Origin of the sequence: Schaalia sp. JY-X169 (assembly GCF_014069575.1) — a bacterium.
GTDB lineage: Bacteria > Actinomycetota > Actinomycetes > Actinomycetales > Actinomycetaceae > Scrofimicrobium.
In genome coordinates this window covers 461,373-518,263 of record NZ_CP059675.1, presented here as the reverse complement: position 1 = coordinate 518,263, position 56,891 = coordinate 461,373, and the positions used below count along the sequence as shown (strand labels likewise).

Annotated in this window: 57 protein-coding genes and 1 pseudogene (2 of these 58 cut by a window edge); 27 read left to right on the top strand and 31 right to left on the bottom strand. The window is 59.8% G+C overall.

Going from position 1 to position 56,891, the window contains the following annotated elements; genetic code table 11:
- The 6 genes from H2O65_RS02255 to H2O65_RS02230 all read right to left on the bottom strand — a co-directional run.
- Window positions 1-498: the 5' portion of an L-threonylcarbamoyladenylate synthase gene (locus H2O65_RS02255; RefSeq protein ID WP_182141992.1), read on the bottom strand. The gene continues 168 nt to the left of window position 1, outside the view; only the first 498 of its 666 coding nucleotides appear in the window; its start codon is at window positions 496-498; its stop codon lies off the left edge, out of view.
- Window positions 499-514: 16 nt separating this feature from the next.
- The gene (locus H2O65_RS02250) at window positions 515-1,411 is read right to left on the bottom strand and encodes a HemK/PrmC family methyltransferase (protein ID WP_182141991.1); all 897 of its coding nucleotides are present in this window, start codon (window positions 1,409-1,411) and stop codon (window positions 515-517) included.
- An 11-nt stretch (window positions 1,412-1,422) separates the two neighbouring features.
- A complete protein-coding gene (gene prfA, locus H2O65_RS02245; RefSeq protein ID WP_182141990.1) occupies window positions 1,423-2,514 on the bottom strand; it encodes a peptide chain release factor 1 in 1,092 nt (363 codons plus the stop codon).
- Between the two features lie 78 nt (window positions 2,515-2,592).
- The gene (rpmE, locus tag H2O65_RS02240) at window positions 2,593-2,811 is read right to left on the bottom strand and encodes a 50S ribosomal protein L31 (protein WP_182141989.1); all 219 of its coding nucleotides are present in this window, start codon (window positions 2,809-2,811) and stop codon (window positions 2,593-2,595) included.
- Between the two features lie 146 nt (window positions 2,812-2,957).
- Entirely contained in the window at window positions 2,958-4,757 is a 1,800-nt protein-coding gene (gene rho / locus H2O65_RS02235; protein WP_182141988.1) for a transcription termination factor Rho, read from the bottom strand.
- A gap of 214 nt (window positions 4,758-4,971) precedes the next feature.
- Complete coding sequence (locus H2O65_RS02230) at window positions 4,972-5,904, bottom strand: hypothetical protein (RefSeq protein ID WP_182141987.1); 933 nt, start codon at window positions 5,902-5,904, stop codon at window positions 4,972-4,974.
- A 58-nt stretch (window positions 5,905-5,962) separates the two neighbouring features.
- Here H2O65_RS02230 and H2O65_RS02225 point away from each other — a divergent pair, with 58 nt between their 5' ends.
- Window positions 5,963-6,589 (top strand): hypothetical protein, encoded by a 627-nt coding sequence (locus H2O65_RS02225; RefSeq protein WP_182141986.1) that lies wholly within the window; start codon window positions 5,963-5,965, stop codon window positions 6,587-6,589.
- A gap of 6 nt (window positions 6,590-6,595) precedes the next feature.
- Here H2O65_RS02225 and argS read toward each other — a convergent pair whose 3' ends face one another.
- Window positions 6,596-8,275: an arginine--tRNA ligase gene (argS, locus tag H2O65_RS02220; protein ID WP_182141985.1), complete on the bottom strand. Its 1,680-nt coding sequence runs from the start codon at window positions 8,273-8,275 to the stop codon at window positions 6,596-6,598.
- Between the two features lie 169 nt (window positions 8,276-8,444).
- Here argS and H2O65_RS02215 point away from each other — a divergent pair, with 169 nt between their 5' ends.
- Entirely contained in the window at window positions 8,445-8,789 is a 345-nt protein-coding gene (locus H2O65_RS02215; RefSeq protein WP_182141984.1) for a hypothetical protein, read from the top strand.
- Here the strand turns inward: H2O65_RS02215 and H2O65_RS02210 are convergent.
- The 3 genes from H2O65_RS02210 to H2O65_RS02200 form a co-directional block, all read right to left on the bottom strand.
- Entirely contained in the window at window positions 8,786-9,088 is a 303-nt protein-coding gene (locus tag H2O65_RS02210; RefSeq protein WP_220458771.1) for a helix-turn-helix domain-containing protein, read from the bottom strand. The genes H2O65_RS02215 and H2O65_RS02210 overlap by 4 nt on opposite strands.
- Before the next feature lie 169 nt (window positions 9,089-9,257).
- A complete protein-coding gene (locus H2O65_RS02205) occupies window positions 9,258-10,208 on the bottom strand; it encodes a Gfo/Idh/MocA family protein (RefSeq protein ID WP_182141983.1) in 951 nt (316 codons plus the stop codon).
- A gap of 12 nt (window positions 10,209-10,220) precedes the next feature.
- On the bottom strand, window positions 10,221-10,661 hold the full coding sequence (locus tag H2O65_RS02200; protein ID WP_220458770.1) for a CBS domain-containing protein: 441 nt from the start codon (window positions 10,659-10,661) through the stop codon (window positions 10,221-10,223).
- Between the two features lie 78 nt (window positions 10,662-10,739).
- Here H2O65_RS02200 and H2O65_RS10615 point away from each other — a divergent pair, with 78 nt between their 5' ends.
- A complete protein-coding gene (locus tag H2O65_RS10615) occupies window positions 10,740-11,207 on the top strand; it encodes a GNAT family N-acetyltransferase (protein ID WP_398397232.1) in 468 nt (155 codons plus the stop codon).
- Window positions 11,208-11,255: 48 nt separating this feature from the next.
- Here the strand turns inward: H2O65_RS10615 and H2O65_RS02195 are convergent.
- Window positions 11,256-12,452, bottom strand: a pseudogene (locus H2O65_RS02195) (glycoside hydrolase family 1 protein); the annotation flags it as partial.
- 103 nt (window positions 12,453-12,555) lie between these two features.
- Between H2O65_RS02195 and H2O65_RS02190 the strand changes: the two are divergent.
- Genes H2O65_RS02190 through H2O65_RS02180 form a run of 3 tightly spaced genes read left to right on the top strand, consistent with a single transcriptional unit; the run spans window position 12,556 to window position 14,797 of the window.
- Window positions 12,556-13,146: a TetR/AcrR family transcriptional regulator gene (locus H2O65_RS02190; protein WP_182141980.1), complete on the top strand. Its 591-nt coding sequence runs from the start codon at window positions 12,556-12,558 to the stop codon at window positions 13,144-13,146.
- A gap of 11 nt (window positions 13,147-13,157) precedes the next feature.
- Window positions 13,158-14,180, top strand: coding sequence for a glycoside hydrolase family 5 protein (locus tag H2O65_RS02185; protein WP_182141979.1), 1,023 nt, complete (start codon window positions 13,158-13,160; stop codon window positions 14,178-14,180).
- A 44-nt stretch (window positions 14,181-14,224) separates the two neighbouring features.
- Window positions 14,225-14,797 carry a hypothetical protein gene (locus tag H2O65_RS02180; protein ID WP_220458769.1) on the top strand — a complete coding sequence of 191 codons (573 nt, stop codon included), beginning with the start codon at window positions 14,225-14,227 and terminating at the stop codon, window positions 14,795-14,797.
- Between the two features lie 42 nt (window positions 14,798-14,839).
- Here the strand turns inward: H2O65_RS02180 and H2O65_RS02175 are convergent, their stop codons facing one another.
- On the bottom strand, window positions 14,840-16,354 hold the full coding sequence (locus tag H2O65_RS02175) for an MFS transporter (protein WP_182141978.1): 1,515 nt from the start codon (window positions 16,352-16,354) through the stop codon (window positions 14,840-14,842).
- A 211-nt stretch (window positions 16,355-16,565) separates the two neighbouring features.
- Here H2O65_RS02175 and H2O65_RS02170 point away from each other — a divergent pair, with 211 nt between their 5' ends.
- Together H2O65_RS02170 and H2O65_RS02165 are read left to right on the top strand one after the other, a co-directional pair.
- Window positions 16,566-17,699 (top strand): pyridoxal-phosphate dependent enzyme, encoded by a 1,134-nt coding sequence (locus H2O65_RS02170; protein WP_182141977.1) that lies wholly within the window; start codon window positions 16,566-16,568, stop codon window positions 17,697-17,699.
- 52 nt (window positions 17,700-17,751) lie between these two features.
- Window positions 17,752-18,744 carry a BCCT family transporter gene (locus H2O65_RS02165; protein WP_182141976.1) on the top strand — a complete coding sequence of 331 codons (993 nt, stop codon included), beginning with the start codon at window positions 17,752-17,754 and terminating at the stop codon, window positions 18,742-18,744.
- Between the two features lie 35 nt (window positions 18,745-18,779).
- Here H2O65_RS02165 and H2O65_RS02160 read toward each other — a convergent pair whose 3' ends face one another.
- The 6 genes from H2O65_RS02160 to H2O65_RS02135 form a co-directional block, all read right to left on the bottom strand.
- Window positions 18,780-20,177 (bottom strand): dicarboxylate/amino acid:cation symporter, encoded by a 1,398-nt coding sequence (locus H2O65_RS02160; RefSeq protein ID WP_182141975.1) that lies wholly within the window; start codon window positions 20,175-20,177, stop codon window positions 18,780-18,782.
- Window positions 20,178-20,517: 340 nt separating this feature from the next.
- Window positions 20,518-21,837 carry a GNAT family N-acetyltransferase gene (locus H2O65_RS02155; protein ID WP_182141974.1) on the bottom strand — a complete coding sequence of 440 codons (1,320 nt, stop codon included), beginning with the start codon at window positions 21,835-21,837 and terminating at the stop codon, window positions 20,518-20,520.
- Between the two features lie 4 nt (window positions 21,838-21,841).
- Entirely contained in the window at window positions 21,842-22,381 is a 540-nt protein-coding gene (locus H2O65_RS02150) for a FitA-like ribbon-helix-helix domain-containing protein (RefSeq protein ID WP_182142779.1), read from the bottom strand.
- 42 nt (window positions 22,382-22,423) lie between these two features.
- Complete coding sequence (locus tag H2O65_RS02145; protein WP_182141973.1) at window positions 22,424-23,695, bottom strand: ATP-binding protein; 1,272 nt, start codon at window positions 23,693-23,695, stop codon at window positions 22,424-22,426.
- A 151-nt stretch (window positions 23,696-23,846) separates the two neighbouring features.
- Window positions 23,847-24,881, bottom strand: coding sequence for an SMI1/KNR4 family protein (locus H2O65_RS02140; RefSeq protein ID WP_182141972.1), 1,035 nt, complete (start codon window positions 24,879-24,881; stop codon window positions 23,847-23,849).
- Window positions 24,882-25,075: 194 nt separating this feature from the next.
- Window positions 25,076-25,759, bottom strand: coding sequence for a hypothetical protein (locus H2O65_RS02135; protein WP_182141971.1), 684 nt, complete (start codon window positions 25,757-25,759; stop codon window positions 25,076-25,078).
- Window positions 25,760-25,987: 228 nt separating this feature from the next.
- On the opposite strand from H2O65_RS02135, the gene H2O65_RS02130 reads away from it, so the two are divergent.
- A complete protein-coding gene (locus tag H2O65_RS02130; RefSeq protein ID WP_182141970.1) occupies window positions 25,988-27,436 on the top strand; it encodes a hypothetical protein in 1,449 nt (482 codons plus the stop codon).
- Between the two features lie 67 nt (window positions 27,437-27,503).
- On the opposite strand, the gene H2O65_RS02125 is transcribed toward H2O65_RS02130, so the two are convergent.
- Both H2O65_RS02125 and H2O65_RS02120 read right to left on the bottom strand, forming a co-directional pair.
- A complete protein-coding gene (locus tag H2O65_RS02125; RefSeq protein ID WP_182141969.1) occupies window positions 27,504-27,917 on the bottom strand; it encodes a type II toxin-antitoxin system VapC family toxin in 414 nt (137 codons plus the stop codon).
- A complete protein-coding gene (locus tag H2O65_RS02120; protein ID WP_182141968.1) occupies window positions 27,914-28,195 on the bottom strand; it encodes a type II toxin-antitoxin system Phd/YefM family antitoxin in 282 nt (93 codons plus the stop codon). Before H2O65_RS02120 ends, H2O65_RS02125 begins: the two co-directional genes overlap by 4 nt.
- A gap of 378 nt (window positions 28,196-28,573) precedes the next feature.
- On the opposite strand from H2O65_RS02120, the gene H2O65_RS02115 reads away from it, so the two are divergent.
- From H2O65_RS02115 to H2O65_RS02085, 7 genes are read left to right on the top strand one after another with little or no spacing between them, the layout of a single operon-like run.
- Window positions 28,574-28,870: a helix-turn-helix domain-containing protein gene (locus tag H2O65_RS02115; protein ID WP_182141967.1), complete on the top strand. Its 297-nt coding sequence runs from the start codon at window positions 28,574-28,576 to the stop codon at window positions 28,868-28,870.
- Window positions 28,867-31,857 (top strand): hypothetical protein, encoded by a 2,991-nt coding sequence (locus H2O65_RS10340; RefSeq protein ID WP_220458768.1) that lies wholly within the window; start codon window positions 28,867-28,869, stop codon window positions 31,855-31,857. Before H2O65_RS02115 ends, H2O65_RS10340 begins: the two co-directional genes overlap by 4 nt.
- 30 nt (window positions 31,858-31,887) lie before the next feature.
- The gene (locus H2O65_RS02100) at window positions 31,888-32,199 is read left to right on the top strand and encodes a hypothetical protein (protein ID WP_182141966.1); all 312 of its coding nucleotides are present in this window, start codon (window positions 31,888-31,890) and stop codon (window positions 32,197-32,199) included.
- Window positions 32,187-32,762: a hypothetical protein gene (locus H2O65_RS10335; RefSeq protein ID WP_220458767.1), complete on the top strand. Its 576-nt coding sequence runs from the start codon at window positions 32,187-32,189 to the stop codon at window positions 32,760-32,762. The genes H2O65_RS02100 and H2O65_RS10335 overlap by 13 nt, the downstream gene beginning before the upstream one ends.
- Window positions 32,759-33,985 (top strand): relaxase/mobilization nuclease domain-containing protein, encoded by a 1,227-nt coding sequence (locus tag H2O65_RS10330; RefSeq protein ID WP_220458766.1) that lies wholly within the window; start codon window positions 32,759-32,761, stop codon window positions 33,983-33,985. The genes H2O65_RS10335 and H2O65_RS10330 overlap by 4 nt, the downstream gene beginning before the upstream one ends.
- Complete coding sequence (locus H2O65_RS10325; protein ID WP_220458765.1) at window positions 33,933-34,535, top strand: hypothetical protein; 603 nt, start codon at window positions 33,933-33,935, stop codon at window positions 34,533-34,535. The genes H2O65_RS10330 and H2O65_RS10325 overlap by 53 nt, the downstream gene beginning before the upstream one ends.
- Window positions 34,536-34,565: 30 nt before the next feature.
- Window positions 34,566-34,724 carry a hypothetical protein gene (locus tag H2O65_RS02085; RefSeq protein WP_182141964.1) on the top strand — a complete coding sequence of 53 codons (159 nt, stop codon included), beginning with the start codon at window positions 34,566-34,568 and terminating at the stop codon, window positions 34,722-34,724.
- Between the two features lie 55 nt (window positions 34,725-34,779).
- Here H2O65_RS02085 and H2O65_RS02080 read toward each other — a convergent pair whose 3' ends face one another.
- Window positions 34,780-35,334: an antirestriction protein ArdA gene (locus tag H2O65_RS02080; protein WP_182141963.1), complete on the bottom strand. Its 555-nt coding sequence runs from the start codon at window positions 35,332-35,334 to the stop codon at window positions 34,780-34,782.
- 157 nt (window positions 35,335-35,491) lie between these two features.
- Between H2O65_RS02080 and H2O65_RS02075 the strand changes: the two genes are divergently transcribed.
- A complete protein-coding gene (locus H2O65_RS02075; protein WP_182141962.1) occupies window positions 35,492-36,205 on the top strand; it encodes a toll/interleukin-1 receptor domain-containing protein in 714 nt (237 codons plus the stop codon).
- Here H2O65_RS02075 and H2O65_RS02070 read toward each other — a convergent pair.
- Window positions 36,202-37,734: a recombinase family protein gene (locus H2O65_RS02070; protein ID WP_182141961.1), complete on the bottom strand. Its 1,533-nt coding sequence runs from the start codon at window positions 37,732-37,734 to the stop codon at window positions 36,202-36,204. The genes H2O65_RS02075 and H2O65_RS02070 overlap by 4 nt on opposite strands.
- An 88-nt stretch (window positions 37,735-37,822) precedes the next feature.
- Between H2O65_RS02070 and H2O65_RS02065 the strand changes: the two genes are divergently transcribed.
- Window positions 37,823-38,707, top strand: a complete 885-nt coding sequence (locus tag H2O65_RS02065; protein ID WP_182141960.1) for a site-specific DNA-methyltransferase — start codon at window positions 37,823-37,825, stop codon at window positions 38,705-38,707.
- On the opposite strand, the gene H2O65_RS02060 is transcribed toward H2O65_RS02065, so the two are convergent.
- The 6 genes from H2O65_RS02060 to H2O65_RS02035 all read right to left on the bottom strand — a co-directional run bounded on the left by H2O65_RS02060 (window position 38,693) and on the right by H2O65_RS02035 (window position 46,336).
- The gene (locus H2O65_RS02060; protein ID WP_182141959.1) at window positions 38,693-39,886 is read right to left on the bottom strand and encodes a helix-turn-helix domain-containing protein; all 1,194 of its coding nucleotides are present in this window, start codon (window positions 39,884-39,886) and stop codon (window positions 38,693-38,695) included. The genes H2O65_RS02065 and H2O65_RS02060 overlap by 15 nt on opposite strands.
- A complete protein-coding gene (gene ychF / locus H2O65_RS02055; protein WP_182141958.1) occupies window positions 39,883-40,983 on the bottom strand; it encodes a redox-regulated ATPase YchF in 1,101 nt (366 codons plus the stop codon). Before ychF ends, H2O65_RS02060 begins: the two co-directional genes overlap by 4 nt.
- Before the next feature lie 75 nt (window positions 40,984-41,058).
- A complete protein-coding gene (locus H2O65_RS02050; protein ID WP_182141957.1) occupies window positions 41,059-42,078 on the bottom strand; it encodes a 4-hydroxy-3-methylbut-2-enyl diphosphate reductase in 1,020 nt (339 codons plus the stop codon).
- 106 nt (window positions 42,079-42,184) lie between these two features.
- Window positions 42,185-43,315: a sugar-binding protein gene (locus H2O65_RS02045; protein ID WP_182141956.1), complete on the bottom strand. Its 1,131-nt coding sequence runs from the start codon at window positions 43,313-43,315 to the stop codon at window positions 42,185-42,187.
- An 84-nt stretch (window positions 43,316-43,399) separates the two neighbouring features.
- On the bottom strand, window positions 43,400-44,716 hold the full coding sequence (locus H2O65_RS02040; protein ID WP_182141955.1) for an ABC transporter permease subunit: 1,317 nt from the start codon (window positions 44,714-44,716) through the stop codon (window positions 43,400-43,402).
- 18 nt (window positions 44,717-44,734) lie between these two features.
- On the bottom strand, window positions 44,735-46,336 hold the full coding sequence (locus H2O65_RS02035) for a sugar ABC transporter ATP-binding protein (protein WP_182141954.1): 1,602 nt from the start codon (window positions 46,334-46,336) through the stop codon (window positions 44,735-44,737).
- Between the two features lie 279 nt (window positions 46,337-46,615).
- Here H2O65_RS02035 and H2O65_RS02030 point away from each other — a divergent pair, with 279 nt between their 5' ends.
- From H2O65_RS02030 to H2O65_RS02005, 6 genes are read left to right on the top strand one after another with little or no spacing between them, the layout of a single operon-like run.
- A complete protein-coding gene (locus tag H2O65_RS02030; RefSeq protein ID WP_182141953.1) occupies window positions 46,616-47,818 on the top strand; it encodes an ROK family transcriptional regulator in 1,203 nt (400 codons plus the stop codon).
- Window positions 47,815-48,558, top strand: coding sequence for an ATP-binding cassette domain-containing protein (locus H2O65_RS02025; RefSeq protein ID WP_182141952.1), 744 nt, complete (start codon window positions 47,815-47,817; stop codon window positions 48,556-48,558). Before H2O65_RS02030 ends, H2O65_RS02025 begins: the two co-directional genes overlap by 4 nt.
- A 46-nt stretch (window positions 48,559-48,604) precedes the next feature.
- Window positions 48,605-49,849, top strand: a complete 1,245-nt coding sequence (locus tag H2O65_RS02020) for an AGE family epimerase/isomerase (protein WP_259349558.1) — start codon at window positions 48,605-48,607, stop codon at window positions 49,847-49,849.
- Between the two features lie 48 nt (window positions 49,850-49,897).
- On the top strand, window positions 49,898-51,214 hold the full coding sequence (gene xseA, locus H2O65_RS02015) for an exodeoxyribonuclease VII large subunit (RefSeq protein WP_182141951.1): 1,317 nt from the start codon (window positions 49,898-49,900) through the stop codon (window positions 51,212-51,214).
- Window positions 51,211-51,471: an exodeoxyribonuclease VII small subunit gene (locus tag H2O65_RS02010; RefSeq protein WP_259349557.1), complete on the top strand. Its 261-nt coding sequence runs from the start codon at window positions 51,211-51,213 to the stop codon at window positions 51,469-51,471. Before xseA ends, H2O65_RS02010 begins: the two co-directional genes overlap by 4 nt.
- Before the next feature lie 32 nt (window positions 51,472-51,503).
- Window positions 51,504-52,448, top strand: a complete 945-nt coding sequence (locus H2O65_RS02005; protein WP_182141950.1) for a carbohydrate kinase — start codon at window positions 51,504-51,506, stop codon at window positions 52,446-52,448.
- Between the two features lie 20 nt (window positions 52,449-52,468).
- Here the strand turns inward: H2O65_RS02005 and H2O65_RS02000 are convergent, their stop codons facing one another.
- A complete protein-coding gene (locus tag H2O65_RS02000; RefSeq protein WP_182141949.1) occupies window positions 52,469-53,230 on the bottom strand; it encodes an isoprenyl transferase in 762 nt (253 codons plus the stop codon).
- A gap of 152 nt (window positions 53,231-53,382) precedes the next feature.
- On the opposite strand from H2O65_RS02000, the gene H2O65_RS01995 reads away from it, so the two are divergent.
- Both H2O65_RS01995 and greA read left to right on the top strand, forming a co-directional pair.
- Window positions 53,383-54,063, top strand: coding sequence for a hemolysin III family protein (locus H2O65_RS01995; protein ID WP_182141948.1), 681 nt, complete (start codon window positions 53,383-53,385; stop codon window positions 54,061-54,063).
- A 76-nt stretch (window positions 54,064-54,139) separates the two neighbouring features.
- Complete coding sequence (gene greA / locus H2O65_RS01990; RefSeq protein WP_182141947.1) at window positions 54,140-54,619, top strand: transcription elongation factor GreA; 480 nt, start codon at window positions 54,140-54,142, stop codon at window positions 54,617-54,619.
- A 106-nt stretch (window positions 54,620-54,725) separates the two neighbouring features.
- Here greA and H2O65_RS01985 read toward each other — a convergent pair whose 3' ends face one another.
- On the bottom strand, window positions 54,726-56,024 hold the full coding sequence (locus H2O65_RS01985; RefSeq protein ID WP_182141946.1) for an AI-2E family transporter: 1,299 nt from the start codon (window positions 56,022-56,024) through the stop codon (window positions 54,726-54,728).
- Window positions 56,025-56,107: 83 nt separating this feature from the next.
- On the opposite strand from H2O65_RS01985, the gene msrA reads away from it, so the two are divergent.
- Window positions 56,108-56,695 carry a peptide-methionine (S)-S-oxide reductase MsrA gene (gene msrA / locus H2O65_RS01980; protein WP_182141945.1) on the top strand — a complete coding sequence of 196 codons (588 nt, stop codon included), beginning with the start codon at window positions 56,108-56,110 and terminating at the stop codon, window positions 56,693-56,695.
- A 76-nt stretch (window positions 56,696-56,771) separates the two neighbouring features.
- Here the strand turns inward: msrA and H2O65_RS01975 are convergent, their stop codons facing one another.
- Window positions 56,772-56,891, bottom strand: partial view of an FKBP-type peptidyl-prolyl cis-trans isomerase gene (locus H2O65_RS01975; protein WP_182141944.1) — the end only. It continues 285 nt past the right edge of the window; the window shows 120 of its 405 coding nt (coding positions 286-405); its start codon lies beyond the right edge, outside the window; the stop codon is at window positions 56,772-56,774.

The following is a 56,891-nucleotide window of genomic DNA, read 5'->3' as shown; positions in this document are numbered from 1 at the left end:
ATCCAAGGTTTGGGCAGCTGGCATGCCGGTTCTGTTTGCTGAGGTAACTGCCAGGGGCCCCGTTACACGCAGTGCCGAAATCGCAAGGTCGGAGCCCGGCATCCGCACGGCAATGGTGCCATTGACGGACTCAGTATCCCAACCAAATTGGGCCTTACTCGGGGCAATTATCGTCAGTGGCCCAGGCCAAAACTCCCTGGCTAGTTGCTCAACCGTCTCCCGCTGCTCCAGAGAAGTGAAATCAAGAAGCGAAAGAAGCTCCTCACATAACCCACCCAGAACAGGTGGTGGCATTGTTTGATCACGCCCTTTGGCGCCAAGCAGGCGACCAACAGCAGAATGCGAGAACGGATCGGCACCGATGCCGTAGACCGTGTCCGTTGGCAAGACAACCAGCTCACCCTTTGTGACAGCGCGCAGGAGTCGAATCTGGCTATCTTCTTCCAACCACTTCTCATCCCCGGAAGGAAACTCCAAGGTATCTCTGTACACCGCCATCAAAGCCTCCGTTTCACTACTTTACTGCTCTCAAGAAGCGTGGTCTGCCCGTGAGGTCGTCGACTGTTTCCGCACTGTAAAAACCGACATTGACAGCATGCCCGACAAGGGCTGCCCCCTGGTCTTCACCATGTTCCATCAACAGTGTTCCGTGCTTCCGAAGGAGTTCATACGCACGGGTGACGATGCCTCTTGGTGTCACCAATCCGTCCTCTCCCCCACCGAAGAGCGCGATCTCTGGGTCTGCTAGGGCCTCCGGTTGCGTTGGTGCATCTACGATACCCACGTAGGGCGGGTTGGAAACAACAAGGTCAAGAGTCTCTTCACTCCCTGCCAAAGCCCCTGTGGCATCCTCCATGCATATGCGCACCCTCGATCCGGCGGCAAACTGGCCCACTCGACGTGTGTTTGTCTCTAGGTAGCGGCCGGCCGCTGGGCTGATCTCAACCATTGTTACCTGGGTGTCAGACCTTTCGGTGGCCAAAGCCAACCCAATTGCTCCGGAACCAGCACAAAGGTCCGCAACCACGGCGCTTCCTGGCTCCAACGTAGCAAGTGCTAAGTCGACGAGCGTCTCTGTCTCCGGCCTCGCAACAAAAACCCCGGGACCCGCTTTGAGGGTGAGGTAACGGAAAGACATCTCCCCCGTGATGTGCTGAAAGGGCACTCGGGACCTGCGTTGGGAGATCGCGCTACGGTACTTCTCGGCTGCTCGTATTCCAGCGTGCGTTCGGACACCCAGTGGTTCGCCGAGAGCCCATTCCAGCAGCCACCGAGCTTCAACCTGGGGTATTCCTACACGCTCAAGTTCTCCCCGACCCCAGCGCAACAGCATCTCGACGGGGACGCTGGCGCTTTCGCGAGAATACCCGCGGCTCACCAGGAACTGCTCCTGCTCTTCGCCGGACTGCATCAGCGCAGTGACTACTGTCCGGCGGCTTCTAGTCGAGCCTCTTCATCGGCAGCAATGGCCGACTGAATGACATCGTCAAGGTTGCCTTCCAGGACCTGATCAAGGTTGTAGGCCTTGAATCCCGTCCTGTGGTCCGCGATACGGTTCTCCGGGAAGTTGTAGGTGCGGATCCTCTCAGACCTGTCAACTGTCCGTACCTGGCTGAGGCGCTTCTCAGAAGCTTCCGCTTCTCTCTGGGCACGCGCCTCCGCAATCAGTCGGGTCCGTAGCACTCGCATCGCTGCGTCCTTGTTCTGCAGCTGCGACTTCTCGTTCTGCATGGAGACGACAATCCCCGTTGGCATATGAGTGATCCTCACGGCCGAGTCCGTCGTGTTGACAGACTGTCCTCCCGGACCTGAAGAACGGTAGACGTCAATGCGCAGGTCATTCGGGTCGATTTCAACAGTATCGTCAACCTCAACCTCGGGCATCACCATCACGCCGGCGGCCGAAGTGTGGATACGACCCTGTGATTCCGTAACGGGGACACGTTGCACACGATGTACCCCGCCCTCGTACTTCAGGTGGGTCCACACCCCTTCTTCCGGTGTTGGGTTGCCCTTTGCACGGACGGCGATTGTCACTTCTTTGAGGCCGCCAAGACCCGTGTGAGTCGTCGACAGCTCCGTAACAGTCCAGCCCTTGTTGTCGGCATAGCGGGTGTACATCCGCGCGAGGTCGGCCGCGAACAGTGCGGATTCGTCCCCACCTTCACCTGCCTTAATCTCAAGAATGACGTCACATGCGTCGTCGGGATCACGTGGAGCGAGGACGGAAACCAGCTCTTTCAGCGCTTCCTCGCGTCGCTGAGAGATCTCTTCAACTTCGGCAGCGAACTCCGGGTCCTCGGCAGCCAGTTCCTGCGCCGCGGCAAGGTCACCGTCAACCTCGGCAAGCGTGTGCGCCAACTTAACGATCCGTCCCAGCTCCGCGTAGCGGCGACCCACCTTACGTGCACGGGCTTGGTTTGAGTGCAGTGTGGGATCTGCCAACTGCTTTTCGAGATCTTCGTATTCTGCGATGAGGGGGGCGACGGCTTCGAGACTGGCGTGCGTAGACACAGGATGCTCCGTAAGTTTGAAGGAAATAGGGTATGAGTGAGCGCCGACGAAATGAATCGCCGGCGCTCTTCACATCCGCTACTTCTTGTCGGCCTTCTTGCCGTAACGTGCTTCGAAGCGGGCAACACGCCCACCGGAGTCCAGAATCTTCTGTTTGCCCGTGTAGAACGGGTGGCACTCTGAACACACATCGACACGCATGGTGCCGTCGGCCACTGTGGAGTGGGTAACGAACTCGTTACCACAGGTGCATGTCACCGTGGTCTCCACGTAATTGGGATGAATACCCTGCTTCATGATGTCTCCTCAAGGATCAGTGCCCCGGGTCTGAAACCGCCCCTAGCGGGCAGATACCAGTGAACCGGAACCAGTAGGTAAGTCTGTCACTCTGAGCCGTCCAGGTCTAGCGGGCGCACCCGTGAGATCTGGCACGGCTCCTGTCATTAGTCGCCTGACGTGGTGCGGGAAGCCATCATCAGGAACTCCGCGTTCGACGAAGTCTCTTTTAGCTTGCCCAGCACTGTTTCCAGTGCCTGTGCTTGGTCGAGGCTCCCCAGCGCACGACGTAGTTTCCACATAATTGCCAGTTCTTCGGGCTTTAGGAGCAGCTCTTCACGCCTTGTCCCTGAAGCATTGATGTCGATGGCCGGGAAGATACGCCGGTCTGCGAGGCTACGGGAGAGGCGCAGTTCCATATTGCCCGTTCCCTTGAACTCTTCGAAGATGACTTCATCCATCTTGGAGCCGGTTTCAACCAGAGCTGAGGCGATAATGGTGAGCGACCCACCCTCACGTAGATTACGTGCAGCACCGAAGAACTTCTTCGGTGGGTACAGCGCTGCTGCATCAACACCACCGGACAGGATACGTCCCGACGCTGGGGCAGCAAGGTTGTAGGCACGTGACAGGCGGGTAATGGAGTCAAGGAGAACCACGACATCTTGGCCGAGTTCAACGAGGCGCTTGGCACGCTCGATTGCCAGCTCTGCGACCGTGGTGTGATCTGATGCTGGACGGTCAAAGGTAGAGGCAATGACCTCACCTTTGACGATAGATCGCATATCGGTCACTTCTTCAGGTCGCTCATCCACCAGCACCACCATCAGGTGGACCTGGGGGTTGTTGATTTCGATGGCCTTCGCCATCTGCTGGATGATCATCGTCTTACCCGCTTTAGGGGGCGAGACAATAAGTCCACGTTGGCCCTTGCCCACGGGGGCGACCAGATCGATCATCCTGGAGGTCAACGCCTTGGGAGTGGTCTCCATTCGTAGCTGTTCGCGCGGGTATTCGGGCGTCAACTTGGCGAACTCCCGCCGCTCCAGCGCCTGCTCAATCGTCATGCCATTGACTGAGTCGACACGCACGAGGGCGTTGTGCTTCTGTTGATTGCGCCCGCCACGATCGCCGTCACGAGCAGGTCGCACAGCACCGACGACAGCATCACCGCCGCGTAGACCCCAACGGCGGGCATTCCCCAACGTCACGTAAACATCATTGTTTCCCGGCAGGTAACCGGAGGTACGCACGAATGCGTGATTTGACTGAATATCGACGATTCCAGCAATGGGAATCAGCTGTGAATCATCGACTGGTTCACTGTCGGCCCCACGTGTTTGACCTTGTGTCTGCCCACCACGCTGGCCCACTTCGCGAGTCGTACTGTCGCGATTCGGGTTGCGATCCCGTCCCCGCCTACGGGAGTTCCGGTCGCGTCTGTTGCGGTTCCTATTGGGTTCCCCGCCCTCGGGCAACGCAATCTCATCTAGCGCAACCGCGCCCTGGTCACGCTGGCTGGTGGAGCCCTGCTCACGGTTGGAAGAAGAGTCCTGCTTGTCAGTGCCTCTGTTGCCTCCCGAAGTGTCCCTGCGTTCACCGTCACGGCCCTGCGCGCCGCGCCTTGAACGAACACGATCAAGATCTTCGGCAACTGCAGCACGCACGTCCACGGAAGCAGCCTCTGGCTGCCCCTCACGGGTCTCTGCAACCTTCTCTTGACGGCGCTCTCCCTTGGCGTTGGAGTCGTCAGAACCTTGCTTCTTGGCATCCGCATTAGCACGTCGAGGCGGCCGCGTGGCCTGCTTCTCCGAAGTGCTACGCGAGGGCTGGGAGAGTGCCTCTACCAGATCCGCTTTGCGCATGCGCGAAGTACCTTTGAGGCCTTGCTGAGCGGCGAGGCTCTGAAGCTCTGCAAGCTTCATTTTTCCGAGCGAAGCAACGCTTGCGTCCGATTTACTTTCCATAAGGGAAGAGGATTCCTAACTGTGGGTACCGGCGGGCTCACGCACATTCTTTTTGTGGTGAGATCTGCGGTGGCGAGGCACGAAAGCCTAAGAACAAAGAGAGCTGCGGTTCCCAGTTGGGAGCCACGTTGCGCGCCTGCTAGTTAATAGTACTCATATCTTCAGGACTTTCATCCCCGAAGCGCAAGAAAAACTACTCTACGTGCGGGGGAAATCACACGTCGAGAGTCAGCCCCTCAGTGCTCACACCGAGGTCGATAACTGCCCAACCTGAGTGCTGTGCAGACTTGACCACGTCCGCACCCAGGTCCCAGAGACACACAACCGCGGGCCCACTTCCAGAGAGGAAAGCCGCGTTACCCCTCTCCCTCAGCCATCGTATTAGGGCGACAGAGGCTGGGGAGAAGGAGGCACGATGATCCTCCAGAACGTCATCGACAGTCGCACGAACAAGCCTGTCACGCCACAGTTGATCATCACTGGTTACGGCAGGATCTGCGATTAGTGGCACCAGGGCAGCGGAGCGCCCAGAGTTCGCGGCATAGCGTGGAAATGAGACACCTCGCGGCAGCAGGCCTGGATCCAACGTTTCCTGGTCCGTGAAGCCGGGCACAAGTGCAACAGGTTGAACCGCCTCTCCCACCGGGAGCGGAAGGAAGGAGCCGCCCATAATCCTCAGGACAAGTGGCGCATCCAAGACGGCTCTGGCACGCACCTCGTTTCCCCCGAGCTTACAGACCAGATCAACGAGAACGTCCTCGTTCAACGCTTGCGGCTTTCCCAGAATCGTCCACGCGCCGTACACACCCGCGAGGAGTTCAGCCTCAACATCCCCCAGTCCAACGGAAGTGGGAATAGCCCGTCGATAGGTGAGGTGGACCCCGACCTGTGGTGCACCAACCAGATCAAGGACACCACGAATTGCTGTGATTGTTGGGTGCTTCTCAACTTCGGATGCGCTGAGCCAATGCTCTGGGGACCCCCCGGGAGTTCGGTCGATGACTCGGACCTGAGTGCCACCAGCGACCGCGCGGATTGTTACCTCATCGGAGAGTGCACACGCCATTGCAAGGCAGTCGTGGGTCGGACCGAAATCGACTGTCGTAGCGGGCACCCTGACTTTGACACGGTCTTCCTTAATCCTCATCGCTACTCCAGGCCCCTAACTTCCTCCACCACACTCAAGTTTGCACTACGGTGATGACATGCACACAGGCGACACGGACTTTGAGTTTGAACGTCGCTTCTTGGTGACATCGTTACCCCACCACCTCCTTGAGGACAACTCGCCTGACATAATCGTCCAGACCTACTTCCTAGCAAAAGATGGCTACGGACTTCGCGTCAGGCTACAAGCCACCCAGCCACCTGCCGCCCTGCCTCTGGACATAGATGGCAAGGCCGCGTTGCATCGCTTCGCAGATGAGTTTGATCTCTGCATGCTAACTGTCAAGGGCCCAAATATAGGAGGGACCCGCTACGAAGCCGAACGCCCCATTGATATAGGTGTTGGTGTGGCAATGTGTGCCCGCGGTGGGACGACGCTGGCCAAACGCCGCTATGGCGTGTGGCTTGGGGCCGACGGGTGGGTGATCGACGAGTTTTGCGGTGAGAACCGCCCCCTGGTCGTTGCGGAGTGCGAACGGACCTCTCCCGTTGTCGACCTTGAAATCCCCTCATTTGCCACCGCGGAGATCACCGGGGATTCACGCTTTTCAAATGATGAACTGGTCAACAGTCCCTACTCCGTATGGATGAAGTCCTACCTAGCTCAGCTCTCCAACCAAAGCTCACGTTTCGAGACCGGGTTTGGGAAGAACAGCTACCTATAGCACCCCTCACATACGGTCCGGCGCACTCACCCCAAGCAACCCCAAACCATTCTCTAGCACCTGAGACACCGCCTCATTGAGCCACAGTCTCGCGACATGCGCGTCATTGACTTCCTCACCGGCCCGGGGTGTGACGCGGCACTGTGAGTACCAGGCGTGATACGTCGAGGCCAATGATTCGAGATAGCGTGCAACTCTGTGCGCCTCACGCATTGCCGCAGCCTGCGCGACAATCGCTGGGAACTGAGCCAACACGCCCAAGAGGTCGGTGTCTGCTGCGTGATTCAGAAGCTCCGGGTGGAAACCCGACTCCATAACGACCCCGTGTTCACCAGCGTTGCGCGCCACCGAACGCGTTCGAGCGTGCGCGTATTGAACGTAGTAGACAGGGTTGTCGTTCGTGTTCTTTGTCAACAGGTCGAGGTCGATGACCAGTTTGGTGTCTGCTGAGACACGAACCATCGCGTAGCGCGCAGCGTCTACGCCCACGGCCTCGACTAAGTCTTCTTGCGTCACCACATTGCCGGCTCGTTTCGACATGCGCACCTGTTCACCATCTTTCACCAGGTCAACAAGCTGGCCGATGATGATCTGCATGTTCTCATCGGGGGTATCCCCAAAGGCAGCGCAGACAGCCATCATTCTGCCGATGTACCCGTGATGGTCGGCACCGAGAAGGTAGATGGCCGTGTCCGCTCCTCGCTGGCGCTTGTCAAGGTAGTAGGCAACGTCTCCTGACAGGTAGGCAGGCTCACCGTTGGATTTGATGAGAACCCGGTCCTTGTCATCTCCGAAGTCGCTTGAGCGCAACCACAGCGCACCTTCGGCTTCATAGAGCACGCCGCGATCACGCAGCGCCTCCAGAGCTCGATCAACCGCGCCAGACTCGTGTAGGGAGTCCTCGTGAAAGTAAACATCGAAGGAAACCCGGAAGTCTTCAAGCGCACTCTTTATCTCTGCGAACATGATTTCCACACCCTCGCGCCGGAATACCTCTAGCGCCTCTTCGTCCGGGAGGGAAACTGGATCAGGCTCTCCAGCCTTGACCTGCGCTTCACGAACACGGTCGGCAATCTCTTCGATGTAGAGACCCCCGTAACCATCCTCAGGGGGTTCGACTCCGCGGGCACGCGCCAGGAGTGAGTTAGAGAAGCGATCGATTTGGGTTCCGTGGTCGTTGAAGTAGTACTCACGCACCACTTCGGCCCCCGACACCTCCAGTAGGCGGGCTAGTGCATCCCCAACCGCCGCCCACCGAGCTCCACCCAAATGCACGGGCCCTGTTGGGTTTGCTGAGACGAACTCCAGATTGATTTTCTGGCCCTCAAGTGTTGTGTTTGACCCGTAGTTTGCACCTTCTGAAACGATCGTCCGCGCCAGTTCCCCCGCCGATGCGGCATCCAAACGGAAGTTGAGGAACCCGGGTCCAGCAATTTCGACGGCGGCGATGCCAGGCTCGGCCGCCAGGGTGTTGCTAAGGATCTGCGCGAGATCCCTGGGCGACATTCCCATCTGCTTTGCAAGCTGCATTGCCACATTCGTTGACCAATCCCCGTGGTCACGCGACCGAGGACGCTCAACAACGATCGACTTGGGGATATCGTCCTCGGACAAGGCCGAGGATTCGTCTGCAGCAAGACTGGTTAGGGCACCGTGCAAGAGTCGGCTGAGTTCTTCTGGAGTCATGGGCCCAGATTAGTCGCTATTGACCTAAACCTGATATTCGCCCCTGCGAGGGACAGTGAGATGTCCACAGTTCACATAATCCGGAGCTTTCCCCATTTGCGCGCTAGACGACTAGCGACGCCATCGCTTGGACTACAGACTGGCTAATAGTCGAGAAAGTGGTGAAGAGATGGAAACAAGTGATTGTCCCTCATGGTGCGTCGGCAATCATGAGACGTTAGCGTCTGCCCAAGAACAAATGTATGATCCCAACTTCTCCGACTACGTGCATGCGACCGAACCCACCCCGATCCCCGTGGTAAGTATGGTCCGCCACCGTGACGGAACCGCAATCATCGGCGGTGAAGTATTTGACGTTGTTCTGTTCCAGTACCAGTTCCATGGAAATCAGGGCGACGCCCAACTTGCCACAGAAGAATGGGTCTTTGTCGGGAGCGATGACACTGCCTTCACCGTTACACGTGAAAGCGCTGGGCGTATCTACCGGCTACTAGGAAGCGTCCTCGCAAACTAGAGAAAAGAGTCTTCGCCCGCAATGGTATCGAGTTCGGGAAGTTCCCTGGCGGGCAGAAGTTCTTCAAGCGAAACATCCAGTGAGTTAGCGATTGCCACAAGCGTCAGCAAAGTCGGATTCGCAGGAGCGTTCTTGTTACTCAGACCCTTCTCAATCCGCTGAAAGGTGTACTTGGCCAGACCAGAAGCAAAAGCAACTCGTTCCTGCGACATACTCCGCATCTCACGAATCTCTTTGATCAAATCCCCAAGTTCGCGGACGTACTCGGCCCACTCCTCGGTGTTGCCTCTCTTAGACACACCTAACCCCTTTGCTCAGACGGGGCGCGGGGCCCACTCCTCAAATGTGGTCATATGAATGTGATCACCAACCGCACTGAACCTACCACGCGAAACATGACACCATACTCCGTCCGATCTGCATTTATATATGCGGTCAGGCGCATTATGTTTCGTGTATGGTGCGCGGTTACCGAAGGTGTTCATCCATTATCTGCCGAGCTCGAATCGTGATGTCACGCCAACGGGGATCCACTTGGCCAGCCTGAACTTGACTCACGAAGTCAAGCAGCTCGAAGTGCATGTTCGCCATTGGTGCGGCATCCGGGTCACAAGAGAGCACCTGGGCTTCACCGTCGCGCGGCAGCCATTCAATCAGCGAAGGCTGACCCAGATTGTCAATGGTCAGCGCACCTTTCTCACCGATGATTGTCGAGGGCGTAACCCCTGAAACGATCTTCGAATAAACAACGTCAACCACCATGGCCCCGTAGTCCAATTGAATGGATCCCAAAGCCTCAAAACCATTCTCAAGTCGCACCGAAGTTCCCCTGTGCGTCAGGGGTGAACCAAACCAGTCCAGTGCGGGCTCGAGGCAGTACACTCCGATATCCGCTACCGCACTGTTACCTAAGGCTGGATTGAAGGCGTTCAGCACCTCTCCTGCCCGGTGGCGGTCATATCGGGACGAATACTGCAGGTTCTCAAGGTGTGCGTACCTCAGTGTCCCAAGGCGTCCAAGCGCGTTTCTTACCACCTCATGGGCGGGAGCGTGCAGATTTCGTGTGGCCTCCATTGCCACAACACCCGCCATGTCTGCCGCAGCAAAGAGATCCCTCGTCCCCTCAACACTCTCCGTCATCGTTTTTTCGACGAGGACGTGCCGCCCTCGCTCAATCGCCGCCAGCGCCTGCGGGAGGTGCACATTCGTTGGGCTCGCAATATAGACCGCATCTACAGCATCGATAATCGCGTCCAAGTTGTCGTAATACAGAGGGAGGTTGTGGCGACGCGCAAAGTCCTCACCACGCTTCAAGTCCCTAGAGAACACTGCAGTTGGAAGGACTGCCCCACCGGTGTTCTCTGCGGCCGCAACAAACCACGAACTGACAAAGTTCGTTCCGATAATTCCGAACTTCATGCCGACAGCGAGCTACTCTGGCGTCCCCTGCAAAGCGCCGCGCCCGTGAACGTAGCCGACAAGGTGGTCACGTTCCGCCTCCAGCTCATCCAGTCTTGCCTTGACGATGTCACCGATCGAGACGATACCCACCAGATCCCCGTCCTCCACAACGGGAAGGTGGCGAAAACGCTGTTTGGTCATGATTTCAGCCAAATCACGCGCCTCATCTTCTGGAGAGCAAGTAATAACCGTGGTTGTCATGATCGCCGACAGGGGATCCTCAAGTGTGAGTGCACCCCGCGCAAATCGAACCACGTCACGTTCTGAGACGATGCCCGCAAGAGAGCCTTGATCAACGACGACCACGGCGCCGATCCGTCGCTCTTGCAGTACGTCAACCAGATCGCGAATCGTAGTGGACGGTGGTAGCGAGACGACCTCACTACCCTTTGTTTTTATGATGTCTATCACGCGCATAGATTGAAAGTATCACGGCCACGCCCAATAATTAACCCCGGTCCACCGCACGGACCATGGCAAAGTAGTGCCATGGAGATTGAACTCTACGACGACCAGCGCAGACGACAGTTTGAAGACATGTTCGTCAACTACTTCACCCTGGACTTCCATGCCCCTTTCTCGGAGGCGATGATCCGCAGCGACATCGTGCCGAAGTACGTCGATCTATCCGTGCGCGGCATAGCCCCCTTACTCATGGCCTTCGAGGACGGGGAGCCGATCGGATTCATCAACTTCCAGATCGATTCCGAAGCCTCCAACTGGAATGAAAGGCCCGGCTGGGGGATGATTCGCGAACTCCACGTCGCGCAGGCGTGGAGAAGGCGTGGAGTTGGGTCCGTCCTCGCCGACATCGCCACGCGGGTGATGAAGGAATCGGGCGCAACCCGCGCCTACCTCACAACGGAGGACACCTTCGATTTCTGGGAGGCACTGGGTTGGGAAAAAACCGATGAGATGGCTCCCAACGGCGGAATCGTCATGGAGAAGACGCTTTAGGAGCGAGGTCGCAAGCGCGCTACTTCCGCGAGCCAGTCGGGCGAGGTATGCCGTGCGCTGGGCGTCGTGGACCTTCCCATCCTCTCCGACCTCGTCCGCAAAACTTGCCCCGTTCTCGGTGATGTAGATCGGGGGCAGCCTGTCGCCATACCTCTCATGAACCTCCTTGAGAGCCACCGCGAAGAACTCAGGAGCAACTGGCCAGCCGAAGCCGGTCGTTGGGTACTCGGGGAAGGCTTCGAGGCGGAAGGGCAGTGCCGCCATTGCCTCGGCCTCCCCATCCGGGCTTGTTCCTGAACCGCTACCCGCGGCCACGCGGGTTGGCATGTAGTAGTTGAGGCCGTAGAAGTCTAGCGGGGTGGAGATGATTTCCAAGTCCCCTGCGGGAACATCGGTAAGGACATCGAGGATTCCACCCAGGTAGTCCGGCACCTCCGGGTAGTGGCCAAGCAACACCGGATCTGCAAAGACGCGGTTGTGCACAATGTCGAACAGTTGCGCCATTGCAGCATCTTCCGAACTGTCGCTGGCGGGCACGACTGGCGTGTGGACATTGGTGATACCGATCTGCCCTGGCACCCCAGCCGCCCGAAGGGCCTGGGCCGCCAAGCCGTGGCCGAGAAGTTGGTTGTGCACAGTTGGTAGCGAATCAAACAGCAGCGGGACCCCCGGCGCGTGAATGCCGAGGGCGTAACCGTTCAGTGTGACAGTAGCGGGCTCATTGATGGTTATCCACCCGTCAACTCGGTCTGCGAAGCGCTGCGCAACTAGTCCCGCGAAGTCGCCCAGTCGCTTCGCTGTGTCTCGGCTTAGCCACCCGCCCTCGTACTGAACGGGAATATCCCAGTGGGACAGTGTTACAAACGGGGATATCCCCGCCTGGCAGAGCTCATCGAGAAGGCGATCGTAGAAGTCGACTCCCCCGGCATCAAGCGGGCCTGTGCCTTCTGGCTGAAGGCGAGTCCAACCCAGGGAGAGTCTGTATGCATCAGTCCCGAGCTCTTTCATGGCCCGGACGTCCTCCTCATAGCGGTAATAGTGGTCTGCCGTGACCGCCGTTGTGGATCCGTCAAGAATTCGTCCCGGCTCCGCGGCAAATCTGTCCCACACGCTGGGGGTGCGGCGCCCAATCCGTGTGGCGCCTTCAACCTGCGCCGAAGCGGTTGCGGTCCCGAGTATGAACGAGGGCGGAAGGGCCTGCGCTGTAACCAGGGGATCCCTGTGGACAGGGGTGTCGTTGTGCATTTTTGTCTCCGCTGCGAGAACCTACAAGCAAGAGTGGGACGCTCGTCCCACTTCCGTGTAGTGTATGGGTAAGTTCGTCGGGCAGCAAGGCTGAGGAGGAGAGATGGCAAGAATCCCTGTGGAGGAACGTCGTGAGGCCCTCATAGACGCAGCGTTCCGGGTCATCGGCGAACAGGGGCTCAGCCGCGCGTCAACACGCGCGATTGTTGCTGAGGCTGGAATGTCTCTGGCAAGTTTCCACTACGCTTTCGAGTCCCGCGATCAACTCCTAGAGCTGCTGATCACGGAGGTCCTGGCGAGTGAACAGAGAGCGATTCTGCCCGCAAACCTGAAGGGGAAATCACTCACCGCGCTGCTTACTGAAGGACTGCAAGGATACCTGAACCACTTGAGAGCCGACCCGGGTCGGGAACAGGCGATGCTGGAACTGACCCAGTATGCCCTGCGCTCCGCGCTCCCATTGGCCGAGGGCCAGTATGTCCAGTACACCCGTTTTGCCTTGGAATCCCTGGAGCTGGCGGCCGAGCAAACCGATTCCGAGTGGACTGTGCCTACCTCGGTGGTAGCGCGCCTACTGGTCGCTCTCACCGACGGGTTCACTATTTCATGGCTGATTGACCGAGATGACGCGCACGCGCGTGCCTCAGTTGAGGCGGCGGCGATAGCCATCGCCAGCCTCGCAAAAAGTAAGTGAAGGAGACAGCAATGAAGCTGCGTACTGACGGGCAGCTACTTCGCGATGACGCGGGACGCCACAGGGTCTTCCACGGCATCAACCTGGTGGCGAAGGGAACTGCACTCTCGGAAGGAAGCTTCGTCGATCGTGGCTTCAAGGGCCCGTGGGATGGGGCAGACATCGCTGACCTGGCATCCCGCGGTTTCACCCTGATCCGCCTGGGCATCATCTGGGCTGCAATCGAACCTCAGCCCGGAGAGTACGACAGTGATTACCTCGACTGGGTAGAATCCCAGCTTGACCTGATTGCCGCCGCCGGGATGTGTGCGGTGCTGGATGCCCACCAAGACCTCGACTCTCAAAGCTACAGTGATGGTGCACCACCGTGGGCTACCCTCACGTCCCATGAGTTCGCCGCAACGGACCTGTGGAGTGATGCCTACCTGGCGAGCCCTGCAGTTCACGAAGCACTGGATAACTTCTGGGCCAACACGGCTGGTCCCGGTGGGGTTGGCCTGCAGGATCGCTTCGCTGCAATGTGGGCGCACGTGGCGCAGCGACTGGGGAAGCACCCGGCGGTGGCCGGCTACGACCTCCTTAATGAGCCAACACCGGGAAGCGCAGCGCCTGAGATTTTTGCCAACCTCATTGGCGCCTTCGCCGCCGCAACAGGACAGGATCCTCAAGCATTGGCGGCCGACTTCTCTGATCCACAGGCAAAGTTCAGCCAACTTGACCATTTGAATGACGAGGACGTTCACCGGCAGATCGGCGATTCCCTCCATCCCCTTGTCGCGGCATTTGAGACGGAACTAGTGGCACCACTGATGGCTCGAGTCGTATCTGCGGTACGCCAGGTCGACCCACACACATTAATTTTGCGAGAGCACAACTATTTTGCCAACCTGGGGATCCCCTCGGGTCAGCCACCACTTGAGGACAGCAACTGGGCGTACTCCCCCCCCCCCCCACAGAGGAGTGCTGATCAGCGCGAAGACCCCGGCTTTGCCACCATAGCACTAAGTGGGTCAAGCGCCCCAGTTCTAACTTAGAATGGAGAAGCCCCCGATCGAGAGGTCAATGGCTATGCAGAAGATTGCCAAACCCAGACCGCTTCCCCTCCGGCATGGCCGCCCTCGGCGAAGAAATCCACGCCCGCGGTCTGAAGTTCGGGCTCTACGCCAGTCCGGGCCGCAAGACTTGCGCGAGGATCTACGACCGCTATCCGAGCGACCACCTCGGATCGCTGGGCCATGAACAGACTGATGCTGACACCATGGCGGAATGGGGCGTCGACTATCTGAAATATGGCTGGTGTCGGGCTAACAGGGTGGGCAACCATTTGCGGACCATGACGGAGGAAACCCGGGGTGTGCTCACAGACCCAGCACTGCTATCCATCGCGATGGATCCCGCGGGTCACCAGGGGCAGCGAACGGGCCGGGTCGGCAACCTGGAGTTCTGGCGCCGTGACCTGACTCACGGCTTCGCCCTCGGCATCCTCAATCGCGGACGGACAGGTGCGCGACTCAATGAAGACCTGCTTCGGGAGCGGATTGGTAACCGCATCGCCCTCGATGTCACGACGGGGACTCAGGCCCTCGACGTCGAACTTGACCCCCACGAAATGCGCATCTGGGCCATCTCCGACTCTCGCGCCGCAGGGTAGCCACACTTCGGAGGAACACCCATCGGGGGCGGGCACGAAGGATCACGCGAACAAGTCGGGTTCTACGGTGAGCGGCAAAGCCTGTCCGACCTCGTGAACCACCTCAAGATTCTTCCCTGTCGTATCAATCCGGAAGCGACTGGTCACTGCTGCTCCGGCTAATGAGCACACCATCAACCCGATCAGGATAGGTGTCTGTCCGAACCCATCTAGCAGAGTTGGAAAGAGAAACGCCGTGATGGCAGCACCCGCCTTCCCAGACGCTGCGGCGAACCCTGCTCCGGTACCACGCACCGATGTCGGGAATACCTCCCCCGCAATCAGGTAAGTCTGTGCGTTTGGCCCAGCATTGGTCATGAACTGAAAGGTAATAAACCCGGCGAAGATAAGTACGGTCTGCATCGTTGCACTTGGGACAACGGCCGACGCGGCAGCAATTCCAAGCCCTGCTGCACAGCCAACAAAACCCACGATCTGCATGCGAATCGACCCGAATCGGTCAACAAAATGAATCGCGACCAAAATCCCAACGACTAGGAACAGATCAATCATCACGGCACCCTGCGCTCCTACCAGACTGTCGCGGACAACACCCGACACCGAATCTTGCGCATCTGCGGCCTCGGCAAATGGGTCACTAAGCGCGGTGGCAATGATGACGGGTGTGAAGATACCGATTCCGTAGGTAGATAGATCCTGAAGGAACCAAGGCGCCGAAGCAAGAATCGTCGCCCGTAGCGACCCATCATGTCGGAACAGGTCAGCGTAGCTCTCCGATACTCGTTGACTGGCTGGGAGGGCATCCAGCCGCACGCCTGCCGACTTCTCACCCCGGACTTGAAGGATGCGGGCGAGTGCGTCCTCGGCCTCCGTAACCCGCCCCCTTGTCAGGAGCCAATGCGGACTCTGAGGAGTGAAGAACCTTCCCACAGTCACGAGGGCTGCGGGAAGAACCACCAGACCAAACATGACCCGCCAACTCGAAACGCTAGCGTTCGGCATGCTCAGCACAACCACCGCCAGCGTGGCCCCTGCCACCGCACCGACAGCCTGGAACGCAAAAGCGCCGAGGACGGTGCGTGACCTAGAGGATGTCGGCATTGTTTCAGACAACATGAGGTGAGCGGTGGGATAGTCACACCCCAGCGCCATACCCATGCCCAGGAGACACGCGAGTAGCACCGGAAGACTTGGGCTGATCGTGAAGCCCGCTAGAAAAACGGTGAAGAGGACCATCTCAGCGATGAACATCTTTCTCCGTCCAAGTTCATCGGAAAGATGACCGAGGAATAGGGCTCCAAGGAGGATCCCCACCAGACTCGTGGCGGTTACCAGTCCGGCCTCGGCCGAACTTAGGGCGAAGTCTTCGGTGATGAGCGGCAGGGCCATCCCGATCATGAAGATGACCAGCCCCTCAAACAGCTTTCCCGCGCTGGCGAGGAAGAAAATCAATCTTTGGATGGGCGTCTTCGCCGAACGACCTCGACCCGCCTGTGGACGTGGTGGCTCATCAAGGTACTGCTGCACAGTGAGGATGGACGCGGCTTGCTGGCCCACGGGTTACCCTTCTCGAGACTAGTCGACACATTCCACGACTGATGCTCTCAAGCAGGGGTCGCCGGATGGCACTTCCACGCTATCCCTCTGACACGATCGATGCCACCTCCTCGGGTGGACTATGCGTCACCATCTTCGGTCATCTGAGGTCGCGCTCCGTAATCAGGCTGCGACACCGCAGCCTGTGCGAGCCTGAATCTAGAATGAAGTCGTGGAGAAATACGCCGATCCCGTAGACGGTAGCGAGTACAGTCTGGCTGAGCCTCGGTGGCGCTCCGACGCCGGAAGGCCCTTGTGGATCGATCCTGGTCCTGGAATCACACGTAGCGACATTGACACTTCCATTAGCTCGCTGTGGCGTTACCACTGGGCACTTCCCGTCGAGATCCACACTCCCATTTCCTTGGGTGAGGGCCGAACTCCACTAATCGAAGCAGATTGGGAAAGTCGCAGTCGCGTCTTACTCAAGCTGGACTTCTTGAACCCGTCAGGGAGCTTCAAGGACCGCGGAACATCCGTCCTTTTCTCATATCTGCGCCAGAAAGGCATAACATCCGTCCTTGAAGACAGCTCAGGAAATGGAGGCTCCTCTGCAGCGGCCTACGGAGCCGCTGGGGGCCTGGACGTCAAGGTCTTCGCCCCCGCCTCAACATCGCCCTCGAAAATCTCCCAGGTCAAGGCATACGGGGCGAAGGTAGAACTAGTTCCCGGGCCGCGGTCTGCTTCTCAAGATGAAGCGATCCGACAGTCCGAGCGAAAGGGCTTCTACGCCAGCCATAACTGGCAGCCGTTCTTCCTCCAAGGAACCAAGACTTTGGCGTATGAAATTTGGGAAGACCTCGGGTTCCACGTTCCCGACAACGTCATTGTTCCAGTCGGTGGGGGCAGTTCCCTGCTGGGATGCTGGCTCGGCTTCCAGGAACTTGTCAACTCCAGCCAAATCGCTTCGATGCCACGCCTGTTCGCTGCGCAACCACTGAACTGCTCGCCAGTTGACGCCAGGTTCGTGTCCGGCACCGATAAGCCCGTGGACCGGCCCGTACGCCCCACGATTGCCGAGGGCACCTCTATTTCCCGCCCTCTTCGACTGGAGCAAATGATCGCTGCGCTTCGCAAAACCAGGGGAGGAAGTGTCGCCGTCACTGAGTCGAACATCGTCCGCGCGCTGGGATCTCTCTGCGATCGCGGCCTCTTCGTGGAGCCGACCAGTGCTGTCGCAGCCGCAGCATTCTCACTACTCCTTGCTGAGGGCCGCATCACGCCGGGTGAGAAGACCGTTGTTCTACTGACCGGATCCGGCCTCAAGTCCACGCAAACGATAGTGGACCTCCTGGGCAGGAGCTAACGGGGCGCACGCTTGCAGTTGGAGCACCTCCCGTCGCACCGCCGTCGCCGTGATGCTAGCCTCGCCAAGGTCAAAAGAAGGTAAGAGCCCAAAACTAGAGCTCCCAGCCAAGCGGAACATCCCTGCATACGACTGGCTGCTTACGAACATGGGATGGTTCTACATCCTTGGAGTCACCGCATTCCTGGTCTTCCTGATCATCATCGGCGTGGTGTGCGGCTTGGCCACAATATCCGTCGCCCTCGGAATGGGCAGGGGCATCAAAGTTCTCTCCACCATCAACATTTGGGCTGCGGTTCGCCTGTTGGTGTTCGTTCTGCTTGCAGGCTCCACGCTCTACACGTTGAAGGGAACGATCGAATCGTTTGGCGTTTACTTGGCGAGCCTTCCCCAACTGGCATTCTGGAACGATACCTTCGCGGATACCGGCTGGCAGAATTCTTGGACCGTCTTCTACTGGGCGTGGACCATCACCTGGTCCCCATTCGTCGGTATTTTTATCGCGCGCATTTCCAAGGGAAGGACCATCCGTCAGTTCGTAACCGGCGTGCTCGTCGTCCCCGCAACATTTTCCATCCTCTGGTTCGGGATCTTCGGCATGGAAGCAATCAACATTGAAATGAACGGCGGAGGCGGGCTGGTTGACAGGGTTGTTGGTGACAACGACATTCCCGGTGCACTTTTCGCATTCTTAGAACACTTCCCCCTTGCTGGCTTCGTATCAGCATTCTCTATCGCTCTGGTTGCCCCATTCTTCGTGATTGGGTTCTTCCAGATGTACGCCCTTTACCGCGCATTGCGCGAGGACGCTTCGGAACTGCCCCCGCTACGCACCCGTCGGTGGAAGAAAGTGCTTCCACCTGAGGAAGCAGAGCGACGCGCGGGCGATGACGCCGAGTATGAGTCTCAATACCCGGAGGAAGAGATCGTCATTGACCCGCAAATTGATGAGGAAGCACCCGAGTTCAAAGACCCCTATGTCAATGGGGATGAGGACGAGCTTGACACAAGCGGGTGGCCAACCCAGCCCGTAATATCGAGCTAAGTTGGCCACCCGAATCGTGGAGGCGGACTGACGGACTAGCGAACGCCAACTACCTCTTTTGTGATTCCTTCACTCTGATCATCGGAGAGCAAGTCCGCACTGTTTGTGGAGGAGTATTTCTGCAAGTCCAGAATCCCCTCCCGCTTCGCCACAACCGTTGGAACCAGTGCTTGACCAGCAACGTTCACCGCAGTGCGTCCCATGTCTAAAATGGGGTCGATTGCGAGCAGCAGGCCAACACCTTCCAGGGGTAGGCCCAGCGTCGACAGGGTTAGCGTCAGCATGACCGTCGCGCCCGTCATTCCGGCAGTCGCAGCGGAGCCAACGACTGCAACGAAAACGATCAGCAGGTAGTCCGAAAAGCCCAGGGGAACACCGAAGAACTGGGCCACGAAAATCGCCGAAATTGCCGGGTAGATCGCAGCGCAACCATCCATCTTGGTTGTCGCGCCGAGCGGCACAGCAAACGACGCGTATGCGGCAGGTACGCCCAGGTTACGTTGGGTGACGGCCTCCGTAACGGGCAGCGTACCGATGGAAGATCGCGAGACGAAGCCAAGCTGGATCGCTGGCCACGCACCGCGGAAATAGCTGCGAACCGACAGGCGGTTGAAAAGAAGGATCGCCGGGTAGACGACAAGTAAAACCAGGGCTAATCCGATGTAGATGGCGAGGGCGTAAGTGCCCAGCGAACCAACGGATGACCAACCGTAGGAGGCGATCGCATTTCCGATCAGACCCACGGTGCCGATCGGCGCCAAGCGGATGATCCACCATAGGGCCTTCTGAATCACTTTCAGCGCGGACGCGGTGAAGTCAAGGAATGGCTGCGCCTTGGCGCCAACGCGTAGCGCGGCTATGCCGACCACGATCGCGATGATCAAGATCTGCAGGACGTTGAAGCCGACGTTCGATGACGCGCCTGTGACGAGTCCGCCCTCGTCCGTGGCAAGCCGGGTGGAAACCTCAAGGCCCAGGAAGTTAGACGGAATCAGGCCGTTGAGGAAGTCAAGCCAAGACCCGGTACGGGACGGGTCCGCTACCGCATCGGCAGAGACCGTGGTGTTCAACCCGGGCTTCATGATGAGACCGAGGGCGATGCCAATAACAACGCTGATCAGGGCAGTAATAGCGAACCAAATCAGTGTCTTGGCTGCAAGTCGCGCTCCGTTGGCGATGCCGCGTAGATTCGCGATCGAGGCAACTATCGCCGTGAACACCAGCGGTGGAACGACGGCGCGTAGGAGCGTTACGAACGACGATCCGATCGTCGACAGCGTGACAACCAGCCAGTTGTCACTGCCGTCAGCGGCCGGCCCGATTGTCAGGGCTAACCAGCCCAGGAGTACGCCCAAGATCAGACCGATGATGACCTGGACGGAAAATGATGGCCACTTGAATCGCTTTTTCGTGGCGGTGGGTGCAGAAGACACAGTTCTGTCCTTTGTTAGTGAATGGGTGTGCCGAGTGCAATCCTGCGCGCCAAACCGTCCGCGCAGGAACGGTGCTACGACGTGGGTGTAGTGGGGCTCAACGCCCAATTGGGCGGCGGCCGGGGCGCAGAGTTATCGCTGCGGACACATCGTGAACACCATGGGCATGCAGCGACACATCTCCGAGCGGGAAAGCTCGACGTGTGTAGCGGTGATGCGCTGTGCGTTCACGGGTCCTCCACTTTCTGATGACGTTTCTTTGAGAGACGCCAAGAGGACTATAGGCAGATCCCTACCCACCAGCGCAAGGGCGTTTCACTTCCGCCGTACTCTTCCAGGATCAGAAAAAGTTGTTGAACCGCGCCGGGGTGGCAGGCGCGAACATGGCATCCCACTTCTCAACGTCCTCAGCAGAAAGGCCACGGATCATCCCAACTGTGACCAGGTCGCTCACAGAGGCAGAGGCGAAGACGAGCTCGTCGAGGGCGTTGACAGAGATGGTTGTCGGAGTGGCAACTGCAACCGGGTCCTGCGGATCCAACTTGCGCACAGAAGCGCCCTCGTCCCCGAGTTGAATCTGGAAGATCCCAGAGCAAAAGCCCATCGGATCCTCAACTGTGAATGCTGCCGAAAGGGTGGCGCTCCTCGCGGAGAAGCTGTAAGAGCGGGCCTCCAGGCATGCGACCGGGTCCAAGATGCGAGCCCAGAGAAAGTCGGAAACACCCGTCACTTTTACTGCTCGTTCGTTGACGAGTGCCAGCTGGAGTGGGTTGCTGACCGACATGTCCGCGTAGGAAACCTCTGTCTGACCCTCGATCCCGGCGAGGTGGTTCCACAGTGCAATTTCGGCACCCGGATCGGTCGCGTCCAGGTCGCGAACGCGCGTCTTCCCACCCTCAGTCACAAACTCGTACACTGCGTACCCCACCACTTCACCCGCGGGATCACGTGCGAGGACGCCACGATACTTCGACTCGTACTCCCCAGACTCCATGCTCATGAACATCTCAAGGTCGAATGTGAAGTGGCGAGAAGTGGACCCACGGGTGGTTTGGTGTGCCTTCAGGGCAACTTCACGCACGGCCTTGAACAGGTCGTCGCGTAGCGCCCAGTCAACGTAGTAGCCGTCGATCACTGCTTGGGCTTCCTTGGTCAACTTGAACTTGTCGACTTTGATCTCCACGCTTGCTTCAGACACCACACTCTGGAACCCGAATCGACCATAAATGGAAGCATCCGAAGCGGTCAGGAGTGCGAGGGGCACGCCCTCGTCAGCAGCCTGGCGCAGATTCAGTTCGATCATTGCCCGGAGGATTCCGCGACGCTTGTATGCATTGCGGACGGTGGCAGCCGTAAACATAGACACCGGAACTCTGGCGGCTCCCAGGTTTACAGACTCCCGGAACGCACCAAAGGTTCCAACGGGTAACGCACCCGCCCCACCGACGCCCTCGGGAGAATCCAAGTACGCTGCCGTAACCACCAGGTCATCTGACCCGAAGATCTTCAGCTGCGCCTCGATCGCCTTCTCCGAAAGCTGGGGCTGGTTGAAACCCATGTTGACCGCTTGGGCCCACTGCGCGCCGCGCTTGCTGTCACTGGTAGTGAACTGGGTGATAGTCACGCCGTCGGGCTTTGAGGGGAGCATGGTTGAACTCATCGCCCTACTCTATGGGGAGATGACATGGAAGAGCCACTTCAGGGGCGAGGACGACTCCAAGCAAGAGGTCAGCACCCTCCGAGACTTGGCTAGTGCCCCCTGAGATCAAACTCCTCAGAGAGCCAACCGGGCCCGCTTCCCCACGCTTCAACAATGAAGGTGCCAGTATCTCCGCCTTCAGCCATAAATCCGCGCATCCCATGAAACCCCTGCACTTCTGTCGCGGGAACCACGGTGACAGAGAGGTCACCGAGTTGCGGCTGGGAACACGAAGGGTGCGGCAACGATCAACGCGACTAGGATTCCCACGAAGATCCACCCAATCCGCGCGGTCAATCCACTCACGAACAACACCGTACCGGTCTCTGGGAGTAGCAGCCAGCAGTGCCATCCCGATGTATGGCCGTCGAGCCGCCCTGGTGAGGATATCGCGGACCTCGGCCTCCATGGACCGGCCGTGTCCCTTCGCCTGCGTGGCAAGTTGCTGCTTCGGTCGGCGCGTCACGAGGCAGCCGGGGCGATCAGCATTGCGGAACGCAATCACACGTTAAACCTGAACTCCACCGAGTTCCGCCGCCGCTACACGTCACGCTCCGAGCAACCCCAGCGGCACCACGCCGATGCCGTCGGGGCGGCGATAAGCATACGGCCCAGTGTTAATCACAATCGCGTCAAGCAGCCGATCGCCCAGTTGTGACTTTAGCCAAACCAAGTGCTTAACGTCCCGATCATCCACAGCTCCCGCTAGTTTTACCTCTACCACGACAACACGCCCGTCTGGACGCACAACAACCAGGTCAACTTCATGATCTCCATTTCTAGTGCGCAAGTGAAACACGTCCGCTTCTGCAGCCTGTGCGGGCACTCGAACGCATAGCGTAACTAAGGACTCAAATAGTGCCCCAAGCAGACTTCCCGCGCGAGAATCCAGCGGCATTCCATCTCCCCTTAGCAATGCTCCTGGAGATAAACCCAACAAACGCGCGCCTAAAGCTGGATCAGCAAGATGATGTTTAGGCGCTTGCCCCAGCCGTGTCATAGGGCTACCCATCGGGGACCATGCTGGCACTGGATCGAGCAGCCACAATGATGAAAGCACATCCCGATAAGCGATAGTTGTCGAACGAGCGGGCTTTTCACCCTGACCTGGAGTAGCCGCGTCTAGAATCTGAGAATAACTAGCCGTACTCGAAATCGCAGAAGCATAAGCCCTTAGCCACGCCATCATTGCTTCCGGACGCCGGACTGCGAGCCCCTGCTCCGGGACATCATGCTCAACAGCATTGCGCAGATACGAATCAAGTTGGAATCTGCGAGCACGCTCAGACATCCGACGCAACCCTGGGAATCCAGAGGCCGTAATCTCTTCGGCGTAATCGCTCAAATTTAGCGAGCTTTCCCCTTCCATTGGAGGGAGCTTTCCAGTCAGTACTTCCCGCAAACTCACCGTGGGATTGGTCAAGCCACGCTCTAGCAACGTCATCGGCCTCATCCGCAGACGACCAATTCGCCCCGCCCCGGAGTGCTGCGGCGCATCATCTCTGGGACTAGCAGACCCAGCCAGCAAGAACTGCCCACCAGAATTGTCCGCATCAACTGCTCTACGCACTACATCCCAGACTTCCGGAACTTTCTGCCACTCGTCAATCAGTAACGGTTTCGGACGGTTAAGTACCTGAGATGGGTCGGCTTCAACTGGCAGTCGAGTTGAACGCGAATCAAGCTCTATCACTTCCCGAACCCTCTGACGGGCTGTCGTGGTCTTACCCACCGCCTTCGGGCCATCAAGCACAAGAGCGGGCACATGCTCAAAAAGTTCGTCTAGTTCACCATCGACGATTCTTCGCTCGTATCCCATGCTCCCATCATACACTTAGCATGATTCGAATCAGTCAATTAGCAGACTATTAATCAGACAGATAGCCCGAATCGGGTAGTGGCTCTCGCCGCGGCGCTACACGCTAAACCTAAACTCCACCGAGTTCCGTACAGGGCTAACGTGTTTAGGCTCACTTTGCGAGTGCGGCCAAGAACTCAGCGAAGGTCCCGCATTCCTTGGAGAAGTCCCACTCTCCCTTCCCGTGCTCGGCCGTAAATATTTCGCCCGTATTGACCTCGATCACCCACCGATCGGCGGTGACGTCGGCAATCACGACGAGTCCCTGAGGCCAACCGGGAAGTCGCTCGGTGCCCGTGGTGGAGTACCCCCGTTGTGCTTCCAGGAGTTCCGCCGCACCGTACAAGTTGAGCTCACCATGCCAGCCGAACCGGCGGCCGGGTAGGTACACCTTCAGCGGAGAGAACTTCTCCAAGAACTCTCGGTAATCCGACGGCAGACTCCACACCGCATCGATGGCGGCCAGATCCCCTGCCTCGGCGGGCACCAGCCAGCCGGTCGGATTCGCAGGGTCATAGCGATCATCCGCCAGCCGACGTCGCGCGAGCTTCTTCGCCGATTTCGAGGCCAAGAGCTCAATCTGGGAGCGGGGTCGAGCCAACGCGGGGTACTGCTGGGGGTCCGAGGACCCAGTCCCCGAGGGAGCGCCACTGTTGAACCATGCGACGGCCTCGGCAGCTCGGGATTCGATCTCGTCGGGTTCCCAGAACCCTGGATCAGAGCTCAGCCCACGGTCGAACGGCTGTACCGCGCTGCACGCGAGTTGCTTCAAGGCGTGCGCCCGCACATTCTTGGGGGCGTCCGGGTTGGAGGCGAGAGCGACGAGGGTGGGCTCCGCTGCCCGGCCTCGCACCCGAACCAGGCCCAGGACAGCCCAGTACTGGACGGCTGCCCCGTGATCCGAGGTGAGCCACGTCGCGAAGCGGTCCCCCAACGCAGCATCCGTCGGCTCTGCCATCTCTGCGAGATCTGCACAGAGAAACCCCCGCCAATGAAGGAGCTGGCCCTGCACCACATACGAGGACAGCAAGTCGATCAGTTGCGCCCGTGACCCCGCCCGCTTCAACCGTTTGACACGAGCGTCAAACTTCACTCCGTCCGACTCCTCGAACAAGAGCTGGCACTTCTGCTCCCACGTCATGGCCATGACAACAGCCTAAATGTCACTCGTGGCAGTCGGGATCCCGGACCAGATTGCACCGGCCAGCATCATGCTTTCTTCGGCGCAACCGGCGCAACCTTGAACTCCCCTAGTTCACGCACGTACCAAACCTCTAGGGCACACGCACGTAGGCACGGATTCGCCGACTTCGGCGTGATTTGCTCACCGATCACACGTGATCAGATGTGAAAGCGCACCTCGGTGAGTTGCGGATCCGCAGGCATATCCGGGTAGTGGCCGCGGAGGCCCTCCTGGTAAACGGAATCCAAATCCGACATCCGAATGGGACGCACGTCGTCGACGACACCAGACATTGTCACGAAGCCGAGATGCTCCCCGTCCTCAAAGACAAAGGTAGTCCGCCCCAAGGGCACCGGATCCCGGTAACGAATAGTCCTCGTCTTGCGGCCAGCAAGCACATCGTCGAGATAACGGCGGCTGAATCGTACGAAACGGTCCGGGTCTTCATCCGGCTGTGCATAGGAATATGGCAGCAACTCACGCACGGAGATAGAACGGATTTGGTCATCGTTGGGCACCAGCACACAGATGTCAGGGTGCTGATCCAGCATCACCTGGCGACAGCGCCCGCACGGCGAAATGACGCCACGTCCGCCATCGCCCACAGCAACCATGGTCGCCAACCGCCCCGCGTGAGCGCTGGCCGCTATGCCAAGAACGACGAGTTCAGCGCACGGACCCCCATTGAAGTGATAGTTATTCACCCCGGCGTAGATGTTGCCGTTCAGATCCATCGCAGCCGCAGCGACCGTGTGATTCTGGTCATCACCCAGCGTCGCCGCAAGCTCCATCGCTTTGGCAATCACCACATCGTCGTTCGCCCAGCCAGTCGGTGTCGTCATCCCATCATCATCCCACCCGCCGAGAAACGGTCGCAACCGCAATTCAGGCCCCGGCTCAAGCCATCACGCCAAACCGGAACTACACATTGAACCTGAACTCCACCACGTTCTGGACACAACAACCACCAGAGATAAGCCGCCCCGACACGTCACCTCAGTGAGCGGCTCCTGGATCGAAAGTGAGCTCGGGTGGGTTGCCAGCACCACCTCGCTGCTAGGCTCAAGCGCATGGTTGAGTCGATGCAAGCCACGCTGAGAACCGCTCTTTTCTCGGCAAGCCTGCCCGCACTGCTTGCCATCGCCTGGTGGCTTTCGCTCAGACAGCGCCTCCCCACACCAGACGAGCCCTGCAACTTGCAAAACTGGGGTTGCTCAACAGGGATATCACTTCTCGGGTCACTCCTTCTCTACGGAATTCCCGTAGTCTTCCCACTAGTGACCCTCTACGGCCAGCACCGCCTGATCTGGCGAAGCCAGACGGTTCTGACCATTCCCCAAATGATCGCATCGCTGTCTCCAGCGCCACTCATTATCAGTATCTTGGCATTCGTTCTGGGAGTGAAGGGCGAGGGCGAACTGGCAGCTCTAGCCGTCCTCGCCTACATTCCGACAATGGTCGTGGCTGCGCTCCAACAGGTTCTCATTCGCCACCAACTTTTGCGGCGGCAGGTGGAGCGGCCAGCTTCAAGCCCGCCAGCGACGGCTTCGGCCAGCCTGCTCTTAGGTTGCTATACACTCCTCCTGCCGGTTGGCGCGATCCTCACGTGGGGCCCCTCCGGGAAGAGCTTCCAGCAGCTTCTTCCTGGAGCCACACTGGTTCTGCTCTTTCTAGCCTTCTGCGCCGGCTCCTATGCAGCCTTTGCTCTTTATTTCCTCGTCCGTTCGTCTACCTCACCAAGTCCCCTGGGTAGAGCGTTCCGAGTGTTGAGTGCGCTCGCAGGGGTCACCGGTGTTGTCGTTGTGAGCGGGTGGGGCCTGCTCACGGCGCTGATCCAGGATGAAGTCGTGGAGGAAGTGGCCGCGGCTGGTTCAACCTACCTGGGAACCAGGGGCGACTACCCGCCCACCTGCTACCACCTGTACAACGGTGGTCTTCTAATGGGACGGGCCTGCGTCTCTGCTGAACAGTTGGGGCTCGGCGTGCCCGATGCTGCACTGTCAAACGACCTGACACCTGAGGCTTCACTAGGTCCGCAATCACCGCAGTCCACACCGCCTCCTTCAGAGATCCAAACCTCGCCCGACGTCTATCCTGCTGAAAGCGTCGTTGCTTCAAGCGGAAACTTGGGGATCGTCCAAACAGCTTCATCACTTGGCCAAAAAGGAACCTACGCCTTTGCTCAGCGCTCGAATGGGCCGTGGGCTCTTGGCGCAACGATAGTTGAGGATGCTGCCTTCACCGATTTTGTGAGGGTGGAGCACCTTCTTCTGGCAGCGTTCGCACCCAGCCCAAACTTTTCACTGATGGTCAGCATTGACGATGGCCATACTTGGCAGCCTGCAGACCTGCAGTCCGCCGCAATCCCGGAGGAAATGCGGTATTTCCATGATCTCGGTTACGACGACGGCGTCTTCCTCCTCACCACCGGCTACGCCAGTTGGGTGGTCTCCGGTGACGTGAACAAATGGATAAGCAGTGACGGCCTCACGTGGAAGCCACTGGTTACCAGCCATTAGGAGGGTGATCCTTCACCAGGGGTGGCAGCACGCGGTCGCCGCAGAAACTCGACCTTCTACTTGAAATCTAGTGCCACTGCCGAGCGTTTCGACTAGGCGCAACCACATCGAACCCAGCAGCTGCGGACGCCTCTGTGAGTCGGTGATCGTAGGTGAGAACGGCATCGACGCTAAGTCGGATAGCCGCTTCCAAATGAAGCGCGTCAAGAGTCCGGAGGTACCGCATTGGCAGCAAACCGGCCGAACGGTAAACGGCACGATCAAGCGCCGCCAACGAGACGCCATCAAGGATCGCGGTGACTCTGGCTTGGTCAAGCTCCTCCCTAACCGCAACCCGCCGCAGCTCCGTCTCCAGAAGATCACTCGACACTAGGTTGGCGTCTACATGGTCAAGCCACTCCACTAACGCGTCAGTCTCAGGTTGGTGTATGAGGAGTGCGGCGAGCGCCGAAGTGTCAACGTAAACAAGGGGGGCGCTCACACTCGGTCCGCCCGAAGCTCGTCAATGATGTCCGACGTCGCGCGGTCACTGCGGGTCGGCTGAGGTGCAAGCGCCGCCCAGCCGCCGACGCGCTTGGCTGGCCGAGCAATCGGCAGCCTGGCCGGCTGAGCATCAAGCGGGACAATGCGGCCAACAGGAACGCCATGATTCGTCAGAATGAACGGCTGCCCTTCACTCACAAGGCGAAAAACCCGGCCGGATTCGTTGCGCAGCTCGCGCTGCGACAATCTCTCCACGGGCATTTCGCTCAGACTCACGCCACTAGCGTAGCATGCGTGCTACACATTGAAGCGAAATTCAACCACATTATGGACAGAACTATCGTCATGAGCGCTCAAACTTGCGCGCGCTTGACAGACCAGGTAGAATCGCGTCAAGTTCTTGATCACCGCGACCGCAAGGTGTTCGAGGAGGGATCACCCCACGTGGGCTGTGGTGAGCAGCGCATAGTCAGCACCGGGTAGCGCCGGGAACCACGTCGAGATTGAGATACAGACGACCCGGCAGGGAGTGACTTCTCCCGTAAGGCACGGAGGCCCCTCAGGGCCCAGTGGAGCATCGCGCACGGCGACCGGGAAAGTAGCCGGACAACTATTCCCCCGTCTCCGGACAGTTCAAGCTGTCTGGAGTTAACCGTGGGCACCGCCTACTCACCTGCGTCATTGCGGACGCACTACCTCACCCTTCAAGAAGCCGTGGCCGAGGGCTACGGCGCATACTCGACCCTGCGCTCCTGGATCGCGCAGGGCAAGCTACCCGCATCAAAGACCGGATCGCGCGTCAAGATCCTTCGCTCCGACCTCGATGCATTGGCCAGGCCATCCGCCGTCGATCCGATCGAGGCCGCCATCGAGCGCCTCGTCGCAGCCGCTCCCCCGCTCACGCCGGAGCAGACCCGCCGCCTGCGCGACCTCCTCGGGGAGGCCTCATGAGCGCGGTCGACATCGAGTTCCAGCGCGTCGCAGAGGCCCTGGTCAGCACCTCTTGGACATGCACCCGGGAGGTCATTACTGGTGTCGACACGGCGGTGCTCGTACGCCGCGTCGAGCGCTCCGCAGAGGCCGATCATCCGGTCGAAAGTGGCACGCTTTCTGAGAAGCGTGCCACAAAAGCTGACGAAAACAAGGGTCTGACCAGGGAAAACATCTTCAGGCCAAAATCCCCTATGGGAGAGCAGACTGGCTTGGCCGGAACGGCCAACGCCAGCGTGCCTGCGCCGGGCAGCGGTTCGACCTCCCAGCCTGCCTTCGGCGACCTCCCGACTGTGCGTGCGATGGGCTCGGGTGACCGCGCCCCGGTGATCGGGTTTGACACGGAGTTCACCTACCTCGCCGACGGGTCGCGGGTGATCGACAGCTACCAGTTCTCGTGCATCGACCCCGCATCTCCTGACCAGCGGGTCGACGTGGTGCTCCTGCCGCTGACGCCTGACCGTCTCGCGGTCGACGACGCGCTGGCGGTCGTGGTGCGTGAGACCGGCCTGTGGCGGGTGGCTGGGCTGTCGGATGCCCGCGGTTTGCCCCGCCGTGACTTCTGGGTGGATGGTGACTACCGAGCGAGCGTGGACGCGCTGTACAAGAACCACCGTCTGTCGGTCGTGCTGGCGGGGCACTATCTCAAGGCCGACCTGACCGCCTTCGCGCAGCCCGTGCGTCAGCGTGGCGACGGGCGCTATGACGACGTCCTGCGCCGTGTCACCTCGGCCAGTGGCGGCCTCGTCTCGCTCAAGCCGATCCGCATGGTGCCGCGCTCGGGTGGTCGCGGGCAGGGTGAGCGCTGGCTCCCGTTGAGCATCACCGTACGCGACACCATGTGTCAGACCGCTCCTGGCAAGAAGAGGCTCGCTGATCTCGGTGACGCCTGCAGCGTGGCCAAGCTCGACGTGGGCGATTCGATCTCCGACATGTCCCGGTTCCGGAGCGATCACCTCGTGGAGTTCCTCGAGTACGGCGCGAACGACGCCGTGATCGTGGTGGAGTACCTGACGGCCCTGTGGGGGCTCGACGCTGTTCCGCCGGTGACGTTGTCAGGTGGTGGTGCCCACGCCCTGCGCGACGGCGTCAAGCGTTACTGGGGCATCGAGGGTCAGCCCAACGCGGAGTTCATGGCGCGGTTCCAGGGGCTGGTGCGCGTCGACGAGGGCTCGGAGCCTGATGACGATGGTCTGAGCTACTACGCCGTGCGCTCCCTGACCCCGGTCGACGGTGACGCCAACCAGGTGCACAGCGCCTTCAAGAAGGCGTTCCACGGCGGGTGGAACTCGTGTCTTCGGGTCGGGTACTTCCCCACTCGGACCTACGACCACGACATCCAGTCCGCGTACCCCTCGGCGATGGCGTCCGTCGTCGACGTCAACTTCGAGGCCGGGTGCATCGAGGAGGTCGTGAAGGACCGCGACCTGACCTTGGCAGACTTCCCGTTGGGGGTCGTCACCCCGCTGGTCGCCTACGTCGGGTGGGAGTTCCCCGAGGGCGTCGAGCCGTGTCTTCCGGTGCAGGTGGGGCAGTCGATCATCTACCCGCGGACGTCGGAGGGCGTGGGCGCGGCCCAGGGCGAGGGCATGGATGGGGCGCGCTTCGACGGCTTCGAGGGGGCGTGGTGCTGTGGTCCCGAGTTGGCGTTGGCGCTGGCTCTCGGTGCTCGCGTGCGCGTGCAGATCGGGTATCGCCTGCGCGTTCTCGAGGTGGGCGGCGTGCCTTCGCGATCGATGCGGGCGGCTGTTCGTCAGATGGTCGAGGACCGTGCGACGGCCAAGAAGACCTGGGGCAAGGGCTCGCTGGAGGAGCAGACGATCAAGGTCGCCACCAACTCCTGCTACGGCAAGCTCGCCCAGGACGTCGCCGAGCGCTCGGGCTGGAACGCCTGGGCTGAGGAGATGGAGAGCATCGGTGGTTCGTCGGTGACCAGCCCGTACCACGCCGCGATGATCACCAGCCTGGTGCGGGCGCTGCTGCTGGGTATGGCCAACGAGGTCGAGCTGATCAGCGTCACCACCGACGGGTTCATCACCGATGAGTCCGACGTCGAGACCTACGACTGTTTCGGTCATGCTGAAGGGTTCCGCGAGGCGCGGGACGCACTTGTCGGCGACCCGACAGTGTGGGAGGTGAAGCACCAGCAGGACGACCTGGTGAACCTGACGACGCGTGGGAACGTCTCGCTCGACCCGGGTGGTGTCATTGCGCGTGCGGGTCTGCGGACCCCTGACGATCTGCTCGACGTCGAGCTGGACGATGGCGAGGACCTGCGGCGCTACTACGGCGTCGCGGAGCGGGAGTGGTTCCGTCGCACTGCTCTGACTCGTGAGGGCAAGGTCGTCAATCGCTACACGTCGTTCCCCTCGTTCCGCGAACTGTCACGCTCGCGGGACCGTGTCGACTTCGGTCCTGTCCACCGTGCACCGGAGGTCTCCCTCGACTTCGACATGAAGCGCAGGCCGTTGCTGGACACCTTGCGTGTCGACGTCGTGGACGGACACGAGCTGGCGGGCTTCGACACCGCCCCGTGGGACAACGTGCGTGACTACCAGCGCGCCCGAGACATCGCCCGCCACATCGCGGCGCAGCGTCCTGGCACCACCGGCGAGGATCGCCCCACGGGCTGCCTGCGCACGCGCGAGGACTGGCTGACCTGGCAGCGCCGCTTCGAGTCGAGCACCGGTCGGCGTATCCGAACCGCGGGCGCTGCTCTGCTGACCGAGCTGGTAGCCGCCCACAAAGAGGGCCTCGTCACCGTCCCCGTGCTCGCCTCGCGCGTGCCCGTCGACCAGAAGGTCGCCTGGCTGTCCTCGCTGGGGTACGGCGAGTTCACCCGTGCGCAGTGGGAGCACATGTCCAAGTGCGAGCGACGCCGACGGGTGCTCGCCGACATCGACCCCGACGCCCTCGCCGAGGTCGTCAACGGCTTACCGCAGTGGTGAGCCTCCATCCATCCATCGAAAGGAATCTCCATGACCACCCATCTTGACGAGCTGATCGCCGCTGAGCGCGCGAAGGCGAATGCCCGCATCGCGAAGCTCAAGCGCGATGCCGCTGCCGAGCAGCGCAGGGTCGACGCAAGGGTCGTCGAGGTGCTTAAGGAGCATCACGTCGACGTCTACGACAATCTGGCCGCGCAGGCGCGGGGGCTTATCGCCGCCGCGAAGGCGAAGCGCTCAGCCAAGGCGAAGCGGGCGGCAGAAGAGCCTGCTGCTAGGCCCGTCGCCCCGGCTGCCGATGCCCCCGAGCACAGCGAGGAGGTGAGGTATCCGTGGAACGGGTGATCCCTCGTCGCGCTGCTGGCAGCGCGTCCACACACCCCTCGCCCGCAGGGAGCGCAGCGACCGAGGACGAAGGCCGGCAGATCTTGGACGACACGAGCGAAGCGAAGTTGTCGGACAAGATCCCTGCTGGCCGCGTCGAAACCCCCGCTACATCGTGCTCCAGCGCGGGGGGTTCGACCTCTCGGGTCACGCTCGATGCCCATCTCGATGTGCGCGTGACCCGTGCTCAGTTCGACGCCGCCAGGCGTCGGGCTGAGGCGCTCGGCGTCAAGCCGAGTGCATGGGCGCGAGCCGTCCTCTTGGACGAGCTCGACGACCGTCGGGCAGGGGTGGCGCTCTTGGAGCGCGCCGCTGCCCGGCCTCGGTCGACAGCAGCCTCGGCTGCTGAGGTCGAGCAGTTGCGGCGGCTCGGCATCACGCTCAACGGTCTGCGGCGAGACGCTGCCACGGCCCGCAAGGCTGGCGACGCCGTGACCGTGGTCGTCAGTGACGACTTGCTGGAGAAGACCCTCGCAGCCGTCACTGCTCGGCGCGCCGAGCTCGGGGATCGGACGCGCTCATGAGCGCGACAGTCAACATCTCTGGTGGTGTCTCTGCCCGCAGCGGTGTCATGTACGCGCTGTACGGACGCGGCCAGCAGTACGTCGACAACATGAAGCGCGGCACCAACCGTGCGGCTGCCTATGCGTCGTCGATGGGTTCGCCCGAGGAGTTCATCGCCTACGCCGAGGGGATGGCCGCTGCCCACGGCCGCAAGTACGAGACCTACAACCTTGTGCTCGCCGGGGACCCCAAGGTCTTCGACGTGAACCGACCGGAGGACCTCAAGAAGATGCTTGGCCTGAGCGTTGGCCTCGCCGAGGCCGCGTTCAGCGCCGAGTACCTCGTGGTCATTCACGACGACTCCAAGGGCCAGCACGTGCACGGCCACATCTACGTCATCAACCACGACGAGTGCACAGGCAAGGCCCTGAAGCGTAACACCAGTTGGACGAGGGGCCTGCGCCAACTCAACGACGAGTTGCTCGTTGAAGCTGGCTACGAACCCAATGCCGACCCCCAGCGTGCGAAGCCCGACTGGGAACTGCGCCGAGAGGAGTTCCAGCCTGGCGGCTTCGAGCAAACCTTGGGCGACCTGGTCTACGAGTCCTTGGCTGACCCTCGCTGTCTCGACCGCCCGGCGTTCGAGCAGGTGCTCGAGGAAAACGGGGTTCGGCTCAGGGTCACTGACCGCGACGGGTGGACCTACTCCATGAGGCGCGACGACAACGGCAAGTGGGGCAGGAAGAAGGCATCGGCCCTGACGCCCGAGTTCACGGCCGAGGGCACCCAGCAGATCTTCGACTACCACGCACAGAAGGGAGTGACCCATGGGGTTGCTGGACACGATGAAGCATGCCGACGAGCAGCAGTCGACTACGGAGATGTTGGAGGAGTGGACCTCGAGGCTGCCCGCCGTCGAGCAGCAGCTCTCGAAGCTGACGAAGACTGTGGCCGACCTGACGACCTTCGTGAAAGTGATGGACCAGCAGCAGGCGGCCCGGCTGAAGCGTCTGTCGACCTCGCAGCAGCACGAGCAGCCCTCGAGGCCGCAGCTCGACGACGAGACGAGGAGCAGGATCACCGAGATCGAGAAGACGCTCGCAGCCGTCGCCTCGCAGCTGAGCAGCAGCGAAGCCGTGAAGCTGCCCGATGGGTCGTCAGTGCGCAGGTCGGACCTGGACGCGCACTCGATGATGACCAGGATCGAGAAGCAGCTCGCGACGACGGTCCAGAGCTCGGCTGAGCTCGCGGAGGCCGTGAAGAAGCGCGGTCGGGTGGTGATCGACACCGCCAAGCTCGAGCAGCACGCTGTGAAGGTCCTCGATGCCCGACTGGCCAAGGCCGTCGGCCCTTCTACGAGCAGGATCGAGCAGACCATCGCCGGGTTCGAGCATCAGGTTGCCGTGCTGGGGGCACAGCGCACCGCTGCGGCCACCCAGGAGGTCGAGCGTGTGGTTGCCAAGACCGATGAGGTGGTATCCAGCGTCAGGGCCGCTGAGCGTCGCCTGGAGGCGTTGGAGGGCAAGGTGACCTGGACTGCTGTGGGACGAATGTGCCTGGCACTCCTCCCGTTGGCCGCAGTGCTGCTTGTGCTCGGCGGGCTGACGATGGGCACGGCGCACGCGCTCGGTCTCGGGCCGTTGCTCGGCTGGGCCTGGTCATCGTTTGCGGCTGCGCATGTCTGGTGGCACAAGGCGCTGATCGCACTGGGGACACTGACCTGTTTGGCGGGGTTCGCACGATTGTTCTGGTGGATCGCCAAGAGGCTCGCCGACGATTTCGACCGCTGGTGAACAACATCCAAGTGGAGAGGAGATGCGAAGATGTCTGAAGAGAAGCGAACCTGCGGGATCTGCCGAGCACTGTTGGACAAGACTGGTAGCTGCCCGCGGTGCGACCAAGCGCAGAAGGAACTGGTGTATCGGATGCGAATAATCGAGATCGAGAAGCCCGAGCCCGTCGAAGACGAGTTCGAGCTGTGAGCTCACCGCGATCACAACAAAGAACCCCGCAGCCGTCGGCTGCGGGGTTCTCGTGTCAGAGGTCACGGAAGACAAAGACGCCGTAGTCCGGCGCTGGGGCGTTGACGACTGTGTGGTCCATTGCCAGGTCGCGGGTCCAGGCCTCCCAGTTGAAGTAGCGCACGGCGTCATCGGGCCAGCGGTCCATCATGTCGGTCTCGGTCGCCCAGTGCTCGGCGTACTCGCGGAAGTCGTCCCAGCGACCGCAGTAGCGCTCCTCGAAGTCGCCGACCGACGGAAGATAGCCGCTTCCTTCAGCGACGTAGGAACCTGAGCGCACCCAAGCGCACAGCGCGGGCCAGTGCTCGGGGCCTACCTCGGCGTAGACCCGGCCCCACTCGGCTGCCTCGAGGAGGCCCATCTCGTGGTCTACGGGCAGGTTCTCAGTGTCCAGGCACCAGATCTCTTCGCACGAGGCGGACAGGCCGCCTGCGCCCTCGTGGAGCTGGCTCAGCGTAACGTCAGCGGCGTCGGTGCAGTCGACCCACCGGCCGACGAGGCGTCCGTTGTTGTAGCAGTTAAGGCAGGCGGGCCAGACTCGCGGCGTCGTGTCGGTGGTGATGATCGTCATGGTGTTCTCCTCCAATCAGTAGGGATGAGAACAGGGCCCGACCGGCCGCGCTCGGAGAATCAGCGCTTACGCCGGGCACCCGTTCTCATGGAGACCCCCGGCGCCGCCGTGCGGCGCTCCCGCAAGAATTGTCGGTGGAGAGTTGTACAGTCTTGGCATGGCTCAATGCACAGCACCAGTACAAGGTCACAGGACCGCCAGCGGTCGCGCGAACTGCCCAGCATGCGGTGGGCGTTCATACGGCTACTACTCGGACTACAACACCTACACCCCGAACTACAGCTACCCGAGTAGTGGCGGCGGCAGGAGCTCCACCGGCGGCTCGTCACGTAGTTCTCGCCCACGGTGGTCACCATCATCGTCCACCGCGACCTACTCCCCCAGCGAAGTCCGCGCTCTCACCCCCGTTCGTGAGGCGATTGAGTCGCAGGGCGCCCTCCCCGATCGCTACGACCTGTTCCTCTGCCACGCGTGGGATGACCGGCGCGGGACAGCCAAGGAACTACACGATGCGCTCGAGGAAATCGGCGTGACGGTCTGGTTCAGCGAGAAGAACGTCGTGCTAGGGACCCCGCTGATGAGGGAGATTGACCGAGGCCTTGCGAAATCTCGAGCCGGACTTGTCCTGGTCACGCCCGCGTTCGTGAAGCGCCTCAAGGCAGCGGGCGTAGCAGACAAGGAACTATCTGCCTTGCTAGCCCGGGATTTGCTGGTGCCCGTCGTGCACGAGATCACTTACGAGGAGTTGCGGGACGAGAGCCCGTTGTTGGCCTCCCGGAGCGGTCTCGACACAGCAGAAGACACGATGGAGCAGATCGCGCTGAAAATCAGCGAGTTGGTGTTGACTGACGCCTTCGACTCCAACGCCTAACGCCATTCCACTGTCACGCTGGCAGGATCGAAACCCTTCCTCCCTCGTGGCTGCGCGTGCAGGGTCACCGTGGCGAGCGTATCGATGACCTGCCGCTGAACCTCGAGAGGTGCTTCGCGGAATGCCGTCGCCGGGTCCTCAGTGCCCATGATCGGGGCCAGCGTCCCGCCCCGACCTCGCAGCAAGCGCTCAGCCTCAAGCTCCGCGATCCGAGCCTCCGCCGCTTCGCGGATGCGCTTGAGGTCGCGCCCCTCGATGACCTCATCGTCGTAGTCACGCTGGGCGCGCAGGATACGACCGCGCTGCTCTGCGATGGCCGCACTGATCCCTGGTGCTTCCGGGGACTCACCCGTCGTTTTGTGCTTGGCCAGGGCGTCCGGCTGACTGAGCCGAGCAGCGACCACCCCGGTGACGAACTCGTCGATGTGAGAGCCAGTGCGCATCACATGCCCCGCGCAGCGGTATCCGCGTGGCGCTCCCGTCACCTTGCCGCCACATACAGCACAGCGGTACAGGCCCGAGCCAAGGTGCTTGCGCTTGGTCGAGCCCGACGTGTTGGTCACTCGATCGGAGTTGTCGAGGATGTCTTGGGCACGCCACCAAGTCTCGTCATCGACGATCGCCTCCCACTGCCCGCGGATCGGCTCACCCGCCTCATCACGGAGGATCTGCGCACGCCAGGAGCGTCGTCGGCCACCGTCAGCCTGCGCAGTCTTCGGCGTGTAGGTGGACATCCGGGCGTACCGAGGGTTCCGCAGGATGCCTAGCACGGTCGAGGGGCTCCACGGGCCGTCAGGTTCGATGGGCCGGGGCTCCTTGCCCTCGGCGAGTCTTCGCTCGGCCCGCTCGGAGGACACCACGTGGGAGTGCTTAGGCCGGGGCGTGATCCCGTTGATCTCCTGCGTGCCACTGAGAGCCCGCGCAAGTGAGCGCAGGGACTCCGGGTGGGCGGGCCGCGTGAACAGGGCGTAGATCGCTCGGGCAGCCTCCGCCTCGTCGGGAATCACGTCACCGTTGGTCGCATAGCCGAGCGGCCTCATGCCCTTCGGGACGCGGCCTTGCTTGGCGCGTTGCAGTTGAGCCGCTGATTGGCGGGCACCCTTGCGCTCCATCTCCGCCCGGGCGACAGCAGCTTTGATGCGGGCGTACATGCGTCCACCGTCGGTGGACAGGTCGGCATCGCCGTTGGCCGTGACGAGGGCAAGCCCCTTGAGCTCGGCCGCGTCGATCCAGTCTTCGAGCTGACGGGGCTGTCGGGTGAGCCGGTCGAGGTCGTAGCAGATGATCGCGGTGAATCGGCCAGCGGTGTAGTCAGCCACCATGCGGTCATAGTCCGGTCGGGTCTTGGTGCGGTCGGTAGCCGACTTCGACTGGTCGACGTAGGTCTCGACCACTTCCCACTGGCGGTACTTGGCCAGTGCCTGGCACTGCTCACGCTGGCGGTCGATGGCCAAGCCGTCCATCTCGCGGTCCTGGCTGATGCGCAGGTAGATGGCGGCCCTGCGCCCGCGTTCTGAGTCTGCCCTCATGGCCCGAAACTATCATGAGACGTTAGCGCTGTCCGTAACAGACGTGATACCGTTACTCTAATCTCGCCTGACCCTCGAGGAGTTCGCCATGTCTTCAACACCCAACCTCGGACCGTTCTCCCCCAACCGCGTGGCGCTAGGCGACTGCCTGGACCTTGCAACCGAACTGCCGGACGAAAGCATCGATGTGCTGGTGACGTCACCGCCGTACTGGGGACAGAGAACATCTGAGGGAATGGGTGTGGAGACAGACCCGAGGGAGTACGTCAAAGCCCTAACCAAGATTTTCAAAGCCCTTCAACCCAAACTCAAGCGGGATGGGTTGGCCTGGATCAACATCGGCGATGCGTACAACACGCCCGTGAACTGGAGGCAGGACGACCACACGTACAGCTCTCTAGGAGCCGACAGGGCTGGCCTGGCGGCCACCAATAGCGCCTATACCAAGAACCGCGCCAAGCGGAAGGCCTTCCTCGAGAAGGAGACTCCTTGGCTAACCTACGGAAACCTGCTGGCGCTGCCCTACCGCATGGTGCTCGAGATGTCTGACGACGGCTGGCTGTTCCGAGGTGAGGTCATCTGGAAGAAGAAGAACCCGATGCCGGAGGGACGTTGCCGACGGCCTCACCGCGGCCACGAATCGATCTACCTCTTCGCCCGGGACGAGCGACACGCCTTCCGCACGAGCCCCCCGGTGAAGAGCGTGTGGGAGTTCGGAAACGAGAAGATCGACGGACCGAAGCACTTCTCGCGCTTTCCACTAGAGCTTCCGCGCCGCTGCATCCAAGCCCTAGGTCGTGCTGGCGAGGACGTCGTCGTGCTCGACCCGTTCTCAGGAAGCGGATCGACTGGCATCGCCGCACTGGAACTGGGTTGCTCGTACCTTGGCTTCGAGATCGACGCGGTTCAAGTGGAGGCGTCGAACCAGCGGCTGTCCGAGATCGAGTCGAGGGCCCCGCTATTCACGGTCTGAAGCAGCAAAACGCTTCCAAGCAGCCACGACGTGCTCCACGAAGGCGTCATCCGGGTCAGAGAAGTCGCACACAACGATCGGCGCGGCGACCTTGTCCGGGTCCAGCGAGGGCAACGTGTTGCCGTTGTAGGAGAAGCACGCAGAGAACGAACCGTCGTCCTCGAAGTCCTTTCGCTTGGCAGAGCGCCGCCCCTGCACCAGGCCAAGCTCGCCCTTATTAACGGGCCTGGCCGCTGGCGTAGATTTGCAATCCATCGTCCATAGGGGCGAGAAGTAGCCCTTCGCGATCAGCGCTTCGCTCATCGGCACGTCATCAGTCCGCCGCTCGGCGAAACTCGCCTTGACGTGCACGACGCCGAAGACTCGGTCGTCAGGGCCCAGGAGAAAGACATCGACCTTGTCCGACTCCAAGCGCGAGGGAACGTCGAACTGATCCATGAGATCAGCCTTGCGAGAACCGTTGGCGATCTCAATCGAGATGCCCCGCTCGGCCAGAGCCCCCCGGTAGTGCCTCACCATGATCTCTTCCAGCGCCCATCCGCCAGTTCGCTTCCACGACTGCACAAAGTCCAGTCGGGCGTACTCAGCGGGGTGGTTGTAGGGGTCGCAGTAGGCGCGATAGATGATGAACCACCACAGGTCAGAAGCATTGGCCTCGGGCCAGATCTCAACGGCCTTCAAGAAGGCTGCAGCCACAGCACTGGTCTTGATCTGCTTGAGCTCCTCTTCGTCTTCGTCGCGCGCGGCTACCAGGAGAGCCAAGCCATCACGCAACGCTTTGAGGACCTCTTCGAATTGCTCGAGGGTGGCGTTCTCGAGGGTGTACTGCGCGTCGTACTTGGCGTACTGAAAATGGATGACGAGATCTCCATTCACTTGCTCGGCGCGAATCTGGCGGGCCATCTCTGCTGGACGCACCTCCTCGTCATCGTCCTCCAGATTACTGAAGGCAGCGACTGGGTCCACACCGAGTCGCTCGATCAAGACGAAGAGGGTGTCGAGATCAGGCAGCGTCTCGCCAGACTCAAAACTGGACACCCACCCGGGGCCGAGGATGAGCTCGCGGTCCAGCTCGTCAGTAGACAACCCAGCGGCCTCACGAGCGTCTCTCAAACGCAGCAATAGCCGATCCACGGGTGTCGAATGCCGGGAGTCGCGGGTCACGTCCGCGGGGCTCACTTCTTTCCCCCAGACGTTAGCCCTGTCCTGAACTCCACCACGTCGCCATCGCGCATGACGTATTCCTTGCCCTCCATGCGGACCTTCCCCTTCGAGCGCGCTTCGACAAGGGAGCCGTGCTCCATGAGTTCGTCAAAGCCGATGATCTCCGCCTTGATGAAGCCCTTCTGGAAGTCAGTGTGGATCACACCCGCCGCCTCGGGCGCAGTGGCGCCCTTCTTGATGGTCCAGGCACGTGATTCCTTGGGACCCGCAGTCAGGTAGGTCTGCAGCCCGAGGGTGTCAAAGCCGACCCGCGCCAGTTGGTCGAGGCCGGACTCTTCCTGTCCCGTCTCCGCCAGCAGTTCGCGAGCATCGTCCTCGTCCAACTCCACCAGTTCTGATTCCAACTGCGCGTCGAGGAATATCGCGGGCGAGGGCGCCACCAGGGTGCTGAGTTCAGCCTGTAGGTCCTGGTTTGCTAGCCCGTCCTGGTCCATGTTGAACACGTAGATGAAGGGTTTAGAGGTCATGAGTTGGAAGGAACGCAGCGCGTCCTGATCCAACTTCGCACCCTCGGGCCCGGACAGCAGCTTGCCTTCCGACAGCAGCTTTTGGGCCGCAAGCGCGGTGTCGAGGAAGACCTTCTCGGTCTTCTTGCCCCGCACCTCTTTTTCAAGCCGCGGGATTGCCTTTTCGATGGTCTGCAGGTCCGCCAGAAGCAGCTCGGTAGTGATCGTCTCGATGTCATCTTCAGGGTTGATGCGACCGTCGACGTGTACGACGTCCTCGTCAGCAAACACGCGGGTCACCAGGCAGATGGCGTCGGCTTCACGAATGTTGGCGAGGAACTGGTTGCCCAGCCCCTCCCCTTGTGAAGCTCCGCGGACGATTCCCGCGATGTCGACGAACGACACCACGGCGGGAACCAGCTTCTGAGAGTCATAGAGACTCCCGAGCTTCGCCAGCCGCTCGTCGGGCAGTGGCACCATTCCGACGTTGGGTTCAATGGTCGCAAACGGGTAGTTTGCAGCCAGAACCGTGGCGCGGGTGAGGGCGTTAAACAGGGTCGACTTGCCAACGTTGGGCAGTCCAGCAATACCAATAGTCAAAGACACGCCCCCCAGTCTAAATGAGGTGGGCGCGAATAGACCTCTCCGATTCGGTGAGAACCGGCTCAGAGCGGGACGCGACTAGCGCGTGTGATTCGGCGCTGGCGACCTGCCCTTGACGTGCAGGGGAAGGAGACCGTTATTCTTCAGGTCATTCTTCAGGTTGCGCGGAAGTGCGAAAGTGATGGTCTCAACCTGGGTGCGAACCTCTTCAACCTCACCAAACCCGCGGTCTTGCAGCCAAGTGATAACGTCCTTGACTAGGATCTCTGGAACAGAGGCTCCCGAGGTGACGCCAACCGTGTTGACGTCCTCGAACCACTTCGGGTCCAGTTCGGCGGCCTTATCAACGCGGTATGAGGCACCAGCGCCCGCTTCGAGGGCGACCTCGACAAGCCGAACTGAGTTCGAAGAGTTCGCCGAACCCACCACGACCATCACGTCGGCCTGAGCGCCAATGGCCTTGACCGCTTCCTGGCGGTTCTGCGTGGCATAGCAAATGTCGTCCGAGGGCGGGTCAATGAGGGCAGGGAACCGCTGCCTAAGGCGACCGACGGTCTCCATTGTTTCGTCGACGCTCAGTGTGGTCTGCGAAATCCACACAACCCGCTCCGGGTCACGAACTACAACCTGGTCCACGTCCTCGGGCGTTCCCACAATCTGGATGTGGTCGGGCGCTTCACCGTAAGTGCCCTCAACCTCTTCGTGTCCCTTGTGACCGACGAGGACGATGTCGTAGTCTCGCTCCGCAAACCGTACGGCTTCGCGGTGCACCTTGGTCACCAGCGGGCAGGTGGCATCAATGGTCCGCAACGATCGTGCCTCCGCGTCCGCGTGAACCTGAGGTGAAACTCCGTGGGCGGAGAACACGGTCACCGCGCCCTCGGGAATCTCATCAACCTCCTCAACGAAGATCGCACCCCGATCAGTCAGCGTCTCTACAACAAACTTGTTGTGAACGATTTCCTTGCGCACGTACACGGGTGCGCCGTGGAGTTGCAGCGCGCGTTCCACGGCTTCCACGGCCCGGTCAACCCCCGCGCAATACCCGCGTGGGGCCGCTAGGAGGATCCGCTTGCTGTCTGCATCCACAACGCTCATGGGTCCAATCTATCGAAGCTTTGACGAGTGAAGATAGCGCGGTCGGCCACACATGCGAAAGGGCAGGTGCCCGAAGACACCCACCCAATCGCATTTTAGTACTGCTCTACTTGAGGTTCTCGTCAATCAAAGCCATGCGCTCCGGATCGTTGGCGAACACCTCTTTGAGATTGGCCTGTGTAACGACCACGGGCTCAAGGGCATAAACGCCAACTTCCCTTACTCCGTTGTCGATCGTTTCGCTCGGCTCAGGCATGCCATTTCCGGCCTGGAGAGACTTGATGATCTCAATCGTTGCAGCAACCAGGTCCTGCGTCGGCTTCGCGACTGTGGAGTACTGCTTGCCCTGGGCGATCCAAACGATGGACTCGTTCTCTGCATCAAGGCCTGAAACAACCGGGATTGCCTGACCGGCTTGCTCTGCCGAGGTGATGATTGCTCGCGCAATGCCATCATTCGGTGAGAGGACACCCTGGATTTCCTTGTCTGCGTAGTTACCCGCGAGGATGGAGTCCATTCGCGCCTGCGCCTTACCGTTGTCCCAGTCCTGCGTTGCGGCCTGGGTGAAGTCCGTCTGACCTGAAACGACGACCAGCGTGCCGTCATCGATCTTGGGTTGCAGAACTGTCATTGCGCCATCGAAGAACAGCTGCGCGTTGGGGTCAGCTGGGCCACCCGCGAAGAGCTCGATGTTGTATGGAGGTTCACCCTTCTCTGCGGCAAGGCCGTCGAGAAGTGCCTGTCCCTGGAGCTCACCGGTGCGGATGGAGCCGAACTGCACGACACCATCCACGGCCTCGGTGTTCTCAATCATTCGGTCATATCCGATGATGTAGACACCCTCGGCAGCTGCCTTCTCAAGGACGGAACCAAGTTGAGTGCCATCGATGGGGCCAACCACGATGACCTTCGCACCCTGTTCGATCATTGCTTCAATCTGCTGTTGCTGCTGGGCAACCTTGTTGTCAGCAGCCTGCACGATTGGGGTGAAACCAGCAGCCGCGAGTTCCTCTTGGAACATCGTGTCTGCTTCTTTCCAGTTCTGAGTGCCAAGCCAAGGCAATGACACACCAATGGCTGCATCAGCGGCGAAACCACCGGCTGCCGCTGCATCCCCACCGGACTCCGCGCCACCGGTTGACTCCTCTTCGGTACCGGTACGGCCACCACCACAAGCGCTCAACGAAAGGGCGGCCACCGCCGCAACTGCGGCAAACCCTGCAATACGTCGTTTCATTGTTTTCCTTTCACGGCTTCCTTCCAGAAGCCCATTTCATGCTTTGAACGAATCAGCCGGCGGCCGCGTTCAGGTTCTTAGTGATCATTCGGTTGGGATCGGACGGTTGGGATCGGTCTGTGCATCACTCTCAGGCCCCGCATTGGCAGGCTCGAGTGACACCATCACGTCTTCTATTCCCTTCTCCCCGTCGCCGTCTTTCGACGAGAAGCGCATAAGTCTGCCGATTATCGATGGGCGGCCCTGTTGCTTGTTGTAGACATCGAAGGCAACTGCTGCAAGCAACACCAGGCCTTTGATAACTGCTGTGCGATCTTGACCAACACCGAGGAGCATCAGCCCATTGTTCAGTGTTGCCATCACGAGGCCACCGATCATAGAGCCGAAAACCGTACCGATACCGCCCGAGACAGCCGCACCACCAATAAACACAGCGGCAATCGCGTCAAGCTCCCAGCTGTTGCCATCATTAGGACCTGCCGAGGTAGCGCGACCTACGAAGAGGATTCCGGCAATGGCGGCAAGGAAGGACATGTTCACCATGACCAAGAAGTAGGTGCGTTTGGTGTTCACACCGGACAGGGCAGCCGCTGCTCGGTTCCCACCCACCGCGTAGATGTGCCGTCCGAAAGCGGTACGTTGAGTGATGATGTGGTAAATGATCACCAGCGCGAGCAGGATCAGACCCGGAATTGGGAACGATGTGCCGGGGCGACCGGTACCGAACAAGTACGTCAAGTATCCGATGATAAGTGCGATGAGGACGGAGCGTGAGATTGGCGCCCAGATCGGCATGTTCTCGCCGCGCTTCTGCGCCTTCGCAAACTTCCTGAACTGGGCCCAGGTGAAGTAGGCGATACCCAAGATGCCCAGTAGCAGTGTGGAGTTGTTAAACCCCGTGTTTGGTCCCCATTCCGGCAGGTACCCCGCACCAAGAGTCGCGAACTCACGCGGTACTGGAACCGAGATTGAGCCCGAGATCCAGATGACCACCCCGCGGAACATGAGTAGACCCGCAAGAGTCGTAATGAACCCCGGAATACCCATCTGAGCGAGCCAGAATCCTTGCCAGGAGCCGATGAGGATTCCAACGGCAATACCAACCAGCATTCCAAGCCACCATGGAATCCCCAGGCTTTGAATGGATAGCGCTACAACCATGCCAACCAGGCCCGCGACGGAACCAACTGACAAGTCGATCTGCCCGATCACGATCACCATGACCATGCCAATTGCCAAAATCAGAACGTAGGCATTACCAGAGATCAGGTTTTGCATGTTCGAGGGCGTAAGCATGCGCCCTCCAGACATGACTTGGAAGATAGCAACCAGAGCAACCAGAGCAATGATCATGGTGTACTGCTGTATGTTGCCCCCGAACACTTCCTTAAGTTTGTTCATTTTGTGAGTCCTGTCGTCTCAATCGGTAATCTGGGTATTCGTGGCAACCGCGCCCACGAGTTCAGCGTCGGTCTCTCTTGTTGTCGAGGACGATAGCGTCATGAGGCGCATCAACTCCTCTTGACTAGTTACTTTGGCATCTACAACGCCGGTAATTCTGCCTTCACAGATCGTATAGATCCGATCGCAGATCCCCAGTAGTTCCGGCAGCTCCGAGGAAATGACGATGACCGCTCGCCCCTCGTCTGCCAGCTGGAATATGAGCCTGTAGATCTCAAACTTTGCGCCGACATCGATACCTCTTGTCGGTTCATCCAGCAGGAGCACTTCGGGGTCTGGGTAGAGCCACTTTCCGAGCACGACCTTCTGCTGGTTTCCACCGGAAAGCGTCGTGACCCCGTCACGCACCGATGACGTCTTGATCTGGAGGTCCTTGCGGTACTTCTCGGCTACCGAGGTCTCCTCCGACAGATCCAGCAAGCCGCCTTTGATGATGGCCTTCAGGTTGGCACTGACAATGGTCCGCTGGATGGAGTCCAAGAGGTTAAGACCCAGCGTCTTCCGGTCCTCAGGAACATAGGCGAGACCGGCATTGATGGCCCCTTGGACGTTCGTAAGGTTCTTCTTCTCTCCGTTGATCAGCAGCTCACCACCCAGGTACTGCCCATAGGTCCGGCCAAACAGCGACCGCGCTAGTTCGGTGCGACCGGCTCCCATGAGCCCCGCAAACCCGACTACTTCACCCTTACTAACCTTGAAGGAAGCATCATTTACCGCCAGGCGATCCGGAATCGTCGCGTGCTCAACACTCCAGTTCTTGACCTCAAACATGGTCTCCCCTGGACGTGAAAAGTGGTCAGGATACCGGTTGTCAAGAGAGCGTCCCACCATCGAACGAATGATGCGATCCTCATCCACTTTTCCAGCAACAACATCATACGTTTCAACTGTCTTGCCATCGCGGATGACTGTGACCGCATCCGAGATAGCAGCAATCTCATTGAGTTTGTGGGAGATCATGATGCAGGTGATGCCCTTGGCTTTCAAACTACGCATCAGATCCAGCAGGTTGGCAGAGTCTTCTTCATTGAGCGCCGAGGTCGGCTCGTCGAAGATCAACAGCTTCACATCTTTGGCCAGTGCTTTGGCGATCTCAACCAGCTGCTGCTGCCCAACACCTAGGTTCTTAATCGGGGTGTTCGGGTCAATCGCCAGCCCCACACGGGCGAGCAGGTCCCTAGTGACCTTCCGCTGCTCATCCCAGTCGATTAGGCCCCGGTTGATGATCTCCGATCCCAGGAAGACGTTCTCTGTCACGGAGAGTTCAGGAATGAGTGCCAACTCCTGGTGGATGATGACGATTCCAGCATGCTCGGAGGCCTTGATGTTGGAGAACTCTACGAGACCACCATCAAAAAAGATCTCCCCCTCATAGGTCCCCGAAGGCCAGACCCCCGAAAGGACCTTCATAAGGGTTGACTTGCCAGCTCCGTTCTCTCCACATATTGAATGAATGTCCCCGCGACGCACGGTCATGGTCACATCGTCGAGGGCGCGAACGCCCGGGAACTCCTTGACAATGCCACGCATCTCCAGGATTGGGGGCGGCTTCTGTGCCATGCATCCTCCAACGCTTCTTTGAGTGGATGGGACCATTTGTCCCGCCTGAAACGATATACCTCACCGCTTAGTCTTCACTTCTAAAAGTCAATCTGTTACCAGACTGTTACCTTCCGCATACACGAACTTCGTCGTTCTAGAGAGGGTTTTCCCTGCTATCGGAAGGCTCCCACACTTGAGTCACACGATATCTTATCTTCACGATATAAAGACATAGTGGGGAGACACCTTCCCGGCATATGAACGGGTTGATGAAGGAGAAACTGGTAAGATCAGGCCGTGACTACAGGACCGGGCTCTCAGTCTTCACTTCGTGAAGCAAATGCAGCGCGCGTTCTTGAGGCTGTCAGAAAATATGGCCAGCTAACTCAAGTTGAGCTTGCCGCGTCCACAGGTTTGTCCCAAGCCTCCGTGTCAAACATCGTCAAGCGTCTTGTCAAAAGTGGAATCCTCGAAGCGAGGAACACCATCCGCTCGGGGCGGCGTGCTCAGAGCGTCTCCCTGGCTCGTCATAGCGGGTTGGTAGCTGGTTTGCAAATCGGGCGGCGGGGAATGGCCGTGGCGATTGCCGACTCGACACTAGAGATTCAAGAGAAGATCTCCCTACCCCTTCCAGTGGATCACCGGCCGGACACCACCTTGGATAGGGCAGCGATTCTCGTCGCAGAACTGCTTGACCGTATGGGGGCGCACCCAACAGATTTGCTGGCTGCTGGGGTTGCCGTGCCCGCACCGATCGACCCCACCTCCGAGATGATTGCCGTCCCCGGGATACTTCCGGGATGGGACAACATCGCCATGGGTGAGGTCCTCAGTAAGCGATTGAACCGCTCCGTCCTCGTTGACAATGACGCGAATGCTGCCCTACTCGCTGAGAGTCGCTTTGGGAGTCTGCGTGGCGTATCTAATGCGATGTACCTGAGAGCCTCGTACGCCACGGGTGCCGCAATCAAGATCAATGGTGAGGTACACAGGGGAGCGCACGGAACCGCTGGAGAGATTGGACATGTCCAGATAGAACCCACTGGGCTCATCTGTCGCTGCGGGGGTAGAGGGTGTCTCAACACCGTGGTTGGCGCAGAGGCCCTGGTTGATCTCCTTCGACTCAATCGAGGGGAGCTTTCCCTCTCCGATATGATCAACTTTGCCATGGATGATGACCCCGGCTGCCGACAGGTTATTGTCGATGCCGCAGCGCAGGTCGGTGGAGTCCTCGCAGACTTCGCCATACTCTTCGAACCTTCGAAAATTGTGGTCGGCGGCGAGCTTGTCAAGGCCGGCGACATGTTCCTTGACCCCATCCGGACCGCATTGGCTTCCCGCCCACTCCTCCGTGACGCGATCTCGGTGGAGAAGGTGGCTCTGGGCGGAAACGCGGAGCTCATGGGCGCCCTTATTCTTGCGAACCGAGCGGCCCAGGCAGCCGCGTCGGCAGGAACGACTGCAGTTGAAGACTCTACTCATGGAGATGAGGTGCAATGACAAAGTCAGGAATCGTTCTCAGCGTTGAGAACCTAAGCAAGAGCTTTGGAGCCGTGAATGCAATCACGGACGTCTCATTTGACGTTTATGAACATGAGGTTGTTGCCCTGGTTGGTGATAACGCGGCTGGAAAATCGACCATTGCACGCATCATTTCCGGAGCCTACGAGCAGAGTTCGGGTGTCATTCGACTCTGCGGAGAAGAAGTGCAGATTTGCTCGGCGCACGAGGCCCTTGAACTCGGCGTCGCAACTGTCTTCCAGGACCTCGCCCTATGTGAAAACCTCGACGTCACGGCGAATATCTTCCTGGGCCGCGAGCTCCACGACGGTACTCGTCTTCTTGCAGAGAGGAGGATGGAAACCTTGGCACGGGAGTACCTCGACGAACTCGGAGGACGTATCCCGGACGTCCGCGCGCCTCTCTACACCCTTTCCGGAGGGCAGAGGCAGTGCGTGGCCATCGCACGGACCCTGGTGACAAACCCACGGCTCCTGGTTCTGGATGAACCAACCGCTTCGCTTTCGGTCGCCCAGTCTGCTGAGGTACTGAACCATATTGAAGGTCTGCGCGCGATGGGCAAGGGGGTAGTCTTTATCAGTCACAACCTGCCGGATGTACGGGCCGTTGCAGACCGGATACTCGTACTACGCCACGGACGAATTGTCGGAAGATTCAACTCAGCAGACGCCTCCTACGAGGACATAATTGCTGCGATCACGGGACTAACAGCAGGGTAATCACCATCATCTCTACAAGGCACCGCATACAACAAAGGAGTTAGCAGTGGAAAGCACCGAACTGGATGCTGAGTTTCGCGCCCTCGTTGACTTTGCGAGAGGTTCGCGGGTCCCAACCGGGTTCGCAACAATGGATGCTAAAGGGGAAGTCGACCTCGAACGCCCCGTTGAGCTGTGGATTTCGGCCAGGATGACGCATGTCTTCGCCCTCGCACAAATGTACGGGATACCTGGCACCGAGGAACTCGTCGCGCACGGGGTGAACTCCCTGAAGAAGTACTTCCACGACCCTGTTTATGGCGGATGGTACTCGTCGATCATGGCAACTGCGGCCGAGGACGGAAACGGGGTGCCTGTCAATGACAGAAAGGAAGCGTACGCACAAGCGTTCGTGATCCTCGCTGCCGCTTCGACTCTTGCCGCCGGAAATCGCGACGCTGGGCCTCTTCTGGAGGACGCCCTCGCCCAGCAGGAAGAGCACTGGCTCGACCCGGAAACGGGGTTGGTGGCCGAATCCTGGGATCGTTCCTTCACGGAATGTGAAGACTACCGCGGCATCAACGCCAACATGCACACTGTTGAAGCGCTGGTGGCTGCGGGGGACGTCCTTGGCGACCCGATGCTGGTGGAGCGCGCAACCCGCATCCTCAAGTTTGCCTACGACCGGGCCGGTGAAAACAGCTGGCGCATTCCGGAACACTACACGGCCGACTGGCAGGTTGATCCCGACTACAACGTCGATGAACCGGCTCACCCGTTCCGCCCCTACGGCGTGACACCCGGGCACGGGCTGGAGTTCTCCAGGTTGATGCTGGCAACGCGGGGTTCCCGGGCGCTGCGGGACCTTCCCGAGGAGGAATGGTTGCTCGAGGGCGCTGAAGAGCTTGCGCGGACTGCCGTTGCTGACGGATGGGAAGTCGATGGGGAGCCGGGCTTTGTCTACACCACCACTTTCGAAGGTGTTCCAGTGGTGCGGGCACGCATGCACTGGGTGGTCTGTGAAGCAATCGGTCAGGCGACGGTTGCTGCCGCGGTAGCCGAGGAACTTGGGGAACACGCCAGCGCCCAGGCAGCGAGGCAGCGGGTCGATGAATGGTGGAACTACGCAAAGCCTTCCTTCATCGAGGCTCCGGGTAGGTGGACCCACGAACTGGATCCGAGCAATCAAAAGGCGGGGGGAACCTGGGCGGGCAAACCCGATGTCTACCACGCGGCCCAGATGGTTTTGCTGCCAAGGCTGCCTGTCGCACCGGCATTTGCTGCGGCGCTTCGGGACGGAATGATCAACTGAAAACAAGCCGGGGGGCATAGTGTCGGAGGCCCGTGGGAGACTGTCATCATGACTACGAACCCGCATCGAAACCAAGGCTTGGCACCAAAGGCTGCCATGACCACGGCGGAAAATCCGTGGCCCCTGAAACTTCTCACCAGCAATATCCGCGGCTACATCGACCGCATGTCTGAGATGTGGGTAGAGGGCCAGGTTGTTGAGTACAGCCCGCGGGGGTCAACACGCATGTCGTTTTTTACCCTGCGTGATGTCGATGAGGACGTCTCAATGCGCGTTACCGCATTCGGTAGTGCGGTTGCAGACGCTGGGGAGGGGTTTGCTGAAGGAGCACGGGTAGTTGTGCGCGTCAAACCGTCTTTCTGGGAACAGCGCGGCTCCCTCTCCCTGCAGGCAAAGGAAATCCGTCTCCAGGGGTTGGGTTCACTGCTTGCCCAGATCGAAAGGTTGCGCGCCCAGTTAGCGAGGGAAGGGCTGTTTGCGGCGCAGCGTAAGCATCCGCTCCCATTCATTCCGCGCAGGATAGGTCTGATTTGCGGCAGGGATGCGAAGGCCAAGGAGGACGTTCTTGAAAATGCACGGCTGCGGTGGCCGACTGCCCAGTTTGTGATTCGGGAAGTCGCGGTTCAGGGCCAGTACGCGGTTGAACAGGTCACGGCGGCGCTCACCGAACTTGATGCGGTCCCGGACGTGGACGTCATCATTATTGCTAGAGGTGGCGGGTCGGTTGAGGATCTGTTGCCGTTCTCTGACGAACGCATGGTCCGCGCCGCGGCAGGTGCTGCGACACCAATCGTGTCAGCCATTGGTCACGAGGGCGATGCGCCGCTTCTGGACCTGGTTGCCGACTATCGTGCCTCCACGCCGACAGATGCAGCTAGGCGTGTGGTCCCGGACTTTCGGGAAGAACTCAGCGGGGTTTCCCATCTGCATACCCGACTGGTTGCGGCGACAAGCCGCGTGCTTGCCCGGGAAGCTGAAAGCCTTAACCTACTTACCTCACGCCCTATTCTTCAAAGGCCCACTGCTGCACTTGAACAGCAGGCATCAAGCCTGGAACAGGCGATGCTCCGGATGCGCGGGGGGGTCTCAAGAACACTGTCCGCGCAGCAGGCTGAGGTCGCGCAACTACAGGCCATGCTCAACACGCTGTCTCCCACCGCCACTTTGGCCAGGGGATATTCGATTCTGCGAACGCCTTCGAAGACCATCCTCCGCACTACTGGTGAGATCAAGGCAGGCTCACTCATAGAGGGCATGCTTTCCGAAGGAACGTTTGTGGCAAACATTGTTGGGGTGAACCCCAAGGGATCATTCGTAACGGACCCACAACCAAGTCAGTCTTCAACAGAAGGGGAATCACGGTGAACGCAAAGAACGAACCAGCACCCGCAAATGGCGGTTCCACGCTAGCGGACCCAGCCACCATGAACTATGAGGCGGCAAAGGCGGAGCTGTGGAACATTGTTCAACAGCTCGAAGCTGGCTCTGTCCCACTAGAACAGACACTAGAGTTGTGGCAACGGGGGGAAGCTCTTGCATCTCGATGCCGCTCAATCCTTGAGAGCGCGGCGAAGCAGATTGAGGATCAGTCAGCGAACGGGACTGTGGCAGATTCACTCTAGAGTGTCGACGCAGACCGCAGAAGGGGAATGAAATGAAGGCCACCGGTACAGACTCCGTATTGGTCATGGGTGAAGCCCTGGTTGACCTGGTCATCAGGGCTGGAAGCGACTCGAGTAATGTAACGGCTGTTCCAGGCGGTTCACCGGCTAACGTCGCTCTGGCTCTCAGTCGCCTAGGCGTGGATGTTGATTTGGTTGCCTGGTTTGGTCGTGATGACTATGGGACCATGATTGCGGAACATTTGGCGGCCTCAAACGTTCGAATTGTGCCTGGCTCGGACCAGGCCGCTTTCACCCCTACTGCACAGGCTCACCTTGATGCCTCGGGCGCTGCCACCTACACCTTCAATCTTGAGTGGGCTCCGCTCTCCCCAATCGCGATTCCTGAGACTGCGAAGATAGCCCATACAGGTTCGATTGGTGCGGTGCTCCAGCCGGGCGCATCAACGGTTCTGGATGCTTTCAAACGTGCTCACGTGCAGGCACTCACCACGTATGACCCCAACGCGCGCCCCACCCTCATGGGTGAAGTCAGTCAGGCGCGAGCGATTGTTGAAGATTTCGTCCGTGAAGCGGATGTCGTGAAGGTCTCTGATGAGGACTTGGAGTGGCTCTACGAAGGGGCTGACCCTGTTGCATCAGCCCAAACCTGGACTGATGAGCTCGGGGTAACCCTCCTTGTCATCACTCGCGGCAAGCAGGGCCCGATCGCATGGACGCCAACCAGTTCCAAAGTGGAATTCACACCCGCCAAGGTCAAGGTCGTGGACACCGTCGGCGCAGGTGACACATTCATGGGGGGACTGATCGACACCCTGTGGCGCAGAGGCTTCCGTGGCGCACACGCAGCATCTCAACTTGCCCTCATCGGCGACGATGTCCTCCGCGAGATTCTCAGTGATGCCAGTGAGGTGGCGGATGTCGTCGTCCAGCGTCGCGGAGCCAATCCTCCCTGGGCTAGCGAACTAGGGAGATAGCTTGACGGGCGGGTGGACGCTTACTTGCCGAGGCGTCGCTCCCTCTGTGAGAACGACCTGAGTGCGCGAAGGAAGTCAACTTTGCGGAAGTCGGGCCAGAAGGTCTCACAGAAGTAGTACTCAGAATGGGCGGACTGCCAGAGCAGGAACCCTGAGAGACGCTGTTCCCCCGAGGTACGGATGATCAGTTCCGGGTCTGGTTGACCCCGGGTGTAAAGGTGCTCGGTTATGTCATCAACACTGAGGGTGGCCACTACATCCTCTATAGACCGACCTTCATCGGCGGCATCCTTCAGTACTCCCCGCACTGCATCGACAAGTTCCTGCCTGCCCCCATACCCCACGGCGATGTTCACCTGCATTGCGTCGCTGAGCCCAGAGGTTTTCTGTGCTTCCAGCTTGACGTCCTCTACAAACTCGGGTGACAGCTGCGTCATGTCTCCGACTATCTTCACCCGATAGTTCCCGGACTCAACCAAATGACCGACCAGCTGCCTGATAATTTCCAGCAGCTCGTTGATCTCTTCAGGTTCTCTTGAGAGGTTGTCGGTGGATAGTAGCCACAGCGTTACTACCTCTGTCTTGACTTCGTCAGCCCACTGCAAGAAGTCCAGCACTTTGTCGGCACCTGCCCTGTGTCCCTCCGAAGCAGGGGAACCGAAGGCCTTAGCCCAACGTCGATTCCCGTCGAGGATCACCCCGATGTGCCGAGGAAGGACCCCGGGATCCAAGGAGCGTTGCAAGCGGAACTCGTAGACCTCATAGAGAAGATTTGCTTGCATGGCCACAACTTTCAGTCGATGAGATTACTTTACAGAACGCGGTTGAATCTTCACGCAATTTAGTGAGCCGTGCGCCCGCAAATGCGGGTAGTCCCGGGTCGGCAATTATGCCACAGCGGATGCGGTAGCCTTGTGAACCGGAGAGGAATCAAATGCCAGTCGCTTCAAGACAGCCAGTCTCCTGGATTCCAGGAAACCCCATTGTTCGCAAACCTAAGCTGCGCGGATGGGTCCACTTCATTGCTGCGCCGCTGTCACTAGCAGCCTCCATCGTGCTTGTGGTCCTAGCCCCGACTACCGGTTTGAAATGGGCCTCAGCCGTTTACTTGGCATCCTCCTTCATCCTCTTCGGAGTCTCTGCGCTCTACCACCTCTTCTACTGGAAGCCGAAGTTTGAGCGGGTTCTGAAGCGCCTTGATCACTCCAATATCTTCCTTCTCATTGCTGGCACCTACACGCCCATCACCGTTGGCACCCTTACAGGCAATAGCAGGGTTGTTCTGCTCTGTGTCGTGTGGATCGGTGCTCTACTCGGCATCAGCATCAACCTCCTCTGGCCCTCAGCGCCCCGTTGGCTCTCCACCCTTATCTACGTGATCCTGGGTTGGACGGCGGTGTGGTTCTTGCCGCAGATGTGGCAACAGGGGGGCCCTGCAACCGTCATTCTCGTCGGAGTTGGCGGCGTGCTTTACACCGTCGGCGCGGTTGCCTACGCATTGAAGAAGCCCAACCCGTGGCCCGAATGGTTCGGCTTCCACGAAATTTTCCATGTCTTCACCGTTCTTGCCTGGGCTTGCCAGTGCGTGGCGGCATACATGGCTGTCCTTGGCTAACCCCCAGCGCGATTAAGTGTGAGTTCGCCCAAGAGTCGGATCCCAACAATCCCGGTGCCAGCGTAAGATCTCCCCTATGGCAGAAAAGACTTGGCTGACCCAGGGTCAGTACGACAAACTGAAGGGCGAGCTGGACGAACGCAGGGATGTGAAGCGTCCAGAGATCGCACGGCTTATCGAGAACGCGCGCCGTGAGGGCGACCTCAGCGAAAATGGTGGATATCAAGCTGCCCGCGAAGAGCAGTCGATGAATGAGACCCGGGTTCTTCAACTTGAAGATCTGCTGCGCGATGCCGAGGTCGGAGAGACTCCTGCTGATGACGGCGTAGTCGAGCCGGGTATGGTCGTGGTTGCAAAAATTGCTGGAGTTGAAGAAACCTTCCTGCTGGGCGCTCGTGATGCAGGCGAAGGACTGAACATGTCGGTGTACTCCCCAGCGGCCCCCATTGGCAAAGCACTTATCGGTCACACGGCCGGAGAGACTGTCAAGTATGAGACACCCGCCGGAAAGGCAATCGCGGTAGAGATCATCTCTGTCTCACCATTCCAAGGCTGACAAATGCAAATGTGAGTGAAGCCCGCACCCCCTCTCGCAGGGGGTGCGGGCTTTACTCATGACCTGGGCTTCACTCACGCATGGGGCGCAATGGTACCGCTAGCTGTTACGGAGCGCCAGATACCTCGGGCCCTGCCACTATGGCCTGTTCGACCTCGACCCGGCCCGCGTCCGCGTTCCCTTTCTTTCCAGATCCCTTCTTTACCCGGTGAGCTGTCCAGTATGAGGCAGTGATCTGCTCCTGAAGTGAGCCGGGCGGACCTCCTGGGCGATCCTCATCAGTTGCCAACTCTGGGAACATGTCATGCCCGTGCAGGTACATGAGCGTCACGTTAATGAAGGCTAGAAGCGGAACTGCGAAGATCGCACCAACGATTCCAGCAACGGCGCTACCGGCCGTTACCGCCAACACCACTGCGACCGGGTGCAGCGACACTGCGTTTGACATCAACCAGGGCTGCAGGACATTGCTCTCGATCTGCTGAACTGCCAGGACTACCACCAGCATGATGATTGCGCTGGTGAGACCATTGTTGACGAGGGCGAGTAGCACGGCCACGGCTCCCGAAATGAAAGCACCCACAATCGGGATGAAGGAGAAGAAGAACACCAACACCATAATCGGTATAGCTGCGGGTACACCGAGCGCGAAGGCGCCAAGGCCAATGCCAATCGCGTCGATACCAGCAACCTTCAGCTGGGTGCGGATGTATGAACCAAGGGTCACCCAGCCGCGAATTCCGGCCTCGTTTGTTTGTTCACGCCACTGTTTGGGCAGGCAACGAAGGAACCAAATCCACATGGACCGGCCGTCCTTGAGCATGAAGAACAGGGTGAAGAGCGCAATCAAGGCGGATGCTGCAAGACTGACCGCCGACGTAGCGAAACTCCACGCCTCAGAGGCGATTACCCCTCCATAGTTGCGCAGGACAGAAGTCAGGTCATCTTGGAAGCTCTCCAAGAAGCCATCCAAGAACGCGAAATCAAGTCCAAGGGGACCATCTTGGACCCAGGCAAGCAAATCATCTAAACCACCAAGGGTTTGGGAGACTAGTGCCGGCAGCTGCACAACAACCTGACCCAATGCGATAGCCATTAGTCCGGTGACAAGGATCAGCCCAGAGACCAGACCCACCGCAGCCGAAGAGGTCTTACCCATGTGGAGTTTACCGCGAAGGAACGACAGAAGCGGCGCCAAAAGGAGAGCCAACAGGAGGGCAACCAGAACAGCGACAACGATGCTGGCCACGTAGCGCAGCCCCCAGACGATAACACTGACAGTCACGATCACGATCAGTATGCGCCAGCTCCAGGCTGCTGCAACTCGTAATGGCACACTAACCTGCTCTGAGATACTCCGATCCGAGGCATTTGCGGATTGCTTAGACACTGGTTCTTGACTCATGTTCACCTTTAGCTGGTTGCTGGCTATGCGGGTACTGAAAGTGCGAGACTGGATTGACCATCATCTATCACGTCAGGACCATTATGACGGAAAACTCTGCAGCACCACACGTTGTTCTCGGTACACCACTGAACCTTCCTGCAGATAATGGCCTGCTTGAGATCTATTTGGCGGGCGGGTGCTTCTGGGGCGTGGAACGCTTCCTCTGGGAAACCCCCGGCGTGAAAGTCACCGCTGTTGGCTACATGGGTGGCGCGGCACCGAATCCCTCATACGTGCAGGTTTGCACGGGCTTCACGGGTCACGCTGAAACAGTTCGCGTTGTCTACGACCCCACGGAGGTAACCACTGATGATCTGCTTGCCGTCTTCTTTGAAAACCATGATCCAACCCAAATGAACCGGCAGGGAAACGACCGTGGCACCCAGTACCGCAGTGCAGTTTGGACAACCACACCCGAGCAGTTCGACGTGGCACAGGTCCTTAAGTCTGCCTACGAAGCCAAGCTGATTGAGGGCGGATACGGCCCGATTGTGACGGAAATCCACTCACCACCGCCCCCGGTGTTCCACCTCGCCGAGGACTACCACCAGGGGTACCTGCAGAAGAACCCTGGCGGTTACTGCAACCATGGTTTCAACGGAGTGGAGTGCCCCCGGGGCGTACTCTAACGAAAACAGAACCACGAACGCCCCACCGAGTGATTCCGGTGGGGCGTTCTGTTACGAGTAAGCGTTCTGCTGCAACCTAGCGTTTGATTGCTTCCAAAATGTCAGTCACAAAGACCAGCGTGTCGCCGCCTTTGATACCCGCCTGCGGAACGCCAGCGGGTCCGTAAGCCAGGTGCGACGGGATCGAGAGAAGAAC

Bases quoted from the DNA above. Each gene is read 5' to 3' on its own strand.
- H2O65_RS02250 (WP_182141991.1), bottom strand. From the start codon at position 1,411: ATGCAGTCCGGCGAAGAGCAGGAGCAGTTCCTGGTGAGCCGCGGGTAT.
- rpmE (WP_182141989.1), bottom strand. From the start codon at position 2,811: ATGAAGCAGGGTATTCATCCCAATTACGTGGAGACCACGGTGACATGC.
- rho (WP_182141988.1), bottom strand. From the start codon at position 4,757: ATGGAAAGTAAATCGGACGCAAGCGTTGCTTCGCTCGGAAAAATGAAG.
- H2O65_RS02230 (WP_182141987.1), bottom strand. From the start codon at position 5,904: ATGAGGATTAAGGAAGACCGTGTCAAAGTCAGGGTGCCCGCTACGACA.
- H2O65_RS02225 (WP_182141986.1), top strand. From the start codon at position 5,963: ATGCACACAGGCGACACGGACTTTGAGTTTGAACGTCGCTTCTTGGTG.
- argS (WP_182141985.1), bottom strand. From the start codon at position 8,275: ATGACTCCAGAAGAACTCAGCCGACTCTTGCACGGTGCCCTAACCAGT.
- H2O65_RS02215 (WP_182141984.1), top strand. From the start codon at position 8,445: ATGGAAACAAGTGATTGTCCCTCATGGTGCGTCGGCAATCATGAGACG.
- H2O65_RS02205 (WP_182141983.1), bottom strand. From the start codon at position 10,208: ATGAAGTTCGGAATTATCGGAACGAACTTTGTCAGTTCGTGGTTTGTT.
- H2O65_RS10615 (WP_398397232.1), top strand. From the start codon at position 10,740: ATGGAGATTGAACTCTACGACGACCAGCGCAGACGACAGTTTGAAGAC.
- H2O65_RS02190 (WP_182141980.1), top strand. From the start codon at position 12,556: ATGGCAAGAATCCCTGTGGAGGAACGTCGTGAGGCCCTCATAGACGCA.
- H2O65_RS02185 (WP_182141979.1), top strand. From the start codon at position 13,158: ATGAAGCTGCGTACTGACGGGCAGCTACTTCGCGATGACGCGGGACGC.
- H2O65_RS02165 (WP_182141976.1), top strand. From the start codon at position 17,752: ATGCTAGCCTCGCCAAGGTCAAAAGAAGGTAAGAGCCCAAAACTAGAG.
- H2O65_RS02155 (WP_182141974.1), bottom strand. From the start codon at position 21,837: ATGAGTTCAACCATGCTCCCCTCAAAGCCCGACGGCGTGACTATCACC.
- H2O65_RS02145 (WP_182141973.1), bottom strand. From the start codon at position 23,695: ATGGGATACGAGCGAAGAATCGTCGATGGTGAACTAGACGAACTTTTT.
- H2O65_RS02140 (WP_182141972.1), bottom strand. From the start codon at position 24,881: ATGGCCATGACGTGGGAGCAGAAGTGCCAGCTCTTGTTCGAGGAGTCG.
- H2O65_RS02135 (WP_182141971.1), bottom strand. From the start codon at position 25,759: ATGACGACACCGACTGGCTGGGCGAACGACGATGTGGTGATTGCCAAA.
- H2O65_RS02130 (WP_182141970.1), top strand. From the start codon at position 25,988: ATGGTTGAGTCGATGCAAGCCACGCTGAGAACCGCTCTTTTCTCGGCA.
- H2O65_RS10340 (WP_220458768.1), top strand. From the start codon at position 28,867: ATGAGCGCGGTCGACATCGAGTTCCAGCGCGTCGCAGAGGCCCTGGTC.
- H2O65_RS02100 (WP_182141966.1), top strand. From the start codon at position 31,888: ATGACCACCCATCTTGACGAGCTGATCGCCGCTGAGCGCGCGAAGGCG.
- H2O65_RS10330 (WP_220458766.1), top strand. From the start codon at position 32,759: ATGAGCGCGACAGTCAACATCTCTGGTGGTGTCTCTGCCCGCAGCGGT.
- H2O65_RS10325 (WP_220458765.1), top strand. From the start codon at position 33,933: ATGATGACCAGGATCGAGAAGCAGCTCGCGACGACGGTCCAGAGCTCG.
- H2O65_RS02085 (WP_182141964.1), top strand. From the start codon at position 34,566: ATGTCTGAAGAGAAGCGAACCTGCGGGATCTGCCGAGCACTGTTGGAC.
- H2O65_RS02080 (WP_182141963.1), bottom strand. From the start codon at position 35,334: ATGACGATCATCACCACCGACACGACGCCGCGAGTCTGGCCCGCCTGC.
- H2O65_RS02075 (WP_182141962.1), top strand. From the start codon at position 35,492: ATGGCTCAATGCACAGCACCAGTACAAGGTCACAGGACCGCCAGCGGT.
- H2O65_RS02070 (WP_182141961.1), bottom strand. From the start codon at position 37,734: ATGAGGGCAGACTCAGAACGCGGGCGCAGGGCCGCCATCTACCTGCGC.
- H2O65_RS02065 (WP_182141960.1), top strand. From the start codon at position 37,823: ATGTCTTCAACACCCAACCTCGGACCGTTCTCCCCCAACCGCGTGGCG.
- H2O65_RS02050 (WP_182141957.1), bottom strand. From the start codon at position 42,078: ATGAGCGTTGTGGATGCAGACAGCAAGCGGATCCTCCTAGCGGCCCCA.
- H2O65_RS02045 (WP_182141956.1), bottom strand. From the start codon at position 43,315: ATGAAACGACGTATTGCAGGGTTTGCCGCAGTTGCGGCGGTGGCCGCC.
- H2O65_RS02040 (WP_182141955.1), bottom strand. From the start codon at position 44,716: ATGAACAAACTTAAGGAAGTGTTCGGGGGCAACATACAGCAGTACACC.
- H2O65_RS02035 (WP_182141954.1), bottom strand. From the start codon at position 46,336: ATGGCACAGAAGCCGCCCCCAATCCTGGAGATGCGTGGCATTGTCAAG.
- H2O65_RS02025 (WP_182141952.1), top strand. From the start codon at position 47,815: ATGACAAAGTCAGGAATCGTTCTCAGCGTTGAGAACCTAAGCAAGAGC.
- xseA (WP_182141951.1), top strand. From the start codon at position 49,898: ATGACTACGAACCCGCATCGAAACCAAGGCTTGGCACCAAAGGCTGCC.
- H2O65_RS02005 (WP_182141950.1), top strand. From the start codon at position 51,504: ATGAAGGCCACCGGTACAGACTCCGTATTGGTCATGGGTGAAGCCCTG.
- H2O65_RS02000 (WP_182141949.1), bottom strand. From the start codon at position 53,230: ATGCAAGCAAATCTTCTCTATGAGGTCTACGAGTTCCGCTTGCAACGC.
- H2O65_RS01995 (WP_182141948.1), top strand. From the start codon at position 53,383: ATGCCAGTCGCTTCAAGACAGCCAGTCTCCTGGATTCCAGGAAACCCC.
- greA (WP_182141947.1), top strand. From the start codon at position 54,140: ATGGCAGAAAAGACTTGGCTGACCCAGGGTCAGTACGACAAACTGAAG.
- H2O65_RS01985 (WP_182141946.1), bottom strand. From the start codon at position 56,024: ATGAGTCAAGAACCAGTGTCTAAGCAATCCGCAAATGCCTCGGATCGG.
- msrA (WP_182141945.1), top strand. From the start codon at position 56,108: ATGACGGAAAACTCTGCAGCACCACACGTTGTTCTCGGTACACCACTG.